We start from the raw sequence: 56,647 nt of genomic DNA, 5'->3' as shown, positions 1-56,647 counted from the left end.
GAAACTTTTCACATTCCCTGGTTTGGCAGTAACAACGCTTGACCTGATAAGCCCTCGCACCTAATGCAATCCTGACAACGAGCCGCACAGCGAAACAAAAATGATCAGGAAGAATGACGCGATGAAAACCACTCCCGCCTCAAGCAGAATGTTTCTACGAACAAGCAGCGGAAATCGCACGCTGATTCGGCGCCTGTCGAGCAGCAGCAACATAAACATCACGATGATGCCGCCGAGCATCACTATGTATTCCAAAAACCGGAACCACACGGGAAGCACCGCGTCTCTTTCGTTGGGACAGGCAACCAAATATGCACATGCCGACAACAGAAATCCCGCAGCGAAAAGGACGATGACGTTCCACAGCTTGCCCAAATACGTTGAGAGCTTGCTCTCAAGAAACTTTGCAAAATGATCGTGCAACCCACGAAGCCGCGTGAGCCCGTAAGGAAACCTGCTCTTACGAGGTTTTTCATACTTGAAAGAGCTCACACGTTCGTAAGACAACTTCCCGTCGGGCGAATCAAGCCGCTCAACACACTGTTCGACAGCACGCGCCAACGCTCGCGCACTCGCATATCGATCAGTTGGATTGAAAGAGCATGTTTTTGCAATCACGGCGGCAAAACCCTCATCAATTCCAGCCTCTTTGCACGCCTTTGCCGTGCATACATTAGGCGGATGCTCCCCCGTCAGGCAAAAGTAGAATATCTTTCCCAACGCATATACATCGCTTCGCTCGTCTGTCTGACCAAACCCGAATTGCTCGGGAGGTGCGTAACAGCGCGTTGCAAAACACGAGGTATCCGACTCGGCATCTTGGTGCCACACGCGCGAAATCCCATAGTCGATCACCACAGGCCCGCGCTCACTCATGATGATGTTCGAAGGCTTCAAATCACGATGAATGAGTGGCGCTTCTAGACGCGTGTGCAGGTCATGCACCGTGCGGCACAAGCTCAACGCCACTTTGCGCAGCGCATCGACCCCCGGACCAGCGCTCGCAACGTATTCCTCCAGCGAAGGCCCCTCGATGTACTCCATCAGAACGTGAAGCGTTTTGCCCGTGCGGACGCATTCGAAAATCTGAGGCGTTCCTTCAATGCGAACACCCCGTTGCTGGACGCGCCACAAAGCCTCGTATGCGGCTCCGGCATTTGGCGTGCCATCAATGCGCTTGCGAATTGCGCGAGCAGGTACGCTCGCTGTACCGTGTCCCTCGGGCGAGGGAACAACGATTTCGGTAGTTTCATACGCCGAGCGCTTGAGCAGCTGTTCAACGTTCCAAGAATCCGCATGCGACGCGACGTCTAAGAACGAATCGAGTGCGGCGTCAAAAGCCTCACTCGAATGCTCCCCATCATCAGAAATTGAATCGGGAGTTTCCAGGTACTTTTGTCTTATGTCCTGTAGCGTTTCCATATCGAAAGCTTAGCATCCCAACAGGACATCTAAAACACAACGGGAAACCAAAGCCGCACACTAGCAAATAGTCTCTTCACCCAAGCGATACAGCTCCTCGTTGACCTTTTGCAGCGAGCAGCCGTGATCCACGCAGAAGATGACGATGGCATCGCGGCGGCATTTGGGATCGAGGGTGCTCACACCGGCGGAAACGAGCGCGCGGTTCGTCTCGCGCAACGTCAGGGCCATGGCGAAGGCGATTTGCAGAACTTTATCGCGCGAAGGGTTGCGTGTACCAGTAAAGATCTGGTAGCCGAACGTCTCATTCAGATCCGCCATGCGCACCACGCGCGAGCGCTTGAGATGCTTTTTCTCAAGCAGCCGCTGCAGATACTCCGCCAGTGTGCACGAGGAGAACTCAGCCTGATCAACAAAGGAGTCGAGACTCGAGCTCTCAAGAAGTTCCTGAAGTACCTCTTCTGTTAAACGCTCTGCCACCTCGACTCCTTTCCCGCGTTACGCGAACGCACGAAGCGCGAAACTAGATATCGCGCTTTTCCGCCTTCCAAGAATATCGCGCTTAGAAGCCCGTGACATCAGCAAGCTCGAAAGAGGCGATCTCGGCCCCATCCTCAAATGCAGCCGCCTCAAACTTCCAAGCTCCACCCGCCTTGAGGTTGTTGGTGTTGGCGAGCGCAGTGCCGATCTGAGCTCCATCGGCATCATACAGGACGTACTCAACCTGAATGTAGTCCAGATCCCTGTCGGTATTGTTTGTCAAAGTTCCGGTGATATATGCGCTGAACTGGTTGGACGTATCAAGCGTCTCGTCCGTGATGGCGTAGGGCTCCGACTCCGGCTCCTCCTGCTCCTGCTTCTGCTCCTGAGCCGGGGCATCGGCAGAGCCCTTCGAATCGCTCTTGCCACCCGACCCGACTGCGCCAATTACGCCAATCACAACGACGACGATCAGGATGATCTTCCAAACGCTTTTCTTTCCCTTTGCCACGATAGCTCCTCTTTCTGTGGTTCTACGAATGCGCGCACGCACATCGTATCCTTGGAAGAGCTGCGAAACATTAGCTCGCAGCTAATGAGCCGTATCATTTTCGGCAGGATAGTTTCGACAGAAGGAGAAAGGCCAACATGTCTATAAGCCACACGCATTTCTTCGAGCGCGTATACGAGATAGTCGAGCAGATCCCTAAGGGCCGCGTGGCGAGCTACGGCCAGGTCGCCACCCTCATGGGCGCTCCGCGCTGCGCGCGCCAAGTCGGCTTTGCCCTGCATTCCAATCCGCGCCCGGGTATTATCCCCTGTCATCGCGTGGTGTTTGCCGACGGGCGCATCTGCGAGGGCTTTGCCTTTGGCGGACCGGAGGTCCAACGCTCCATGCTGGAGGCCGAAGGCGTGGTGTTCCTCGACGAAACTCACGTAGATATGAAAACGTGCCGCTGGGAAGTGGGACTGTAGACAGCGAACTCAGGCATAGAGCAGGCGACAGGGCTATCACCTGAATCTCCAAAAGAAGCTCCCTGCCCGCGCTCAATTTCCGGGGCAAACACTCAACCACGCATTTACGGATTGCAGTTGGCGCAGGGGCTGTAACCCTGGGCAATCATGTCTTCCCGTGTAGACCTAACCTCGCGCTTGTTCTTGTCCTTCATCTGCTTGACCGATCGGCAACCAGGTAGATGGAACTTGCCCGTGTTGACGTTGAGAATGTACGTCACCTCAACCGGAGCGGACTGCGGAACGTCGGCTTGCCCTGCCGCTCCGTCAGCCTGGGCAGCCCCCTCCTCGGGCGTATACGCAGGTACGTCATCGCTCATACGCCAGCTGTCGCCCGTGGCGTAATCGATGCCGATACCCGGTTGAACGTTGTAGCAGAACACGTTGAAGCAAACGCCCGCGCCATCGTCTTCAACGGAGCACGCCTCCATCTGAACGCCGCGCGCCACCAGCTCATCATCCACGAACACCGGCGTCACACGATAGAGCACACGATTGCCGGTGCGCTCCACATAGTCCGCGACCTCGTTTTCGAACGGCAGCATCCCCTCGACGTTCATATAGCGCGTGCCTGTAATGAGATTCTCTTCGTTGGCATTCTCAGCGGTGAGCTGATATCCGATGAGGTGGCAGCGGTTGTACAGATATCGATCGGCAATGAGATCGTCGTAGCGGACGGTGCGCCAACCGGTCGGCTTGATCATGCCGATGCTCCCCCGCTCCTCGGTGGGCATCGTGCTTCGGGATACGATGGCAAAAGCGGTTCCGCAGCGGCCGAGGGAATCCAGCGGCGCGTATTGCTCCTCGGGCGCGCTGAGATCCGTTTCGCTAAAACCGGGAACATTGTCCTCGACAACGGTATACGGGCTGCCGCCATACGCGGGAATGGCCGCGACGTCGATGGTGGATTCACACCCGGATCCGAGAGGCGATCGCGTGTCTTCCTGATCGCGAAGGCACGTGGACGACCCGTCGCCGGATGCGTCGAGCGCACAGGAACCGCCCGCAGCGGTCAGCGCCTCTCGGCTCGTCTCATCCGAACAGGCAGACAACGGTGTTGCCACAAGAACGGCGCCGAGCAACAGCGTCAGTAAACGATTGAAATGCTTCCCGGTTCGATTCACTGGAAAACAAACCTTTCTATCGGCAAAACCTGCAGCCATCATAGCAAAGGCATCCCAAACAGCCGAACAGGGCCCATGAGCGATCCCTCAACTCGCCAGCTCCACAAGACACGCGGGTGTCGCGGGTCAGGAAACCGGCGCGCTTGAGGCATTAACGCTCCTTCAGTTCGCCAACCCCACAAGACGGCATCGGCCAAAGAAGTACAATGATGTGCAGACAAGAACATGCAAGCGCATAACGTTTTGAGGAGAACGACGATGGCTCGACAATTGACCGAAAAAGAAAAGGCCGTTATCCATCAAGCCGCCCAAGAACCATGGTACCTTGACGCGCCTGTTCCCCCAGAGCTCCTCGAGCAGCTGCCCGTCAATTTCATCGACGCCGTTTGGCTCCCGCCGCAACGCAAGGAAGACCTCCCGCAATTGTATGGCGTGGAATCGGGGCATATAAGCCAAATCCAGGCAGATTGGCGAGAAGCGCTCGAATGTGGCGCCCTGCGCATGTTCGATGACAACACCATCAGTTTCCCCACGCATGTCCAGCGCGCAAATGGTTGTGCTGTCGAAGTCTCAATTACACGCAACGCCGATGATGATAGGTTCCCCTGGTGCCTCTCATACGTCCCCAAGATCAGTTCCTTGCAGCTCATGCGCGACGCTGTCGAGCCGAACACCCCATCCAACGCAAGCGATGTCGCGCCGGAAGGCCCCTCCGTCGGGGAAACAGACGCAGCCGCTCCAGCCAACCGCTCCGACGACACCGCTGCAAATGCCGCCGAGCCCACGATGGAGACCCCGCAGGTAAAAGCCCCCGCTTCCAAATCCGGCCCCTTCGATCCGCTCCCCCCTGTTCTCAAAGACAGCATCGAGGCCATGGCGCACACGAAGGACTATCGCAACGGGACGATTCCGGAGGACGTGCAACTGGAGTTAGCACCTCTCGACCAGCAATTCTCGGCGCACGTCGGCATTGACCAACGCAGCTCAGAAGAGCTTCTCAAATATGCAAATTGCAGGATCAACCTGCCGATTTTTTTGCAGCGTGAATGGAAGATCGCCCGAGAGGTCAGCGCGGTCAGATACTACGAGGGCAAGCTCATCTTCCCCATCAGCCTCCTTCGCAAAGACGGACGGGCCATCGAGGTTTCTTTCAGGAAGAACGACCAGTCCACCGACCCCAAGGCAAAACCTTGGATCGTGAGCTACGTTGACACATATTACTTCCCCGGCACAATAGACAGCCCGAACGATGCCGCCACGAACAGCGACACCACTGACAGCGGAAGCAGCCCTCGGTACCACGCCAAAGCCAAAACCAATGCGGGCAACGAGCTGTTCCGTTGGGCTTATATGGGCAAATATGACGAGACGCTCAAAGAGCTCGCCGATCTTGCACTGGACGAAAAATGGGACTTCAACGAAGACGGCGAGTCCAATTCTTATGCGATTCTGAGCAGCTACCTGAAGTACACGTTCTACCGCCTAAAATCAGAGGGCAAAGTTCTTGAAGACAAGGCGCAACGCATTGCTGCATTCAATACCGGGCTGGTAGACAAGACTTACGAGCCCATCTATGCATGCTTCTCGCCTTCAACGTACGGCAGCTCTCCCTGGAAGCTCGAGGCATTTTGCAAGGCGGGATCGCGGCAGTGGGGAAAGCGCCTTGTGGCGACATTTAATCCGCTCCCCAAACGCGCATCGTATTTCAAGCGCAAAGAAGACCTGCTCTTTGATACCGAGCGCCCGCTCGAGCGCGACGCCGATCATATTCTGCTCGACAATATCAACCGGCTCCCGCACGACTTTTTGGAAGAGGAACTGCGCGGTTCCGACGAGGCGCTGGCTGCATTGGAGGCTGCGTTCTCCGCAAAGGATAACGGGGCGCGAAACAGCGCGTTCGAGCGGCTCGAAAACATCATCGAGGACGACTCGAGGATCAAACGCCGTCTGATAAACCGCCTGGACGACGCCATCGAACTGGCCCAAAAGCGCGTGGAGTGGAACTTCAAGACGGCGGTCCCCGCGTTTTACCCTACCAAAGATCAGATGAGCCTGCTGCTTCCCCTCGATCTTACGGAGGACGAGAGGCCCGACGTCGCACTCGTGGTGGAGCTCACGGATTCGGGCGCGTATATCGGCCAGACGATCCTCACGATGCGCATGGCATACAACAACGCGCGCATGGTCTGCCGCCCGGACAGCGACTGGCTCAACACCTCTTTGCGTCTCTCCGATGCTGAAGAGGCTGCACGGGAGTAGGCATCAAGCACGAATGGCTACAGTCAGCAAATGTATTTCAACATTCCGTCAAACCCGCAATCCTCTCATTTAACGCAATAGCCCCTCAGAAGGTCAAATTATCTTCTGAGGGGCAAGGCAGAAGCTATACTGCGAAAACAGGCGAAGCCAAAAGCCCGCTAAACCTAATCCAGATTCTTGGCAGTCTTGATGAATGCCTGGGCTTTCTCGGGGTCAATGTTGTTCCAAAGGATGCCATCGTACTTGATGCTCGTACCGATGATGACACCATCACCGTAGGTGAGCAGCTCCTTGATGTTATTCACAGACGCGCCGCTACCGATGATGATGGGCACCTCGGGGAACTCCTCCTTCAAGCTCGCGATGTGCGAAGCCTCGGGCGGAAGACCTGCATGGGCGCCACCGAACAGTGCGCCGGCAATGGGCAGGTTGGCCACACCGGCATCGAGCATTTCCTCACTGGATCGGGAATCAAGGCAGGTGCCGGCGTGAGCCTCAAAGTAGGTATACACGCGCACATCATCTGCACCAATATGGCGCTGATACCTAAAAATCTCACCCGGATTGAACTTCTGGGAACCAAAAAGCCCCTCAAAAGAACCGCTTACATAGGTGCGCACGAACTTGGCGCCAATCGCCTTTGCCACAGCCAGCGTGGCGATGGGGTCAATGAGCACACCGCAGCCAAAGGGAACGGAAATCTCCTGCGCAACCTCAGTAGCAATGCGGACATAGCTGGCAACGGTCTCGGGGCCCACCGGAGTCAGATACGGACGGTCGCCCTCATTGGCAAAGACGAGCGCGTCAAAACCAGCAGCCTGAAGGGCCTCGGCATCGCGCTTAAGGCGATCGATTTGCTCCTTGAAGGTCATGGCATCGTCTGCATAAGGGCTGCCGGGCAAGGCCTGCATATGAAGACATCCAATAACAGGCTTTGCAACACCAAAAGTTTCAAAATGCTTATTCATTAGATTGTCCACGGATCTTTCCTTTCAAAGTGCGAGGGAAGTTGAATTGCGAATCATTAGGCAAGGATGCCGGTGAGGGCGAAGATGGCAGCCACCACGAACATGCCAACCAAAACCGTCGTCGGCTTGGCACCTTTCTTGATGAAGCGATAGGTGATGAGGAAGGCGACCAAGGGCAGAAGCTTCGGCAGAATGGTGTCGAACACGGCCTGGACTTCCAAAACACCCGTAGCAAGCTCGAAAGACAGGGGGCAGGTCAGCGGAATAACAGTAGCAACGAGGCAACCAAGAACCATCAGACCCATAACAGACAGGCCCTCGGTCAGCTGCTTCACCAGTCCACCGGCCAGCAGCTTCGTAACAGCATTTTTGCCGAACTTGTAACCTGCGTTGTAGCAGAAATAGCCGACACCCAGGGCATACGCACTAAAGAGAACGATCAGAAGCACGGGACCAAGCACAGAGCCCTGAGAAGCAAGGCCGATGGCGATCGAAAGCAGGACCACCTTCACGAGACTCTGGGTAACCGAGTCGCCAATGCCGGCGAGGGGACCCATGAGAGCGGTCTTAAGGCTGTTCACCATATCGTCGTCGATGTTTGCGCCGTTAGCACGCTCTTCTTCCATGGCGGCGATGATGCCGGGAATGATGGAGCCCCAGTTGTTCTCGGTGTTGAAGTAAGACAGATGACGCTTGAGACCAGCGGCCTGAGCTTCCTTATCGTTGGGGTAGAGCTCCTGCAGTACGGGGACCATACAATGGCAGAAACCCAGACCCATCATGCGCTCGTAGTTGTAGCAAATCTGACCCCAAGACTGCCAAATGAACCAAGAACGACGCAGGGTCTTCTTGCTGAGGCGCTTCGTCTTCTCAGTATCTGCAGCCTCTTCGTCCTTCTCGAAAGAAAGGCTGCTGATGATGCCGTCCAACCCGTTCTGGGTGTAAAGCAAGTGCAGAATGCCCGCAACGGCGCCGAGAATGGCGATGGGCATGGTACCGAGGCCAAGATAAGCGGACAGAACGAAGCCGATAGCGAAGAACGGGAGCAACGCAGGGTTAAAGAGCGCGCTCATGAGCATGGCAAGACCCAGTGCAGGAATGAGGTGACCCGCCAAAGACAGGATCGAGGTGACCTGTGCGGGAATGGCGTTCATGATTCCCTCGAGCATGGGAGCGCCAAAGTAGACGCACAGGAACGAAGGAATGAAGTAGGTGATGAACGGGAAAATCTGGGAGGCAAAGAGATTCATGGCAACGACACCCTTGGTGTTGCCCTCTTCGGCATACTTGTCGGCCTTCTGAACCCACACGGAGTTCAAAGACATCTTGACGTTGAAGCTCAAAAGACCCAGAAGTCCCAGAGGCACTGCAACGGTCAGACCCACAGAAGGATCTGCACCGGCGAGCATGGTCATGGCAACGCCCAGATAACCCGCAAGCGCGTAGTCGCTGGGAAGAGAACCGCCGATGGCCACCATGCCGATGTAGGCCATCATGACCGTGGAACCAACTTCAAGTCCATAAGCAAGGTTGCCAAAAAGCAAGCCGTTTACCATGCCTGCAACGAGCGGTGCGCCAAAGTATGCAGACCAGCGAAGCCACATGGGGCATGCCGTAGCGGCAAACCACGTGCAGAACGCAACGAGAAGTGCCTGTAGCAATAGCATCGAAATCATCTCTCCTTTACCGTTTTACAAAATGTCCTGAGCTGAAACCACCGAATCGGTGTAAAGCATCTGTAAAAAGACGTTGATACCAAGGTTTTCAAGGGCGGTAATATCGGCCGTTTCCTCAGGGGACAGGAACACGTTTTTCGTGATTTGCGTGCGCCCGGGAACAGACCCCACATTGCCAATGTTGAGCTCCATGAGAGGAGTCGCGGTGTCTTTCAGTGCCTCTATGAGTGCTCTCGCCTGTCCGATGCGCTTAAAAAGCAGCATCGTGGCAACAGGCGAAGTGTCCTGCTGAACCTTGGCGGCGGCATCTGCAACCGAAAGAATCTCGATTTCAAGGCCTGCCGGCGCTGCCATAGTCAGGATTGTGGTCATAAAGCTATCGACAGCCAACTGATCGTCAACAACGATAATGCGCTTGAGCTGCAAATACTTTGACCACGAAGTCATAATCTGACCGTGAACCAAACGCTCGTCTACACGACTTGCCACAATGTTCATGGGTACCTCCTTAGTTCATCTGAGCTGCAAAATCGACAATTGATTGCATGCCGCTTGCAACGATTGCTTCCTTGGCTTCCTGCAATGAAGCGGATTCCCTGCAAACCATGGCCTCGATGATCATGGCCAAGTTCATACCGGTAATCACTTCCAAAGAAGCCCTGTTCTCGATGTTTTGATACGCCTGGGCGGACATCAGGAAGGGACTTCCTCCCAATATGTCGCAAATGACCAAAAGCCCTCCATTGTCCTTGGCGTTATCAATGGCATCTGTAATGGACTCGAGCAGCTCTTGTTGGCTCTGGCCCGGCTCAAAGCACAGGGCGGCCACTCTCTCAGAACTCGGCCCATAAACCATGGCAGCCGCATCGAGCATGGCTTGTGCCACAGGCCCATGGGAAACTAGCAGAATGTCAAACACAGGGATCCCTTCCTTCGATGACGCCTCAATGATAAAGAGTGTGAATGAATGATTCAATAATGCTTGAATAGAATATGCTGAACGGTCTATTTAAGACGGTAAATGGTGTATTCATTCTCTCATGTTGATAGTTGACTTGTATCGGAATTTAAGTTTTTGCAGTTAACAGACTATTTTAATAATCTATTTGCGGTTTTGGAGAATCCTTCATTTACAAGCAGTCACAAGTTAGTATTATTTAAGTTGAATAGACCATTCAGTCACTCAAGGACATCCTATGAACGTTATCGAACAACTCGCTTCATATAGTTCGAGCTTTACTCCAACTGATCGGCGAATCTACGAAGCGGTACTCAGAGAGCCCGAGTATTTTATTCAAAGCACCACAACACTTGCCGCGAGCTACGTCGGGGTGTCTCAAAGTGCGATAAGCCGTTTTTGTCAGAAAGTAGGCTTTGAAAGCTTCGGAGATTTTAGAACCTCGCTGTTGCTTTCGATTGCACAGGCGGAAAACAGCACTCCACAAGATCCGGACGGAGATCCTTCTATATACCTGTGCTCAATGATCAAGGCAACCGAAAAGGCAATTCCAAAAAAGCGAATTACCGAGCTCTGCGACCGAATCTTAGGCGCTCGTATGGTTTACACCACAGGCGGCGGTTTGAGCTCGCCTCCCGCACAGATGCTCTCACTAGAGCTTCTCAAATATAATGTTCCCTGCTACAACATTCCAGCGGGCGGTGAAATGGTCCAAATGCACACCGCCACGGCTGAAGATTTGCTCATCATCTTTTCAACAAAAAATGACACACAACGACTGTTGCTAAACGTCTTGCAAGAGACCCCCCATAAAAAACGTCCACGTACCATCATGATTACGCACACGTCAGCACATCCCCTCAAGTCTTTGGTGGATGAAACTTTCGTGCTGCCAACATGGCAAACCGAGCGTTATCCGATTTATTTGGAGCCGATGACATCAATGCTGTTTTTCTGCAGCCTGTTGATGATTTCTGTATCTCAAAGGATCGGGAAGGATCCCGTCATGCTTCCTCCCCTGGTGGGCGTTAAGATCTCAAAATAAAATTGATCCGGTTCATCTTATTAAATCTGCATCGTACAAAACGGGCGTCCGACCACTGTGATCGGACGCCCGTTGTTTTGCCCTGTCATACGAGCTGGATAATCACTCATTCACGGGGAATAGCTTCAAAAACTCCCGTGCAGAATACGCTTTAACCCATGGACTCGCAAACGCAGTGCGATCGCGCGTGATGATGAAGTTGATAGAAACCGCAAATCTTCTCGAGGTAGTCCTCACGCTTGAGCAGACGCATACTGGCCCCAATCTCTCGACTGAAGCCAGCATTGCAAATACCTTAGTTATCGGGGTAAATTATTCTTTTCGTCAGTTTATTCCCCCCATAACTTATAAATTTCTTACTCGAACTCAATCGTTCCGCAGGGCTTCGGCGTAAGGTCATACAGCACACGGCAGATGCCCGGAACCTCGGCGGAAATGCGACCGCCGATCTTCTTGAGCAGCGCCCAATCGAGCTCAGGCACCTCAGCAGTCATGGCGTCGACGGTGTTGACCGCGCGAATGAACGCCGGCCAGCCATACAGGCGTTTGCCCTCGCGCACGCCGGTAACGCGGAAATCGGGCACGCTCACAAAGTACTGCCACACCTTGCCCTGAAGACCGGCGTTGGCAAACTCCTCGCGCAGGATAGCGTCAGCCTCGCGCAGCACCTCAAGACGATCGCGAGTGATGGCGCCAAGGCAACGGACACCCAGGCCAGGACCGGGGAACGGCTGACGCTCAACCATGTTCTCGGGCAAACCGAGCTCGCGGCCAATCACACGCACCTCGTCCTTGAAGAGCAGCTTGACGGGCTCGCAGAGCTCGAACTGCAGGTCGTCGGGCAGACCGCCCACGTTGTGGTGGGCCTTCACGCCGTCAGACTCGAGAATGTCAGGATAGATAGTGCCCTGAGCGAGGAAGCTGACTTCGTCGCCCACTTTGCGGGCTTCCTCCTCGAACACGCGAATGAACTCGGCGCCGATAATCTTACGCTTGCGCTCAGGCTCCTCAACGCCGGCGAGCAAATCAAGGAAGCGATCGGTGACATCGACATACACCAGATTGGCATCGAGCTGGTTCTGGAACACGTCGATGACCTGCTCGGACTCGCCCTTGCGCATGAGGCCGTGGTTCACGTGCACGCAGATGAGCTGCTTACCAACAGCCTTGATCAGCAGTGCAGCAACGACCGAAGAGTCCACACCGCCAGAAAGAGCCAGCAGCACCTTCTTGTCTCCGATCTGCTCGCGGCAGGCAGCAACCTGCTCGTCGATGAACGCCTGAGCCAGCTCGGGAGTCGTAATGCGAACCATGTCGTCCGGACGCTTGTTGGAATCCATGATGCCTCCTTGAAAACACACGTTTTATGCAGGTCTGATTGTATCCGATAGCTACGCGGTAATGATACTGCGACGCTTATTTGCACATGTCATCTATATGCCAGTTTTTCATGTCGCATCTTCTCGCGCACTCGTCGCGATCCCCGCATCACACGCCATTGCCCGCATCTCTCACGCTCGAGTTCGCATCGCCCCCGGGCTCTTTGCGTGAGGCGCTCTACTCAATTGTCCCAATCATTCAAAGCCGCAGCCTTCCTCGCAACTCCGCACGCAGTTCCGCATTTACTCCTCGCTCGACTCCTGCTGCTTACGCGCCTCATCAAACGCGGCCTTCATGGTGGGATTTCCGCGCGTAAGTTTGCGAATGGTAAGGTCCTGCGCCTTATCATTGGCCAAACGCAGGTTGTTTCCACTCGAAAGCAAATTGCTCTTCACCTTTTGCAGATGCTCGATGGTTTTGTCGATTTCCTCAACCGCCGTTTGGAACTTGCGGCTTGCCAAATCGTAATTGCGCGCAAAACCCGACCGGAAGTCCAGCAGCTTCTCCTCGAAATTCGTCACGTCGACATTCTGCTGACGCACCAAGGCGAGCTCCTGCTTATATGCCAGTGAATTCATAGCGGCATTGCGCAGCAGCGTGATAATGGGAATGAAGAACTGGGGGCGAATGACGTACATCTTTTCGTAGCGATAACTCACGTCCACAATACCCGCGTTGTACAGCTCGCTTTCCGGCTCGAGCAGCGTGACCAGAATGGCATATTCGCAGCGCTTCTTCTTGCGATCGGAGTCAAGCTTCTTGAAGAAGTCCTCGTTCTTGTGCTTGGTGGCGGTCGTATCGTTTTCGTTCTTCATCTCGAACATAATGGAGAGAATCTCGTTGCCGTTCTCGTCACGCTCGCAAAAAACGAAATCGCCCTTGGTGCCGTCCACGACATCATTGTCTTTTTCGAAATATGCGTTGGGAAACGCCGCCATGCGAATCTGGTTGAACTGGGTTTCGCAGTGCTGCTCGAGGGTCTCGCCCACCATCTTGGTGGACAGACGCGCCTTCATGTCACGCAGGCGCTCGATTTCCTCGTCTTTGTACCGGATGAGTTCCTGCGAGTTTTTGCGAGCCTGTTCCAGCTCGAGCGCGTGCGCAGTCTCGATTTGCTGCTTCTCCACCGCGCGCGCCTCCTGTTCAGCTGAACGCGCGTCACGCTCACGTGCAAGGGCAAACTGGACAGCATCGAGCTCGTGTGTAAGCTGCGTGCGCTCCTCGTTAAATGCCGTGCGCTCCTCAGTAACAGCCTGCGCCACCTCAAGATCACGACTCTTCCCTGCGGCCTCAAGCTTCGCCTTGAGCTCGGCGATCGCGGCATCGCGCTCGGAAATGTCCTTCGAAAGCTCCTCGCGTGCCGCGGATTCCGCAACACGCATCGCAGCCTCGCGTTCCGTAGCGGCAGCGTCGAGCTTTGCCTGCAGCTCGACAATCTGCGCATCGCGTTTGGCCTCGCTCTGTTGATGGGCCTGCTGTTGAGCGGCAAGTTGCCGATCAAGTTCGGCCTGTGCCTCGGTGCGCGCCAACTCGACCGCCTGTGCACGCTCGTGCTCCATCGCCTCCATGCGCTCATGCAGCTCGTGCGTGAACTGCTCGTCACGCACCTGGCGCACGATGCTTTCGTAGTCGCTTTCATCGACCGAAATAACCGTTCCACACTTGGGGCACTTAATCTCGTTCATGCACGCTCCCTCGCTTCGTCGCCGATTCACCCGGCAGCCTTTTGCTCTCCCCAACTATATCCGTTCGCGCGGACATCTTGCGCAAACTATATGATGTCCTGCGGATTGCAATGGGCCGTTCCGAACGTTTGGGCTGTCCTGCAATCCCTCACCAAGACGCCGATACGCACCTGTTCCCAAGGGTCATTTTCTGGCGCCACCTGAAGCACGCGACACTCGAACACGTCTCTATGCCCAAAGTAGCACATGGCGGAAAGCGGTCCTACAAGATGGGCGGGGATGTACCCCGTCATGATTCCATTGTATTTAACGGCAACCGCCTCAGGATCGTGCGGATTGTCCAGCACTGGAACCAAGTCGAGCGTCATCCCAGGCTTAAGCTCAGATAGGACAAGCGCCCCGTCGTAGTATTGGAATCCGGCGATATGGCAGGTAAACAACGTGCGTGACGGCTCGAACATGATGACTCCCTTCAGGTCATATCTCACCTCGAAGCGTTGTGCTTCTTTTCACGTGAGTTTATTGATTCGTTCGGACAAAAAAGAAGACCGCATCGCGCGCCCATGATGCGATGCACCATGTCGTGACACGCCGCATCCATCCAAAAGCAGCTTATGTCCTTGTCTGTTTCTTTCTCAATGGAACGGCCGATCTCGCCCCGCCGAATTACAATGAATCCTGCATGTCCCCCACCGCTGCAAAGGATTCACCCATGGCAAACAACTTCCTCATCGTCGTCGATATGCAAAACGATTTCGTCGACGGCGCCCTCGGCACGGCAGAAGCCCAGGCAATCGCAGGCGCTGTCGTTGAGCACGCACGCTCGTTTGACGGTACCGTCGTGTTCACCAAAGACACGCACGGCGACGACTACGCCTCCACGCAGGAAGGTCGCAACCTTCCCGTTCCCCATTGCATCCGCGGCACGCAGGGCTGGGAGCTCATTCCCGCGCTCGAAGATGTTCGCGCTGAACACGACGCCACCGTCTTTGAAAAGCCCACGTTTGGTTCCCTTGAACTCGCCCAGCGGCTCGTTGCGCAAAACGACGCCAACCCTATCGACTCCATTGAGCTCTGCGGCCTGTGCACCGACATCTGCGTGGTGAGCAACGCCCTCACCATCAAGGCACATCTCCCCGAGATCCCGCTCATCGTCAACCCCATGCTTTGCGCTGGCGTTACCCCCGCTGCTCACGAAGCTGCGCTTGCAACCATGCGCAGCTGCCAGGTCAACGTGCTTGACGCCTAAGAGGTTGTGAACTATTTGAGAATCGAGCTACAAATGTTATCAGATTGGAATCATTTTTGTCGGGGTTTTGACATACTATAATCATCCTGCGCGATTCCAAGTCAAAAGCAAGGAACGCGTAAAGTGTCATACGTTCGAAGGAGAACAACATGAAGTTCGTTTGCCCCGTTTGCGGTTATGTTGAGGAGTTCGATGGCGAGGAGCTGCCCGCCGATTTCAAGTGCCCCCAGTGCGGCGTTGCCGGTGAGCGCTTCACCAAGCAGGCCGGCGAGATGACCTGGGCTGCCGAGCACGTTGTGGGCATCGGCCACGACGAGGGCGTCTCCGAGGATATCATCGCCGACCTCCGCTCCAACTTCGAGGGCGAGTGCTCCGAGGTCGGTATGTACCTGGCCATGGCTCGCGTTGCCCATCGCGAGGGTTACCCTGAGATCGGTCTCTACTGGGAGAAGGCCGCTTACGAGGAGGCCGAGCATGCCGCCAAGTTCGCCGAGCTCCTGGGTGAGGTCGTGACCGACTCCACCAAGAAGAACCTCGAGATGCGTGTTGACGCCGAGAACGGCGCCACCGCTGGCAAGTTCGATCTGGCCAAGCGCGCCAAGGCTGCCGGTCTCGACGCCATTCACGACACCGTGCACGAGATGGCTCGCGACGAGGCTCGTCACGGCAAGGCGTTCGCCGGTCTTCTGAAGCGCTACTTCGGCTAAGCCGCAGAAACGCCGCGTAGCGCGAAAACGCGCCGCGCACCTGCATTAACCTGTGAAAAAGGGCGGGCTCGAGAAATTCGAGTCCGCCCTTTCAGTTGAATGTGCAAGCCAGTTGCACAGACGCTCGCGTTATCGCTCAAAACGCATTTTGCTTGCCAGCCACGCTTCCATGCCGCAAGTCCAACGCAATCGGCACCAGAAGCTATGCCTGGCGATACGTCGCAAAGAACTCGGCAAGATCTTCCATCGACTCGCGCAGGACCTCCATGCGCGGCAGATACACGATACGGAAGTGGTCGGGCTCAGGCCAATTAAAGCCACCGCCGCGCGTGATGAGAATGCCCTTCTGGTGCAGCAAATCGAGCGCAAATTGCTCATCATCGTGAATATTGAACTTCTTGATGTCCATCTTGGGGAAGATGTAGAACGCCGCCTTGGGCTTAACCGCCGTGATGCCGTCGATGGCGTTAAGCGCCTCGTACACGTAGTTGCGCTGCTCGTACACGCGACCGCCTGGCACCACATAATCCTTGACCGACTGATGTCCACCCAACGCCGTTTGTACGATGGACTGCGCTGGCACGTTGGAGCACAGGCGCATGTTGGATAGCATGTTCACGCCGTACATGAAGTCTTCGCCGAGCTTCTTGTTGCCCGAAATGACCATCCAGCCAATACGATAGCCGGCAATCATATGTGACTTCGACAAGCCAGAGAACGTCACGCAGAACAGGTCAGGAGCGAGGCTCGCAATGGAGATGTGCTCGGCATCGTCCATGCACAGGCGGTCGTAAATCTCGTCAGAGAAAATCATCAGCTGATGCTTGCGGGCAATCTTAACGATTCCCTCGAGAATCTCGCGCGCATACACCGCACCCGTGGGGTTATTCGGGTTGATGATGACGATCGCCTTGGTACGAGGCGTGATCTTGGCCTCGATATCCGCCAGATCAGGGTTCCATTCCGCCTGCTCATCGCAACGATAATGCACCGGCGTACCGCCCGAAAGCGTCGCGCACGCCGTCCAGAGCGGATAGTCCGGGCTGGGAATCAGAATCTCATCGCCGTTGTCGAGAAGCGCCTGCATGCAGAGGTTGATGAGCTCGGACACGCCATTGCCTGTATAAATGCCGTCCATGCTCACATTGGGCAGGTTCTTGATCTGCGAATACTGCATGATTGCCTTGCGAGCCGAGAACAGACCGCGCGAGTCGGAATATCCCTCACAATCGGGCAGCTGATCGCGCATGTCCTGAATGACCTCGAAGGGGGTGCGGAAGCCGAACGGCGCCGGGTTACCAATATTGAGCTTGAGGATATGAGCGCCTTCGGCCTCGAGGCGATTCGCCTCGTCGAGTACGGGGCCGCGAACGTCATAGAGAACGTTATCGAGTTTAGAGGACTTCTTAAATGTGCGAACGGGCGTGGTCATGTTTGAGTTCCTTTCGGTGGGGGTATTGCTGATGGACAAAGGAGAAGCGGCGGCAGGCCGCGCCGTGGCTCGTTCGACGGCGTGTGTGGCGGTTGAACTCGTCTCCCCCGCCTGAGCACATGCCTGCTCAATGCCGGTGCCATCTCCCGATGCTCCATGTTCAACGACCCATGCATCACCCATGAGCCACGGAAGCTCGACCCCAAGGATGTCGGCAAGCAATTCAGCAACTGCCGGACGAGGGACGGTCTTTCCGCTCACATACTGGCTGACCTGGCTTTTTCCAAGCTTCTTTCCTCGGGAACCGGCTTCTTGAATGAGATCGGCTTGCTTGAAGCCCTTTTGTTCCATTGCCTGTTTAAGGCGATTGGAAAAGACCTGTTGCATTGCTCAATCTCCTAAGTTCAATTTCAATTGCAAACTCTGATATTGCTTTGAACCTTAAGTTCATTTTTGTAGTCTAGCACAGTATTGAGTTCAATTTACAATGACTCTCCGGGTGACCGTAATCCTTATGACCAACACAAAATGAACTACGCAACGACACCAATCCATACAAAAACGCCCCCAGTTCAAATGAACCAGGGGCGTGAGTCATCACATCTCAGAGAAGCACAAGGTGTCGCAGCTCAAATATGAAAGGCCTACCGCACCTTCAAATGCTCCAATGTTCGTATTAGTAACGGGAGCCGCCACGACGATCGCCATAGCCACCACGGCCGCCGCGATCACCGAACCCGCCACGACCGCCGCGATCGCCACCGCGGTCAAAGCCGCCACGGCCACCACGATCACCGAAACCGCCACGGCCACCGCGGTCACCAAAGTCCTTGCGCGGGCCGCGATCGCCACGATCACCGCCGCGGCCACCGCGGTCAAAACCACCGCGGCCACCACGATCGCCACCGCGACCGCCAAAGTCCTTACGAGGACCACGGTCGCCGCCGCGGCCACCGCGATCGTCGTTATCCAGACCCATAGCGGTCAACGGCTCGATAATCTTATCCATGAGGGCGACAATGTCCTCAGCGTCAACCTCGGAAAGCTGGGCCACGAGCTTCTTACGCTTAGAACCCATGTTGCTGGCAAGCTCCTCGGCGTTCTCGTTGGCCTGAACGAGCACGATGCGCATGTCCTCGTCCTCAGGCTTGACGCGCGTCACAACGCCGGCCTCCTCGGCTTCACGCAGGATCGAGTCGAGCTCGCGCAGACGCATGCCCAGCAGGTCGGACATCTCCTTCTGCTCCATCTGCGGCTTAAGCTCAAGAAGCTTGAGAGCGCGCTTGAGCTCGTTCAGGCGAGCAAGATCCTCCTCAGCCTCACGGCCCATGGCGAACTTACGGTTACGCAGCAGGCGAGCAGCGCGCTGAACCTTGTCGAACAGCTGATCATCGAGGCTCTCGGTCTCCTCCTCGACATCAGCCTCCTCGCCCTCAGCATCCTCATCAACGTCAGCAGACTCGACGTCCTCTTCAAGCTCCTCGGTCTCAACAACCTCGGCGGTCTCCAGGTCCTCTTCGACCTCCACGACCTCGTCCAACATTTCGTTGTCGTTTTCCATGTACTCGGACATCTCGTCCTCCTTCTGCGCCATTCTGACGCCTCCTGAGGTGCGTTCTCGCACCTTTTGTCGCCCCACATTGCACAGGGCTTCCCAACGCCTTCCGGCGCGTTCTGCGGCACGCTCCATCTGAGCCTCGAATACCGCCTCGCATAGTTTACGCGAACTCTCGCATGCCAAATCGTGCTGGTTTTATGCCACACACCGAACACAGATACCCCGCTTTATCAGGCAGAAGCGCGCAGCTGTGGACACCCACTCCCCTCGAAACAAAAACCCGGCTCGCGTAAACGAACCGGGTTTATCAATCCTTGGAAAGGAATGCAGCGAAACCGCCTACTCCTCCATGAAGTTGCGGGTAACCGCGGAGTCAACCTTGACGCCCGGGCCCATGGTGGAGGAGATGGAGATGCTCTTCACGTAGCGGCCCTTAGCGGAAGCCGGCTTGACGCGCAGGATCTCGGTGTAGAGAGCAGCGTAGTTCTCGACGAGCTTCTGGTCGTCGAAGGAAACGCGGCCCAGCGGCACGTGGCAGATGCCGTAACGGTCGGCACGATACTCAACGCGGCCAGCCTTGAGCTCGGAGACCATCTTGGCGACGTCCATGGTCACGGTGCCGAGCTTGGGGTTCGGCATGAGGCCACGGGGGCCGAGGATCTTACCGATGCGGCCAACCTTGGCCATCATCATGGGCGTAGCGATAGCGGCGTCGAAGTTGATCTCGCCCTTCTGGATCTGGGCAATGAGCTCGTCGGAACCGACAACGTCAGCGCCAGCAGCGGTGGCCTGCTCGGCCTGAGCGCCCTCAGCGAAGACGGCAACGCGGACGGTCTTACCGGTGCCGTGGGGCAGGGAGATGGAGCCGCGGATGTTCTGGTCGGCCTTACGGGTGTCGACGCCCAGACGGAAGTGAGCCTCAACGGTCTCGTCGAAGTTGGCGCAAGCGACCTCCTTGACGACCTTCACAGCCGCGAGCGGAGTGTAGAGCTTACCCGACTCGACCTTCTCCGCAGCAGCGCGGAACTTCTTGCCATGCTTGTTAGCCATGTCATTACCTCCTGTGGTACATACGGGCACGCGGCCCTCCCACATCGTTCACACGCCCTTATGGCGTGCGAGTTACAAAATACAAGCTGGAAACCCAGCGAGCCGAGTTACTCGGCGATGGTCACGCCCATGGAGCGAGCGGTACCGGCGACGATCTTCTTGGCGGCGTCAATGTCGTTGGCATTGAGGTCGGGCATCTTGATCTCGGCGATCTTGGTGAGCTGCTCATCGGTGAGCTGGCCGACCTTGTCGCGCTGGGGAACAGCAGAGCCACCCTTGAGGCCGAGCTCCTTCTTGATGAGGTGAGCCGCGGGAGGGGTCTTGCACACGAAGTCGAAGGAACGATCCTCGAACACGGTAATGACGACCGGGATGATGTCACCCATCTTGTCCTGCGTGGCAGCGTTGAACGCCTGGCAGAACTGCATGATGTTGACCTGAGCAGCACCCAGGGCGGGGCCCACGGGAGGAGCCGGGTTGGCCTTGCCGGCCGGGATCTGAAGCTTGATGACGGTGGCGATCTTCTTCTCTGCCATGTCACACCTTCCTTAAACGTTACACGTTGAAATCTACTATATCGTCAGCACCAACACGCTAGAAGCACGGGAACCGATGAGCAGTCGGTCCCGAAGCGCGTAAGCGCGGACAAACAAACAAACGACCTTATGCGATAACCGCAATCTGGTCGAAACCAAGCTCGACGGGCGTCTCACGACCGAAGATGAGCAGGTTGACCTTGACCTTGCCGGCCTCGGCCATAACCTCGGACACCTTGCCGTCGAAATCGGCCAGCGGACCGGAAATGACACGCACGGAGCTGCCAACCTCAACATCGACGACGGCACGCTTGGGAGCGCCCTCGCCCTTGTCGGCTTTGCGCATCATCTTGTTGTACTCGTCGCGAGAGAGCGGAGCGGGCTTGCCGCTGCCGCCGAGGAAGCCGGTTACGCCCGGGGTATTGCGAACGCAAGTCCAAGCGTCGTCATCCATCTCCATGCGAACAAGCACATAACCCGGGAAGATCTTGACGTCCTTCTCGTCGCGCTTGCCACCCTCTTTAAGCTCAGTGACGTGCTCAGTGGGAATCTGGATGTCGAAGATGCGATCCTGCATGCCCATGGTCTCGATGCGGTGCTCGAGATCGGACTTAACACGGTTCTCATATCCGGAGTAAGTGTGAACAACGTACCAACGCTTGGACATCTTTACCCCCTCAGGCCAGCAAAGGCAACAAGGCCGGCACCGATAACGGCATCGAGCACAGCAATAACAACGCCAACCACGATGAGCGAGACGCACACCGCGATCGTGTAGTTGACGAGTTCTTTCTTGGTGGGCCACACAACGCGCTTCATCTCGGAGCGCACGGAACCCAGATAAGCCTTGATCGAACCGAAGAAGCCCTTCTTCTCGTTCTTCTTGGCCTTAGCAGGTGTCTTGGTGCTCTTCTTGTTTGCCATGTGACTTACCTCCGCGCAAAGGCGCTTATACGTTAGAAAACCGTAAGCCTCAAAAGAGGCTTACGGATTAAAGACTGGCACGCCAGGAAGGACTCGAACCCTCAACAGACGGTTTTGGAGACCGTTGCTCTACCAATTGAACTACTGGCGTGTATGCATAAGAGACTAGCGGGTCTCCTTGTGCAGCGTGTGCTTCTTGCACCAGGGGCAATACTTCTTGATCTCCATGCGGTCGGGCATGTTTGCCTTGTTCTTGGTGGTCGTGTAATTACGACGCTTGCACTCGGTGCAAGCCAGGGTAACCATAGTGCGCATGTCTTAACCTTCCTATACCGCCCCAACGGGCACGGTCGCTAACAATAGCATCTAGCTGTGAAACCTGTCAATGCAAACGGTATCACCGTGTCTGTTCTGCAAACGAGATACACATTTTTTTGCAACGCAGATGCGGAAATGCCGTTGCGAACCCAAACTGCGATAGAACTAGCATCGAGCAGGGTGAAAAAGGACCCGGCACCAGATAAGGCGCCGGGTCCTACAAGTACGCCTAGATCAGCGAGAACGAAAAGTTACTCGATGATGGTGGAGACGATACCGGAACCCACGGTGTGGCCACCCTCGCGGATAGCGAAGCGCAGGCCCTCCTCCATGGCGATCGGGTGAATGAGCTCGCCGGTGATGGTGATGTGGTCACCAGGCATAGCCATCTCGGTGCCCTCGGGGAGCTTGACGGTACCGGTCACGTCAGTGGTACGGAAGTAGAACTGCGGACGATAGCCATCGAAGAACGGGGTGTGACGGCCACCCTCGTCCTTGGTGAGGACGTAGATCTCGCCAGTGAACTTGGTGTGCGGGGTAACGGAACCCGGCTTGCACAGAACCTGGCCGCGCTCGATCTCCTCGCGCTTGATACCACGGAGCAGGATGCCGACGTTGTCGCCAGCCTCGCAGAAGTCCATGGACTTACGGAACATCTCGATGCCGGTGGCAACGGTGTTCTTGGTCTCCTTGATGCCGACGATCTCGACGGGCTCGTTGAGACGGAGCTCACCGCGCTCGACACGGCCGGTAGCAACGGTACCACGACCGGAAATGGTCATGACGTCCTCAACGGCCATCAGGAACGGCTTCTCGTTGTCGCGCTCGGGGGTCGGGATGTAGTCGTCGACGGCAGCCATGAGCTCGCGGACAGCGTCCATCCACTTCTCCTCGCCGTTCAGGGCACCAAGAGCGGAGCCGCGAACGATGGGCAGGTCGTCTCCCGGGAACTCGTACTCGGAGAGGAGGTCACGGGTCTCCATCTCGACGAGGTCAATGAGCTCCTCGTCGTCGACCATGTCGCACTTGTTCAGGAACACGACGATGTAGGGAACGCCGACCTGACGGGCGAGCAGGATGTGCTCACGAGTCTGGGCCATCGGGCCGTCGGTAGCGGCGATAACCAGGATAGCGCCGTCCATCTGGGCAGCACCGGAGATCATGTTCTTGACGTAGTCGGCGTGGCCGGGGCAGTCAACGTGAGCATAGTGGCGAGTAGCGGTCTCGTACTCAACGTGGGCAACGGAGATCGTAATACCACGCTCGCGCTCCTCGGGAGCCTTGTCGATGTTCTCGAAGGCGGTGAAGTCGGCCTTGCAGCCATCGGTCTCAGAGAGAACCTTGGTGATAGCGGCGGTCAGGGTCGTCTTACCGTGGTCAACGTGACCGATGGTGCCGATGTTAACATGCGGCTTAGTGCGCTCAAACTTTTCCTTGGCCATGAAGCCCTCCTTCTGAAAGGTCGCCCCCTTTTGGGGCAAATTCCCTATCTAACCCAAGCGGCCTCCTCGTTTCCTTGGAAGCCGCCATAAGTTACTGGTAGCGGCGACTGGATTCGAACCAGTGACAACACGGGTATGAACCGTGCGCTCTGACCAACTGAGCTACGCCGCCAAATGGAGCCTGCAACCAGACTTGAACTGGTGACCTCTTCGTTACCAACGAAGTGCTCTACCGACTGAGCTATACAGGCCTGACTGACTGGTGGGGATGATAGGACTCGAACCTATGAACCCAGAGGGAGCGGATTTACAGTCCGCCGCAGTTGCCGCTGTGCCACATCCCCGGTCTGTCAAACTCACTCCCGATGCAACCCACACAGGCATGCCTCGTTTGCAAGCAGATGAATATTAGAACGTTGCGCTATTCCCTGTCAACAAACTTTTGAAATACACGCGTCCGGGCGTATCGCTTTGCAGGAAAAACGCACAATTTATCTGTTTCTTGCTCTTTGAATATGCCCTTTTTCTTGTTCATTTTGTAAAGCTCCAGTAAGTACTTTATGCAGATGGAGTACTTGGAGCGTGACTGTGTCGCACGCACTCTAAAAACGCGGAAATCGTTTGTCCCTCAAGAGATTATTGAGTCATTTTCGACAAACGCGAGATGGCTCCCTTTGCTTTGTTCTCACGCATCTCATCTATGAGTCGAAGCGGGATTTGTCACGCGCAACTGTTTTTGAACCGAAGCGGGAGCGGGATTGGCCGCGCATGCCTGTTTTGGCCGCACAGGCCTGTTTGTGCAACCGGGTTCTCTGCTTGCCCCAGACTCAACCGTCCGCTATCCTAGAGAAGCTTTGCGCGCCAAGCGCCCAAAGTGCCAGCGTGGCTCAACGGTAGAGCAACTGATTTGTAATCAGTGGGTTGCGGGTTCGATTCCTGTCGCTGGCTCCATATAAGTTCGGGGGCCCGATGCCATTGCGGCATTGGGCCTTTTTCTGCTTCGTGCCAGGAATCGAACCCGGTTGCGGGCGCGGAGCTGAGGGAACGCGAAGCCGTTTCCCAGCGGAGCGCGCGAGGCGCGACAGCGCCGAAGCGGTGAGAGGGCGGCCCTCAGGCCGCCCGGCGATTCCTGTCGCTGGCTCCATATGAGTTCGGGGGCCCGATGCCATTGCGGCATTGGGCCTTTTTCTGCTTCGTGCCAGGAATCGAACCCGGTTGCGTCTCGCCCCTCTTGGAACTTTGGGCTGTTTTTCGGCATTTTAATCTCAAAAATGAAGTCCAAATACCCAAAAATAGCCCAAAGTGCTGAAGGAAGAGACTTTCTAATGCGTCACGCCCACCAACGATGGGTGCTCCTTCTGGGCAAATTAGCTGAAGGGAGAGGCTTTCTGATGCGTCACGGCTGCAATCCCCCATAGCTCCCACGATCCCCCGCAGTTCCTTACCTCCCACGCAGAGACTGCAGCTTGGCAAGCGATTCCGGGCTAAGGCGGCTGCCAAGCGTGAGCTTGATGTCAACGTTCTCATCACGTGTGCGTTCAAAATCGCGATGCATATCGGCGATTTCCTCCACCAACATGCGTGCGGAAACGCGCGTCACGCCCTTCCCCATCACGGTCGCCTGAATCATCGCGTCACTCGTCACCACCGAGCAGGCACGTCCCTGTTCACGCGCCTCGACGCACAGGTTTTGAATCACCGTGTCGGCGGTCACGCCGCGAGGCGAAAACTCGATGCGCACGCCACCTTGCGGCAGGTTAGGTCGATCGGGGGACACGTTTCCCGCGGCATCGAACACGATTACCGCCTCGTACTGACGGCCGGCAAACGCCGCAACGTCGCCGATGAGCGCTGTACGCGCACGCTCGTAGACGTCATTTGAGAACGGATGGTCACCTCGGGCCTCGATGAGCTGCTCATACTTGGGTGTGGCGTGAATGACGTTGTAGCCGTCCACCACGAGTAACTCCTTTTTGCCCGACAAGGATCCACGGGGCGGCAGCGGCGTCTCCGCCGGCGCCAAACCGGAAAACGCGTTGCCCACACCGTATGTACTTGCGTCGACAATCGTTTTCGCCGAACCTTCGCCAAAACGCCGGGCCTTCGCCTTCGCACGATTCTTCTTTGCCATTCCCTACTCCCCCGCCACGAGCGCATCGCGGTTGCGACGCAGCCACTCAAAGCACAGCGCGGTCGCTGCTTGAGCGACGTTGAGACTCTCGGTCTGTCCGAGCTGGGGCAGCTTGATCGTGAAGTCGCACTTGTCGAGCACCAGGCGCGAAATGCCATCGCCCTCGGAACCCATGACAAGCGCCACGCGACCTTCGAACGGGGCGTCCCAGCAAATATCTTCGGCGTGCTCCGTGGCACCGCCGACCCAAAAACCTGCATCTTTGAGGTCATCGATCGCGCGAGCGATGTTAGGCACCTGCGCGATGGGAAGGTGCATGACGGCGCCGGCAGAGGTCTTGTAGGTGGCAACCGTGACCTCGGCGGAACGCTTGTTGGGGATGACGACACCCGCCGCGCCCACGACCTCGGCGGAACGCACGATAGCTCCGAAGTTGCCCGCATCCGTCACGTGGTCGAGCACGACCACGAGCGCGGCTCCCGTGCCAGTACGCGCAATGATGTCGGCAAGATCCGCATACGGAAACGCCCCGACCTCGAGCACGATACCCTGATGGGCCCCATGACTGGAAATCTCATCCAAACGGGAGCGGGAAACCTGCTTTACGGGAACGCCGGAGGTGCCCAGGCCTGCAAGCAGGTCGCGAATAGCGGGCTCGTTTTCCACGCCGTTGGCGATGAGCGCGCACTTGATGGGAAAGCCCGTACGCAGCGCCTCGGCGGCAGCGCGTCGTCCCTCGATGTAGTTGCCCGCCGCCGCGTGCACATCACGACGCTGCGGAGCTTGCTCCTGTGCATATGGGCGAGACGCCTTGGCCTTACGCGCCGATGTGTCGGCCCCCGCACCCGCCTTCTGCGACCTCACACTTTGACGTGGCCCGCCTTGCTTCTTTTTCGACATGTCACCGCCACGCTTAGACGCGGGCGCCTTTCGATCCCCGCGCTGGGTGCGCTCGTTCTTGCGTTTGTCTGCCATATTTAAGCTCCTCAAAGAATCGTTTTCGTAGAGCAGTATAGGGTAAAAACGCGCCATGGCGTGCGGGCTCGCTGCGTGCTCCATTAGAATGAGGACAGTCCATTTTGAGAAAGCAGCCGTTAGATGACCTCTCCGCGTACCACTTCCAAGCCCTGTCAGCCGAGTCCGCATTCGAACGCGGCGGCGGACGGGGCTTCTCCGCGCGTAAACTTCAAGTCGTGCCTGCCGTATCTCACTTCTTTGGCGGTACTTTGGGCCGCGTTCCTATTCCTCGAAGTCCTCGTGCGCCTAACCAGCGGAAATGCTGAGTTCTTCAGCATGGGGCTCATTCGCATCGCCCTTGCGAGCCTTGCGGCGGCCGCGACCATCTGGGCGCTTGGCGTTGTTGTCCCCCGCAAGAAGACCATACGCATCGTCGCCGCTGCGGTACTTGCCCTTTTTGCAGTGTGTGCGATCGCCGAAATATGCACGTTCCGCTTTTTCGGAATCTATTACCAGATTTCCTACATGCTCAGCATGGGCAACCAAATCGCGAGTAATTTCGCAGGTGAAGCGACTGGCACCGTTCTTGGAAACTGGTGGGTACTTCCCCTTGCATTTGCACCGACCCTGCTTGTCGTCGTTTTTCGCACGCAGGTTATTCCCGGCAACGACTCCTCTGCCCGAACCATCGCTTTAACACTGGCAATCTGCCTGGTATCCCATGTTGCGAGCATTGCCTCGTGCCACGTGGGCGGCGACTTTCAGTACTACACAACCGAATACACGGCAAATAGCGCTATTCCGCGTTTTGGACTCATGAACTCGCTGCGCCTCGAGGTTCAATATGCCCTCTTTGGTATGCCCTCGCTTTCGGTGAACGACACAGGCGACCTCAAGAAACAAGAGCCCGAAAAGCCTCAGACGTACAATCCAAATGTCACGGACATCGATTTCGAGGCCCTTTCGACCAACGCTCCCAACGACACGATCCGCGCCCTGGATCAGTATTTCTCCGCACAAACGCCTACGAGCAAAAATGAGTACACAGGTCTCTTCGAGAGCAAGAACCTCATTTTCATCACCGCCGAGGGATTCTCGTACAAGGTCATCGACCCTGAGCTCACGCCGACGCTCTACCGGCTCACGCACACCGGATTTGTATTCGACAACTTCTACCAACCCGACTGGACGCAATCGACCACGGGCGGAGAATTTGCCAACATGACCGGCATCATCCCGACATGGGTCAACGGCGGCACCGCGTTCAAGGCGAGCGCCTCAAACGCCATGCCCTACGGACTTGGCACCCTGTTCGCCAGTCGGGGCTACACGGTCAAGGCGTTCCACAACAACTCATACACCTATTACGACCGCCATCTCACCCATCCAAACTTGGGCTATGACTACATTGGTGATGGCAATGGATTAGAGCTGCAGAACGCAGGACAATGGCCGGCGTCCGACCTTGAAATGATGCAGGCGACCATCGGCGAGCAAATCAATGCATATGTTGCGGATGGAACGCCATTCCACACGTACTACATGAGCGTATCGGGACACTGCAATTACGGCTGGTGCGTCAACGACATGTCCGACAAGAATCGGGCGGCCGTCGAAGACATCGACGCACCCGAAACGATCATGGCGTACATCGCCTGCCAGCTCGAGCTTGAAAACGCGTTGACGTACCTGATGGGCGCTCTGGAGGACGCCGGTATCGCCGACGACACGGTCATCGTTCTATCTCCCGACCACTACCCGTACGCCATGACCGAAAACAGCGACGTTGACTACTATGCCCAGTTCACGGGCGTGGATTACGGCGCCATGCCCACGGAGCGCTATCGCAACACGCTCATTATCTGGAGCGGGTCGATGGATGAGCCTGTCGAGGTCGACACGCCGTGCAGCTCCGTCGACATCGTGCCCACGTTGCTCAACTTGTTTGGTTTTACGTACGATTCACGTCTGCTCTCGGGCCGCGATGTATTGGCAACTGAATTTGAACCGGGCAAGGTGAGCACTGCGATGAATATCGTCGTGTTCACCGATACGGGTTTTGGATCGAGCTGGATTACCTCTGCAGGAACGTTTGAAGCAAGCACGGGCGTGTTCGCCCCAGCGAAAGGCGTCGAGCTTGGGGATGAAGCCGCGTACGTCGCCGCCGTGTCCGACCTGGCTCGCAATCGCTACAGCATGGCACGCTACCTTGTTCAGGAAGATTACTACCGCCACGTGTTCTCGAATGAATAATGGGCGGCATTCCGCTGCTTTCAAGCGAAACGCCGAGAGCCGACGTGACAACCAAATATCGCTACACGAAAACAGGCGGCCCAGATAGGTCGCCTGTTCGCATGTAAATATCAAACTCTTACAGAATCAGAAAAATCCTGTGTGCGATCCCTTACGCCTGCTTGATGCGGGAGCCCGCGGCGGTGTCCTCAATAGCGAGGCCCAGATCGCGCAGGCGATCGCGGATGGCGTCTGCCGTACCCCAATCCTTGGCGGCACGCGCCTCGGCGCGCGCGGCGAGAATCGCCTCGGCGGCCTCATCCACGTCCGAACCCGCAAAGCCCACGAGCTCGGCCGCAACGCCCACGAGCTCCTCGGGAAGCGGCTCCTCAATGACCGGTAGCTCGACACCCAGCTGGTCGAGCGCCGTGGCAATAGCGTCGGCACATGCCTTCGTGGCATCGGCGTCCACGGCTCCGGCGGCCTTCTCGAGATACACGTTGGCCTCGGTTACCAGGTTAAAGTACGCAGCAATAGCGCCAGCGGTATTGAAGTCATCGTCCATGCACGCGGTGTACTCAGCAGCCGCACGCGCAACGGAGGCATTCAGGCCCTCGGCAAGAGCCGCATCCGGCGTGCCCTCGGTATGGGCAGCGGCCCACATGAGGTTGCGCACGGTGCCGGCGATACGTGCCAGCGAGTTTTCCGCGCCCTCAAGACGCTCCCAGGAGAAATCGAGCGGCGAACGATAATGGGTCTGCAGCATGAGCAGGCGTAAGGCGGCGGCGGAGTGCTTCTCGAGCACCTCAGCCAGCGTAAAGAAGTTACCGAGTGACTTGCTCATCTTTTCGCCGTCCACCAGCAGCATACCCGTGTGCATCCACGTATTGGCAAAGCCCTCGTGCCATGCGCAGGTTGCCTGAGCGCACTCGTTCTCGTGGTGCGGGAACGCGAGATCGGAACCACCACCGTGGATGTCGATAGGCGTACCCAGATAGCGGTGCACCATCGCGGCGCACTCGGTGTGCCAACCCGGACGGCCCTCGCCCCATGGACTCTTCCAGCTGGGCTCACCCGGCTTCGCGGCCTTCCACAGAGCAAAGTCGAGCGGGTCGCGCTTATCCTCGTTCTCCTCGATACGCGCACCCACCATGAGGTCATCGATGTTGCGACCCGAGACCTCGCCGTAGGTCGGATCGCTGCGCACGGCAAAGTACACATCGCCGTTATCGGCGGCATAGGCATGCTCGCCGTTGATGAGCGTCTTGATCATGCCGATCATCGCGCCGATCTCCTTGGTCGCGCGCGGACGCACGTCGGGATCGAGCACGTTAGCGGCACGCATCACGCCGATGAACTTGTCGGAGAACTCCACAGCCACTTCCTCGGCGGTGCGGCCCTGCTCGTTGGCGCGATTGATGATCTTGTCGTCAACGTCGGTGAGGTTCTGGGCGAACGTGACCTCGTAGCCGCTTGCGATGAGCCAACGGCGGATCACATCGAAGCTGATGAACGTGCGGGCATTGCCGATGTGAATGTTGTCGTACACGGTGGGACCGCACACGTACATGCGGACCTTGCCCTCTTCAATGGGGTGGAACTCCTCTTTTTTATGCGTGGCGCTGTTGTAAATCTTCATAGGTATCTCCTTAAAGCTCACGGCAGGTATTCCATGATTGACTGGGATATTTCATTCGTGCTCAAACAGTCCTGCGCAAGACGAAGCGTCCACAGGACGCTTCTTTGCGTGCGGAAACTGCGCGCGAACGAAATATCCCAGTCAACGGGATGTCCATTCTTGCTGAATAGTCTACTCGACCAGACGCATCACAAGAAGGAGGACTTCCGTCTCGTCGAGCGAAGAGCTCCGCTTGCTCAAAATCACGCGCGCATTCGTCGTAACTCGGCGGACGCTCGAAATGTTTCGTCCACCGCGAGTTCCACACGAGCCGAAGGATTCGGTGAATCCTTCGTGCGAGCAGGACTGTCCGAGCGCCGGATGAAACATTCTGAGCATCCTGGAGCACAAACATCAGCGCTTATTTGCTACATCGTTCGAGCAGGCAGACGGCCCAGGCGCCGATGCCCTCGCCCGCGCCTTCCCACCCGAGCTTTTCGGTCGTGGTGGCTTTGACGCCAACGTTCTCAACAGGACAGCCGATGGCGTGCGCAAGATTTGCGCGCATGGCATCGCGATGCGGGGTGATCTTGGGCTCCTGACATGCGATTGTGCAGTCCGCATCCACAAACTCGTAGCCCAAACCGCGCGCATGCCCCATGGTGTCCGCAAGCAGTTTAAGTGAGTCGGCGCCCTCATACGCAGGGTCGGTATCGGGGAACAGCTTCCCGATGTCTCCCCCACGACACGCGCCCAAAATGGCATCGGCTAGAGCATGTGCGAGCACATCGGCATCGCTGTGGCCCAACAGGCCCTTCTCGTACGGGATGTCCACACCGCCGATGATGCAGCGGCGCCCCGGCACCAGGCGGTGCACGTCATATCCGTGTCCGATGCGCAAGCTCGAAGCCATGGTCAGGTCCCTTCTTCTTATATTGCACAGCCATGGTATCACCCCGCTGCGCCGCGCCGCACGCACGGTACCTAAATGCCCCGTAAAACCCCTCGAGGTGGTGGCGCTCGCGTACGCCCCGCGGCACGCTCCAACTCGCAACCTTGTGTAATCCGCCCACGTTGACCGGCTTATGCCACATGCCGCCCATCCGCCCTTTATACTTGTGCCGATCAAATCTACCAGGAGTCTGCCATGCCTTCTTCTTCCCCTGTCACATCACTTCGCGACGCCGCTCACACACGCCCTGAACTACTTGCGCCCGCCGGAGGCCCCGAACCGTTCTATGCGGCGCTTGCCGCCGGCGCCGATGCCATCTACTGCGGAATGGGCTCTTTTAACGCGCGTCGCAAGGCTGCGAATTTCACCGACGAGGCATTTGGAGAGGCCTGTCGCGCCGCCCATCTCGCGGGCACGCGCGTGTATGTAACCGTTAACGTCATCATCAAAGACAGCGAAATGCAGCAGGCGCTTGAACTGGTGGAACGTTGTTGGCTCCTCGGCGCCGACGCCTTCATCATCCAGGACTGGGGCCTCTTCTTTGAGATTCGCCGCTTGCTGGCGCATATCGAAACGCACATCTCCACACAGGCGAACATCCACGACGCCCGCGGAGCCGCGTGGTGCCGCAACGTCGGCGCGGACCGCGTCACCCTCTCACGCGAGCTTTCCATCGACGAGATCGCTGAGATTTCCCACGTGGGCATTGAACTCGAGGTGTTCGCCCATGGGGCGATTTGTTTTTGCTATTCGGGCATTTGCCTACTGTCGAGCTTCACTTCGCACGGCCGCTCCGCCAACCGCGGCATGTGCGCGCAGCCGTGTCGCCTGCCCTATGAGCTGATTGACGAGAAGGGGCGCTCATGGTCGAGTGCGGGACGCGAGCGCGCCCTCTGCCCACGCGATACCTGCACCGTCGACATGCTCGATCGCCTGCTCGACGCCGGTGCGCACGCCCTCAAGCTCGAGGGGCGTATGAAAGCACCCGACTATGTCCACTCCATCGTAAGCGCCTATCGCGCGCAGCTCGATGATCTGCTCGCCGAGCGCACAACCACCCCTGAGGATGCTGAGGCACGCTATCGCCAGCTCAAACGGTGTTTCAATCGCGACTTCACCTATGAATACCAAGAAGGCCGCTCTGGCGACGAAATGATGAGCTACGAGCGCTCGAACAACCGCGGTCAGATTGTGGGCGAGGTGTTGGGCAGCCGACCGCTCGGCAACACTAAGGGACTCAAACCCGATGACAAACGCCGCCGTGCCGCGTGGACCAAGATTCGCCTCGACGAGCCTGTGGGTAAAGGTGACCTGCTTGAGCTGCGCCACGATGACGAGTTCGACCAGTTCCTTACCACCATTGCGCCGGAGGATTTAGGCGCAGGTTCCGTGGTGGAATGCCGCACCGCACGCCCCATGCCTGCGGGATCTCGCGTGCGCCTCATTCGCAGTCAGGCGGCGCTCGACGCTTCCAGCGCGGCGCTCAAGCGCCCCATCGCGCGGAAACGTTTGGTTGACGCACGCGTTGAAGCTCGCCTGGGCCAGCCGTTTGCCGTGGTGCTCACCTGCCATGACCAACCTGAGCTCACGGCACGTGCCGAGGGTTTTGTGGTGGAACCTGCGCGCAGTAAGGCCGTAACGTGCGATGACCTCATTGAGCACGTGGGTCGTATGGGCTCTTCCCCCTTTGAAGCCTCCTCGTTTGATGTCCAGCTGGACGAGGGGTGCGGCATGGGATTCTCCGCCGTGCATAAGGTCCGCGCCGCTGCGTGCGAGGCACTTGAGCACGTCATTTTGTCGGAGTGGGCCGCGCGCGAAGCCTCGCTCGACACCGGCCGCATCATCACCGCACAAACAGCGTCGTCGCCGCAATCCCAAACTCCAAAGCAAGCCCAGTGCACAGCACCCGAAATCTGCGCGCTCGCACCCTCACTTGATGCCGCGCGTGCCGCGCGACAAGCAGGTGCCACCCGCATTTACATGATGGTTGATGACCTCATTGCCGCAGGTATCTCCCCTAGCGAAGCGACTGATCGGAACCTCATCCCTGTATTGGATGAGGTCTCACGCGCCATCGATCACAATCGTCTCGACCCCTGGGCTGCAAGCGACGCCCCCATCGCCGTGGGCACCATCTCGGAGCTCGCCCTGGCAGCGGAACGCAACGCGCACGCAGAACTTCGCAGTTGCATTCCCGTACACAACGTCGCGTGCCTTACCGCGCTTGCCGAACGCGGCGCAACGGGCGCATGGCTCTCTCCCGAGCTCACGCTTGCCGAAATCGAGCAAATCGCACCTCATGCGAACGGCGCCACGCTCGGCCTCATGGTGCTGGGCGCATCGCGCGTCATGACGAGTGAACATTGCATCCTTCAAGTTGCCGGTGCCTGTATCCACGACTGCGCCAACTGTCGCCTACGCACACGCGACTTCAAGCTCAAAAACATCGACGGCCGTTTGCTGCCCGTTCGCACGGGCCTCAACGGTCGTAGCCGCCTCTACGCGGACAAACCCATCGACGCCACACCGCAGATTCCCCAGCTTCTCCGTGCGGGTGTGTCCCGTTTCCTCGTAGACGGTACGCTGCTCGAGCCCGAGGAACTTGCACGTCGTGTGACCCGCGCCCGTCGCGCCCTTGACGCGGCACTTGCCGGACGCGCGCCCGATCGCCGCATGCCCGGTTCTACCTCCGGTTGCCTTTTCCAAGGCGTGGAATGATCAAAGATATGCTGCAAGATATGTCGGTAAATACAGAAGACCGCCTTCGCGGCGGATGTCACGTGTATAAACGAGATATCTCTCCCCGATTCTTGAAGAGTACTTTTCTTGGAAAGCATCGAGCGAGGCATGAGCGGTATGTGCGGAAGACTTTACCTCGATTGGATGCACTTTTTTGCCGCGCGTAAGAATGAAATCGATTTCGTAATTTCGATTGGCTCCCGGTTTGGGCCATGTGTGATAAAAGAGTCTATCGCCATGTGCAACCAGCTCTTGAGCAACCACATTTTCGTATACCGAACCCAAATTGACAGGCAATTTATCTGCAAGCAATTTTTCATATATCAAATTATCAGTAAACGCCCTGTCTTTGAATGCCAATGTAACGAACAAACCCGTATCAGCCAGATACAGCTTAAATTTAGAGAGATCGACCGTTGCCGCCATTCCCACATTTGGATCATCGACATGATGAGCAATCAAAACTGTCTTCGATTCAACAAGTTCGGATATTTCATTTTGAACGGTTGCAGCACGCGCCCCTGATATGACACTGGAAACTTGATATCTAGAAGCTTTCTTTGCAAGCTGAGCCGGAATGGCATCGAACATCATAGAGAGAGCACCCGATGGGCTGATCTTATGAAAATCCTCTTCATATAGAGAAATAATTGTTCGTTTTACCGCGTCAACAACCTGCAGATTATTTGTTTGTAAATACGCTTCAACCGCTTGGGGCATGCCACCGACAAGCATATACAACCTGAAAGTTCTCATGAGCTTTCTATTTATTTGTTCGCCGAGAGGAGCACGGCAATCAAACGCCATGCGAAGAAGCTCGGATGTCGCCTCATCCCCTTGTGCCCAACGGAATTCCTCAAAATCCATGGGACGCATCTGGAGCTTTTCTTCTTCACTTGGGATAAGGATATTCGCCGTGTTCCGCCGAATCGAAACAAGCGAGCCCGTCTCGATGTAATCATAACGACCGTCCGCAACAAGGTGCTTTATTGCCTGCCGAGCCGAAGGGCAAAGCTGAACTTCGTCGAACACAATGAGAGATTCCCTCTCGTGCAACTGAACCCCAAATTGCAGTTGTAGCTGGAGAAAGAGGTAATTCAAGTCGGAGGTGTCGTCAAAAAGAGCACGTATTTCCGGTGATACGCGGGAAAAATCCAGTGTGATATGGGTTTTATACTCATGCTCTGCAAAAGCCTCAACAACAGTCGATTTTCCAACACGACGCGCACCTTCGATAAGCAGCGCTGTTCGCCCTTTTGAACGTTCTTTCCACTCAAGGATGGAATCGTATATTTTGCGCTTGAACAACGTTGCCATAGGCTGCCCTCTGCATTTCCGCAGGTTTATTTTCAACGTATTATTGCATTTCCGCAGGTTTATTTTCAATGTATTATTGCATTTCCGCAGGTTTATATAACGCACTCATGCCGTACCGGACATATCGTCCCATGCTCGAGCAGTCCCAGCTTGAGCCGTTCAGCCGCATATCATCCGGCGCTCGGACAGTCCTGCTCGCACGAAGGATTCGCTGAATCCTTCGGCTCGTGCGGAACTCGCAGCGGACGATATACGGCTGCACAGCTCAAAACGGTCACTTGGCCCATATATCTTTTTTGCTAATTGCATACCGACGTCCCGGCACATCGTTCCACGCGCAGTTCCGCACGCAAAGGAGGGTCCGGTGGACCCTCCGTCTTGCGCAGGACTGTTTGAGCATGGAATGATGTGCCGGGACGTCAGCCTGAATCTACCTACTCCTCCTCGGGGTACACCACGCCCCAGTCGCGACGCAGCTTGGTCATCACATCCATGACGTCGGCAGCATAGTCGAGCAGGCGAGCCTTGCTCTCGTCTCCTGCAACCGCCTGCTCAAGGTCCGCAATTTCGTAGCACAGGGCATATGCCTCTTCGCCCAGAGCGACCTCTTCGATGTGGCCGTCGTTGGTCCAAACAATCGTGGCATGATCGGCGCGCGGATAGCTCATGACCTCGATATAGCAATCATCAAAGCACAGATCGGCACGCTTGGGTTGCTTGGCGTGGAACGAAAGCGAGAACACGCCCAGCTGGCCTTCGGCATTGCGCGTCACAAAGCCGCTTTCCTCGTCCACGCCGGTCTTGAACATGTTCGCAAGCGACACGATCTCGTCCGGCTTGCTCTCCATGAACAGACGCGCGATGGAAAGCGCGTAGACACCGATATCGAGCATGGCGCCACCGGCGAGGCTGCGATTCCAGAAGCGACCATTCACATCGTTGTAATCGCGGAAGCTGCCGAAGTTGACCTGAGCGAGGTGCAGACGGCCAAACTCGCCCGCCTGTGCGCGGCTCAGCAGCTCGCGATACAGCGGCATGTGGAAGATGGTCGTTGCGTCCATGAGCACCACGTTGTGCTCGCGTGCAAGGGAACGTGCCTCGTCAAGCTCTTCGGAGTTGAGGGTGATGGCCTTCTCGCACAGAACGTGCTTGCCAGCGGCAAGGGCTCCGCGCAGATACTGTATGTGAGTGTTGTGCGGCGTGGAGATGTAAATGGCGTCGATCTCGGGGTCGGCGTAGAGCTCCTCCACGCTGTCGTACACCTTTGCCACGCCATATTGCTCGGCAAATGCCTCGGCCTTGGAACGCGTGCGATTGTAGATACCCTGCACGGTGCGACCTGCAAGCGCAAGCGACTGAGCCATCTGCTTGGCAATGACGCCACAGCCAATCGATGCCCAGCGAAGTTCAGGAGCGGTAAAAATGTCCTCGGGGAACGGCTTGTCTGCAACAGCTGCAAATGCGGCGTTTGCTGCTGCGGCGGCATCAACTGGAACTGGAGTGACCATAGGTCGTCCTTTCTACGCGTCTTGCGCCTATATGTGTGGCTCATTTTCCCATAATGCCTATACCAAGTTTTCTTTATCGCCTATTTGTTACAAACAAAACGGGAAGGCCCGTGCAAAAGAGCCCTCCCGCTTCTCACGTCGTATTGAAATGACACCCACGCGGCTTAAGGCTTATCGCACCTCAAGTGGAGAATCCTGCTCGTTACAGAACGCCAACAACGCCTGCGTCGTGCTGAATACCATATCGCGCACGTCCTCCTTCGTGTAGAACGCCATATGGGGCGAGACGATCACGTTGGGAAGCGCCATAAGCGCTGCGCGATCTCGATTGGGAAGCACCTCACGGCTCTTATCGAGATAGTACAAGTTGGTCTCGTTCTCGATGGTATCGAGCGCTGCACCGGCAAGATGACCGGACTCAAGGGTATCCAACAAGGCCTCGGTATCAACGAGAGAGCCACGTGCGGCGTTGACCAGCACAGCACCCTGCTTCATGCGAGCGAACTGCGGAGTTGCAATCATGTGATGGTTCACGGGCAGGGCGGGAGCGTGAAGCGTCACCACATCGGATTCAGCCAGCAGCGTATCGAGGTCGACGTAGGTTGCCAGCTGCGCAATGTCTTCTCGCTCAAAGGGATCGTACGCAAGAATACGGCAACCGAACCCCGTGAGATGGCGAATCACACACGAGCCGATGGCACCGGTGCCCACAACACCAACCGTGCAAGAAGAAATGTCGCGACCGAGTTTGCCCACGAGTGAGAAGTCCTGCACCTCGTTGTGGTTCATGATGAGCTTCATGTTCCGCAACGCCATAAGCATCAGCATGATCGTGTAGTTGGCAACGCCCTCGGGAGGGTACACTGCATGGGCAATACGAATCCCGACCTTTTGCGCATGCGCCAGGTCGATGTGATCGTATCCGATAGAACGGGTGCCGATAGCCTTGATCCCCAGCTCGTGATAGCGATCGAGCAGCCCGGATGTCATGGGGTTCGTGATGATGCTCAGCGCGTCTGCACCTGCGGCAAGGTCTGCGTTGTCGAGCGTAGGGGCATCTGAGGTCCAATCGAACTCGATATTGAGCTCGTTACAAACCTCCTCAAGGAATGGAAGCTCATCAAAGGGCCTTAAGGTGTAGGCAAACAGCTTCATGGCAATCCCTTCATTACGCAACACGCAAGCGAATTCGCCAACGCAAGAACGCTTTTCCCGCGGAACAACGCAATCATTTTACGCGCGAAACGAAAGCTCGTCTTGCATTAAAGGCTCATCCAGCATACGAATGCAAAAAGCCCCGGATACACCCCTGCACAATTCCTCATCCATCTCAAACGACAGATGAGGACATGCAATGGACGTACCCAGGGCTCAAAGGTTTAAGCTCTGTCCGTACGGATTAGAACTTGTGGCCGCACTTCTTGCAGACGCGCAGCTTGGTCTTGTGACCGTCGAGCTCGCCGGCCTCATGGCCAACGCGGGTGCGCTTGCCACAAGCGGGGCACACGAGCATGACGTTCGAAACGTCGATCGGCATCTCCTGAGAGACGATGCCGCCCTGCTGGTTATTGGGGTTGGGCTTGACGGCCTTCTTGGCAACAGCCACGCCCTCGACAACGACCTTGCCCTCGGAAGGCAGCGCGCGCAGAACGGTGCCCTGCGTGCCGCGATCCTTGCCGGAGAGCACCTCGACCTTGTCGCCCTTCTTGATGGACATAGACATAGTGGTCTCTCCCTTACGTTAGAGGGTCTCGGGTGCGAGCGAGACGATCTTCATGTACTTCTTGTCGCGGAGCTCGCGAGCGACAGGCCCGAAGATACGGGTGCCGACAGGCGAACCATCCTTGTTGATGACGACGGCGGCGTTGTCGTCAAAGCGGATGTAGGAACCGTCCTTGCGGCGGACCTCCTTGACGGTGCGCACGATGACGCAGCGAACAACATCCTTCTTCTTGACGTTAGCGCCCGGAGTGGCCTCCTGAACGGCGGCCATGACGACGTCACCGATGCCGGCATAGCGGCGCTTAGAGCCGCCCAGCACCTTAATGCAACGAACCTTGCGCGCACCGGAGTTGTCGGCAACGTTCAGCATGGTTTGCATCTGAATCATGGTTGGAACCTTTCCGAACCTAGGCCAGCGAGAGGTGCGACCGTCCTCAATGGACACCGGTGGTGGCCGGACGGGCGCACATCGCTGGGAAACTTACATCGACAGCTTACTTGGCACGCTCGATGATCTCGACGAGACGCCAGCGCTTGGTAGCGGACAGCGGACGGGTCTCCATGATGCGGACGGTATCGCCCACACCAGCGGTGCACTCCTCGTCATGGACGTGGAACTTCTTGGTCCTGGTCATCATCTTGCCGTACTTGGGATGGCGCTTCTGCTCCGTCGCGGTCACAACAATGCTCTTGTTGCCCATGATGGAGGTAACGACGCCCTGGCGGACCTTGCGCGCGTTGCGCTCAGTTGCTTCAGCCATTCTTTACTCCTGAACTACTCGGTAACAGCGGACTTCTCCGCTGCAATCTGACGAGCGCGCTGCTCCGTAAGGAGGCGAGCGATGTCCTTCTTCACGGTCTTCACGCGAGCGGTGTTGTCCAGCTGGCTGGTGGCCATCTGGAAACGAAGGTTGAAGAGCTCGGCACGGGCCTCTTTCAGCTTCTCAGCCAAGGCCTCGTCGGAAAGCTCACGGATCTCTGCGGGCTTCATTACTTGTCCTCCCCGTTCTGTGCGCGGGTAATGATCTTGGTCTTGATCGGCAGCTTGTGCTGGGCAAGACGCAGGGCCTCGCGAGCGATCTCCTCGGACACGCCGGCGATCTCGAACATAACGCGGCCCGGCTTGACGACGGCCACCCACTCCTCGGGGTTGCCCTTACCGGAACCCATGCGGGTCTCAGCCGGCTTCTTGGTGATGGGCTTATCCGGGAAGATGGTGATGTAGACCTTACCGCCACGCTTCATGTAGCGGGTCATGGCGATACGAGCGGCCTCGATCTGGCGGTTGGTGATCCAATGACGCTCGAGCGCCTGGATACCATACTCGCCGAAATGCAGCTCGGTATTGCCCTTAGCCTGGCCCTTCATGGAGCCACGCTGCACCTTGCGGTGGAGAATACGCTTAGGAGCAAGCACTACTGACCCCTCCTCTCGTTATTGCGACGACGCGGACGGGAGGTACCCTCGAGAGCCATGTTGGGAACAGGCTGGCCCGGGAGCTTCTCGCCCTGGTAGATCCAGACCTTGACACCGCAGGAGCCCATGGTGGTGTGGGCGGTGGCGGTACCATAGTCGATCTTGGCACGGAGGGTGTGCAGCGGCACGCGGCCCTCACGGTACCACTCGCGGCGGCCCATCTCGGCACCGCCGAGACGACCGGAGCACTGGATACGGATGCCCTTGGCGCCGGCCTTGCGAGCGGACTGAACCGCCTTGCGCATGGCGCGACGGAAGGCAACGCGGCCCTCGAGCTGCTCAGCGATGGACTGAGCAACGAGAACGGCGTCGAGCTCGGGGCGCTTGACCTCGATGACGTCGACGGACAGGTTGCCCTTGGAAACACCGGCGACAGCCTCGAGCTCGGTGCGCAGACCGTCGATCTCGGAGCCCTTCTTGCCGATGACAACGCCGGGGCGGGCGGTGAGGATGATAACCTTCACCTTGTCGCCGGCGCGCTCGATCTCCACGCGGGAGACGGCGGCACGGGCGAGACGCTTCTCGAGGAACTTACGGATCTCGAGGTCGTTGCCGAGAGTCTTGGCGTAATCCTTCTCAGCGAACCAGCGGGAGCGCCAGTTCTCGGTGATGCCAAGACGGAAACCAGTGGGATAGACTTTCTGACCCATGACGCTTATGCCTCCTTTCGGGGAGCGACGACGACGGTGATGTGGCTCGTGCGCTTCAGAATACGGGAAGCGGAGCCCTTGGCGCGAGGACGGATGCGCTTAAGCGTGGGGCCCTCGTCGACATATGCGGCCTTGACGAACAGGTCGTCGGCGCGCATCTGATTGTTGTGCTCGGCATTGGCAACAGCGGAGCGCAGGACCTTCTCCACGTCCACGGCGACGGAGCGCGTGCAGAAGTGGAGGATATCGAAGGCCTGGGCAACGTTCTTGCCGCGGATCAGATCGATCACGAGGCGAGCCTTGCCGGGGGACACGCGCACGTACTTAGCCGTGGCACGGACCTCGCGGGTCTCGGTGGAAGTAGTAGCCATTTACCTAAACCCCCTATTTGGCCTTGTGGCCACGGAACGTACGGCTGGGAGCGAACTCACCCAGCTTGTGACCGACCATGGACTCAGTGACGTACACGGGAACATGCTTGCGGCCGTCGTGGACGGCGATGGTGTGGCCGACCATCTCGGGGAAGATGGTGGACGCGCGAGACCAGGTCTTCACGACGTCCTTCTTGCCAGCCTCGTTCATCGCGATGATACGCGAGAGGAGGCGCGCCTCTACGAACGGGCCCTTTTTGAGACTTCTGCTCATAAGTGCTTTCTCCTAACGGGTATCGGTTACTTCTTACGACGACGGATGATGAGGTCGTTGGACGTCTTCTTCTTGTTGCGGGTGCGATAGCCCTTAGACGGGGTGCCCCAAGGAGAGACGGACGGACGACCAGAGGTGTGGGAACGACCCTCGCCACCGCCGTGCGGGTGGTCGACAGGGTTCATGACCGTACCACGGACCGTCGGGCGGACGCCCATCTTGCGATGACGACCGGCCTTGCCGATGACGATGTTGGAGTGCTCGGCGTTGCCGACCTCGCCGACGGTGGCGCGGCAGGTGACGAGCACGCGGCGCATCTCGGAGGAGGGCATACGCAGGATGGCATACTTGCCCTCCTTGCCCATGAGCTGGCAGGCGGTACCGGCGGAGCGAGCGATCGCGGCGCCCTTACCGGGCATGAACTCGATGGCGTGGATGAGCGTACCCACGGGGATCTCGGACAGCGGCATGGCGTTGCCCGGCTTGATGTCGGCGCCGGCACCGGACAGGATGGTGTCGCCGACCTTGAGGCCCTTGGGGGCGAGGATGTAGCGCTTCTCGCCGTCCACATAGTGGAGCAGGGCGATACGAGCAGAACGGTTAGGATCGTACTCGATGGTGGCAACCTTGGCGGGCACGCCGTCCTTGTTGCGCTTGAAATCGATGACGCGATACTGGCGCTTCACGCGGCCACCCTGGTGGCGCATGGTGATGCGACCGGCATTGTTGCGGCCAGCCTTGACGGGCAGCGGCTCGAGAAGCGACTTCTCGGGCGTGGTGCAGGTGATCTCGGCGAAGTCCGAGATCGTCTGCCAGCGCCTGCCTGCGCTGGTCGGCTTAAGGTGCTTTACAGCCATTACCTTATCCCTTCAAATCGATCCGTTGGCCACCGCAAGCGGGGATGTGCGGATACGGTGACACCGGATTACCACGGCACCGGGCGTTTCTTCTTTTAACGCACGGTGTGACTTGCGCTTGCCTCCCCATTTGAGAGGCAAGCGACAAATAACTCAGTCGTTAGACCTAGGCGCCAAAGACCTCGATGGACTGGCCCTCGGCCACGGTGACGACGGCCTTCTTCCAGGAACGCGTCTTGCCAGCGACATAGCGCACACGCTTGGTCTTGGGCTTGACGATGAGGGTGTTCACGCGAACGACCTTCACGCCGAAAATCTCCTCGACGGCGTCCTTGATCTGGTACTTGTTGGCGTTCTTGGCCACCTCAAAGGTGTACTTGTTCTCCTCCATAGCGGAGTAGGAACGCTCGGACACGATGGGGCGAATGATGATCTCGTGAGCGGTCATTTAAGCGAGCACCTCCCCGAAGTGAGCAGCGACGTCGGCGGGCATCAGCAGAGCGCCGTTGTTGATGAGGTCATAGGTGTTGGCCTCAGACGGCGTGATGATCCACGTCTTGGGAATGTTGCGGAAGGAGAGGTAAGCGTTGATGTCGTCCTCGCGAACGATGATCGTGAGACGCTTGCCCTCGATGCCAAGAGCCTTGAGCATGGCAACAGCGGCCTTGGTGGACGGCTTCTCAAAGCCGTAGTCGTCCACGAGCACGAGCTCGTTGTCGCGAACCTTCGCAGACAGAGCGGAGCGCATAGCGAGCTTGACCTCTTTGTTGTTCATGCGCTTGACGTAGGTGCGGGGCTTGGGCCCGAAGATCACACCACCGCCACGCCACTGGGAAGCGCGGATGGAACCCTGGCGAGCACGGCCGGTGCCCTTCTGACGCCACGGCTTCTTGCCGCCACCGGAGACCTCAGAACGGCCCTTGGTGGACTGGGTACCCTGACGCCAGCAAGCCTGCTGGCACGTAACGATGTGGTGCATGACGTGGATGTTCGGCTCGATGCCGTACACGCCCTCGGCGAGCTCGGTCTCAGCGACCTTCTTGCCCTCGGCGTTCTTCACCTCAAACATAGACATTCGACGATCCTCCTTTACGCCATGCGGATGGCGACCAGACCGTTCTTGCCACCGGGCACAGCGCCCTTGACAAGGATGAGGTTCTGCTCAGCATCAATGCGGACAACAGAGAGGTTCTTCACCGTCACACGAGCATTACCCATGTGACCGGCCATCTTGACGCCCTTGAGGACGCGGGCCGGGTAAGCGCACTGGCCGATGGAGCCGGGGTGACGCTGGATGTGGGAACCGTGGGTCATAGGACCGCGGCGCTGGTTCCAGCGCTTGATGCGACCCTGGAAGCCCTTACCCTTGGAGGTGCCGATGACGTCGACCTTGGCAACGCCCTCGAAATCTGCGACGGTCACGACATCGCCGACCTTGTGGTCGGAGCCGTTCTCGACGCGAACCTCACGGAGGTAACGGACGGGCTCGACGCCAGCCTTGGCAAAGTGACCAGCCATGGGCTTGTTCACATGCTTGGCCTTGATGTCGCCGAAGCCGATCTGGACGGCGTCATAGCCGTCGGTCGCCTCAGTTTTAACCTGCGAGACGGTGCAGGGGCCAGCCTGGATGACCGTGACGGGCACGACGTTGTCGTCCTCGTCCCAAACCTGGGTCATACCGATCTTGCGGCCGAGAATCATGTTGATCATTGACGATCTCCAACTTCTCGGTGGTCTTGGGACTTTGCACTCACCCCTTGCGAGTGCCCCCAGCGGACCACATACGGACTACTGCGCTTGCTGCTTGCATTTTCCCTCGCATCACGGCACGGCAACCCATTTGAGCACGTAGATGCTACAGGCATAATCCTCCCAGTAAGCACAGCTTGACTATTGTACACGTTGCCGCGCGTCTCCATATTGTCTTCGCAATGTTTTTGCTGGTGAAGATATGCAAATTGAGATGGACAGAGCGGGCATATAAGGTCCGGCGCTCGAACAGTCCTGCTCGCACGAAGGATTCACTGAATCCTTCGGCTCGTGCGGAACTCGCGGCAGATCTTATATGTCCGTTCTGCTTGATGTGCCTTCTATCGCCTATGGTCAGCAGCTGTTGCCTATGCTTGTCGGCCATTGCCTATGGAATTCTGCATTTTGATGCCCTTCAAATGACAAAAACCATAGGCAACAACAAGAGGCCATAGGTAATGGGAACGAATTGTTTCGATCGAATAATGGGGTCCAATGGACAGACATAGCCCATCAGGCGATTTCTCGAAGAGCTGAGCTGAGGGGCTATGTCTGCCCCAACCTATTTATTCGTTCAACGCCTATTCCACGCTGTGGTTGACGATCTGCTCGCACATAAATGACTGCGTGGCGGGATCGAACTCGTAGACCAGGATGCAACAATTTCCCAAATGCACGTCCTGAGGACACGTTGCCAAGTGTTCCCACGCTTGCTTGAACTGATAGGTTGCCGAACCATGACTCACCGCGAGAACGCTATCGGCGTGAGGCGCAAGCATGATACGCGTCAGGGTGTCCACCATGCGAGACCGCACCGAGGCGTTGCCCTCTCCCCCATACGGGACCAAGGCATCGCCGGGATCCCACAGGTCCGCGGGCACATCCTCGCGAGGACCGGACTCGAATACTCCGTAGCTGCGTTCAATGAGCCCGGGGATGAATTCAATGGGCGGAAGTGCTGTATCGCCGGCGGCCGTAAGGTCCGCACGTATGGTGTCGAGGGTTGCCCGTGTGCGACCGAGCGGCGAGGCGCACATCCGATCAAAATGCACGTCATGTGCGGTAAACCAAGCGGCGGCCGCATGCGCCTGCTTTACGCCAAGTTCGGTAAGCGGAGAGTCGCATTGGCCTTGTACACGCAACTGCATGTTGTACTCAGTTTGCCCGTGTCTCATGAGATACAGCTTTGACATCTTTGCTCGCCCTCCCCGAACTCGCTCGCCTACTGCGCGGCGCTCACGTAATCCTCGTCCACCGTGATCTTGCAGATGGCCTGGGGATACACGGCGATCACACGCTCCGACAGGCGCTCCTTGATCTCGGCGGCGCACAGCGCGCATCCCGCCGGACGCAGGCAGTCGAAGATGACGTTCGTGTGGGTGGGGCCTGGCACGCAGCGCAAATCATGGATGCTCATACGCGGGTCGATACTCTTCGCCATGTCATTAATCCGATTGCGCATATCCAGGACCTCGGGGTCATTAGTGACGATGGGATCGTAGTGCAGCGTGACGATCAGGCCCTCGTTGTCCTTAAATGCCTGCTCGATGTTGTCGAGGGTATCGTGGCTCACCAAGGGGCCGTCCTCGGCCGCCATCTCCACGTGCGCGCTGGCGAACTGACGGCCCGGACCGTAGTCGTGCACCATAAGGTCATGCGTACCGAGTACGCCATCGTAGCTCATGATCGTAGAGCGAATGTGCTCCACGAGCTTGGGGTCGGGCGCCTCACCCAGCAGCGGGTCAATCGTGTCTTTGATGAGCTCCACGCCGCTGTAGATGATGTAACCGCCCACGGCAAGGCCCGCCCAGGCATCGAGGTTGACCCCCGTGAACTGGCCGATGATGCTCGTAAGCAAAACTGCAGCAGTTGCAATCGCGTCGTTTTTGGAGTCCTGCGCAGTGGCGATCAGAGTCTCGGAGTCGATGCGATTGCCGAGCCCCCTGTTGAACGCCGCCATCCAGAGCTTCACCGCGATCGACATCACGAGCACCGCAACGAGCGCCAGGGAAAAGTCCACCGGCGTGGGGGCGATGATCTTCTCAATCGATGACCTCAACAGCTCGATGCCAATGAGCAGCACCATCACCGCCACCACAAGGCCCGATAGGTACTCATAGCGCCCGTGTCCGTACGGATGCTCGGGGTCGGCCGGGCGGCTCGCCAGCTTGAAGCCGAGCACGCTCACGATGTTGGAGGACGCGTCGGTGAGGTTGTTCAAGGCATCGGCCACGATGGACACCGAACCCGACACCAGGCCGATCGCGCCCTTTGCGGCGCACAAGATGATGTTGAGCATGATGCACACCATGCCCGTCAGCGCGCCCACGCGCGAACGATCCCCTTGGGCACGCGAATAAATCCACTCGTTCACGTCGGTCTTCCCTTCCAACGTTCCAACTGGAGCAACCATATGACCGTGACCACGCGGCAAACGGGACGTTCACCCACACCGCAGTAAAGCAGACAAGCCATAAGAGAAAAGCGAGCCCGCTGAACAGCGCGAGCTCGCCTATTACGCAATGGTCGGGTTGACTGGATTTGAACCAGCGACCCCTGCGTCCCGAACGCAGTGCTCTACCAAACTGAGCCACAACCCGAAGCTTCGCTATCGTAGCAGAACCGCGGGCGGAATGCTAGAGCACCGTTACGCCTTTCACAACAAAACAGGGTCCGCACCATACTTGCACGGACCCTGCACATCAGCAACGAAAGCGATGCTCAGTGAATTTAGAACGTCACCGGAGTGTCGTTGTAGACGCACTCGAGCAGCTGCTCCATCTCCTCCTGGGACGGCTGACGCGGGTTGGAGCCAGTGCAAGCGTCGAGGATGGCGTTGGCGGCAACGTCGTGCTTCTTGGCCTCGAACTCCTCGTAGTCGATGATGGACTCGTCGGCCTTGACGCCCTTGGCACCGTAATTCTTGATACCCTGCGGGATGTCGATGCGGTCGTTGAGGTCGCGGATCATCTGAACGAGAGCCTCGACGAGCTCCTCGTCGGTCTCGCCGTCGAGGTGGAAGATCTCCTTGGCGATGTAGGCATAACGACCCTTGGCGCGCTCGTCCTTGGCGTTGAACTGGATGACCTTGCCGAGGTACATGGCGTTGGCGCAACCATGGATGATATGGTCGCCAGAGAAGGCGGCGCCGGTCTTGTGGGCCATGGAGTGGACGATGCCGAGCAGGCCGCTGGAGAACGCGATGCCGGCGATGCACTGGGCGTCATGCATGTGCTGACGGGCCTCTTTGTCGCCGTCATAGGACTTGGGCAGCCAGGTCACGATCTCGCGCATGGCGTAAAGTGCGTTGGCATCGGTGTAGGGAGAGGCAGCGGTGGAGACGTAAGCCTCGATGGCATGGGTCAGCGCGTCCATACCAGTGTGAGCGCAGAGCTTGGCAGGCATGGTGTAGGTGAGCTCAGGGTCGACGATGGCGACGTCCGGGGTAATCTCGAAGTCGGCAATCGGGAACTTGATGCCCTGGGCGTAGTCGGTAATGATGGAGAACGCGGTGACCTCGGTCGCGGTGCCGGAGGTAGAGGAAATGGCGCAGAAGTGGGCTTTGGTGCGCAGCTTGGGCAGGCCGAAGACCTTGCACATATCCTCGAACGTGGTCTCAGGATACTCATACTTGATCCACATGGCCTTAGCGGCGTCGATCGGAGAGCCGCCACCGAGGGCGACGATCCAGTCAGGCTCGAACTCGGCCATGACGGCAGCGCCCTTCATAACGGTCTCAACAGAAGGGTCGGACTCGACGCCCTCGATGAGCTTGACTTCCATGCCGGCAGCCTCAAGGTCGGCCTGGACATCCTGAAGGAAACCGCCACGGCGCATGGAGCCGCCGCCGGTCACAATGACGGCCTTCTTGCCCACGAAGTTCTTGACCTCGTGGCGAGCGCCCTCACCGAAATAAAGGTCACGCGGGTTGGTAAAACGTCCCATAATTGCCTCCATTCGCAGGATTACCTGCATCTTTGCACGAAGCGACCACCGCTTCGTTAGGACCGATTGGGCACGCCGGGCAAACGCAGGACAATCAATGCGGTACGTTCTTCCGCCGTTCCGGGCATCGCTTGTAAAACGTGGCATATACCAGCGGCTCCTTAACGCAATGCCAGATATGCGCTCATGTATGCAAGCGATTAACCACAAACACGCGTAGTATACCACGCTTTAGCGCACAGCTTGCAATTAAGCTACCCATCTTGTAGGGAAAACTGTAATGCGCAATGAGACAGGATTTTCGCATAGAAACCCGGTTTGTCCAAGTAGACCGCGGATTCCCAAATATAAAACCACAGGTAAATTGCTTGCAGCTTTTGTCTCTACTTGCCAAAATGCCCAAACAGTGTGAAAACCCTACCTCGTTGTGCGTTGAGCATGAAAAACCGTCGCCTTAAGACGGCGAAGCCGAATACCTTTTATCGCCGATAGTTCCGTAAACAAAAAGCCGCCACCCGAAGGCAGCGGCTTTTCACGTTGATGTCAGTCGAGCAGCTTAGAGCTTGATCTCGATGTCGACACCGGCGGGAAGGTCGAGACGCATGAGCGAGTCGACGGTGCCGGGCGTGGGCTCAAGGATGTCGATGAGGCGCTTGTGGGTGCGCATCTCGAACTGCTCACGGGAGTCCTTGTTCACGTGCGGGGAGCGGATAACCGTGTACAGGTTGCGCTCGGTGGGCAGCGGAATGGGGCCGGACACACGAGCACCGGTCTTCTGGGCGGTCTCGACGATCAGCTTCGCAGACTGATCCACGACCTCATGATCATAGCCCTTAAGACGGATCCTGATCTTCTGGCTGGACACTTCTACCTCCAAAGGGGATGGGCGAGGACACCCTCGCGTCGATACTACTACGGGCGAGGGACCTTAGTTGGTTCCGTTCTTGGCCATGACCTCTTCCACGAGCGACTTGGGTGCCGGCTCGTAGGAATCGAACTGCATGGTGTAAGAGGCGCGACCCTGGGTCTGGGAGCGAAGGTCGGTGGCGTAGCCGAACATTTCGCCCAGCGGCACCTTGGCGCGGATGACCTTGTTGCCACCGCGGTCGTCCATGCCCTCGATCTTGCCACGGCGACCGGACAGGTTGCCCATGACATCGCCCATGTACTGCTCGGGGGTCTCAACCTCAACGGCCATGTAGGGCTCGAGGAGGATGGGGTCGGACTTGCGCAGGGCGTCCTTGATGGCCATGGAGCCGGCGATCTTGAAGGCGGCCTCGGAGGAGTCGACCTCGTGGTAGGAGCCGTCGAACAGGGTGACCTTCACGTCGACGACCGGGAAGCCGGAGATAACGCCGGTGTTCAGCGCCTCCTGGATGCCCTTGTCGATGGACGGGATGTACTCCTTGGGCACGACGCCGCCGACGATGGCGTTGACGAACTCGTAGCCAAAGCCCTCTTCCATCTTCTCCAGCTTGATAACGGCGTGACCGTACTGGCCGCGACCACCGGACTGGCGAACGAATTTGCCCTCGGCCTTCTCGACGTCATGGCCCGGAGCCTCGCGGTAGGCGACCTGGGGCTTACCCACGTTGGCCTCGACCTTGAACTCGCGGAGCAGACGGTCGACGATGATCTCGAGGTGCAGCTCGCCCATGCCGGCGATGATGGTCTGGCCGGTCTCGTGGTTGGTGGACACCTGGAAGGTCGGGTCCTCCTCGGCGAGCTTGGTCAGCGCGATGGACATCTTGTCCTGCTCGGCCTTGGTCTTGGGCTCGATGGCGATGTCGATAACGGGCTTGGCGAACTCGATCTGCTCGAGGACGATCTCCTTGCCCTCCTCGCACAGGGTGTCGCCGGTCGTGGTGCTCTTGAGACCCACGGCGGCAAGAATGTCACCCGCGGTGGCGCCGTCGACGTCGATACGGTCGTTGGCGTTCATCTCGAGGATGCGGCCGAAGCGCTCACGGCTGTTGCTCGTGGCGTTGGACACGTAGGAGCCGGCGTCGATGTGACCGGAGTACACGCGGAAGAAGGTGAGCTTGCCGACGAACGGGTCGGTAGCGATCTTGAAGGCGAGGGCCGCGAACGGAGCGTCAGCGGAGGCCTCACGGGTCTCGGTCTCACCGGTCTTGGGGTTGGTGCCCTCCACGGGCGGGACATCAAGCGGGCTCGGGAGGTAATCCACAACGGCGTCGAGAAGCTCCTGCACGCCCTTGTTCTTGTAGGCGGAGCCCACGAGAACCGGGTTGAGCTCGTTGGCGAGCGTACCCTTGCGGATAGCTGCCTTGAGCGTGTCCACAGGGATCTCCTCGTCCTCGAGAACCATCATCATGAGGTCGTCGTCGTAGTTGGCGGCGGCGTCGAGCAGCTCGGCGCGCTTCTCCTCCACGATGTCGGCGAACTCGGCGGGGATCTCATCCATCGGCTCGGGATAGGTCATGCCCTTGTCGTCGGCCTTGAAGTCCCAAGCGGTCATGGTCACGAGGTCGATAACGCCCCAGAAGTTGTCTTCGGCGCCCATCGGGACCTGGATGGCCACAGCGTTGGCGTTGAGGCGCTCCTTCATGGTGTCGATAGCGTGGAAGAAGTCGGCGCCCACGCGGTCATACTTGTTGATGAACGCGATGCGGGGGACGTTGAAGTTGCGAGCCTGGCGCCACACGGTCTCGGACTGCGGCTGAACGCCGGCAACGGCGTCGAACACGGCGACGGCACCGTCGAGAACGCGCAGGGAGCGCTCAACCTCAGCGGTGAAGTCGACGTGGCCCGGAGTGTCGATGATCTGGACGCGGTAGGTCTTGTCATCCTTCTTCCAGAAGCACGTGGTGGCGGCGGACTGAATGGTAACGCCGCGCTCCTGCTCCTGAATCATCCAGTCCATGGTGGCAGCGCCCTCATGGACCTCACCGATCTTGTGCGTCTTACCGGTGTAGTACAGGATGCGCTCGGTCGTGGTGGTCTTGCCGGCATCGATGTGGGCCATGATGCCGATGTTGCGAGTTTCGGAAAGCTTGTACTTGGGCTTAGCCATGTGTCAGTTCCTTCCTGTAACTTACCAACGATAGTGAGAGAACGCGCGGTTGGCCTCGGCCATCTTGAAGACGTCCTCGCGCTTCTTCACGGAAGCGCCGACGCCGTTGGAGGCGTCCATGATCTCGGCGGCAAGGCGCTCGGCCATGGTCTTCTCCTTACGAGCGCGAGAGAAGTTGACCATCCAGCGAATAGCGAGCTGGGTGGAACGACGGGCGTTGACCTCCATAGGAACCTGGTAGGTGGCGCCACCAACGCGCTTGGGCTTGACCTCGAGGGTCGGCTTGATGTTGTCCATGGCCTTCTTGAACACAGCGAGGGCGTCCTCGCCGGTCTTCTCGGCAACCATCTCGAACGCGCTGTAAACGATGCGCTCGGCGGTGGACTTCTTGCCGTCAAGCAAGACCTTGTTGATGAGCTGCGTCACGAGGCGATTGTTGTAAACAGCATCAGGCTGAACCTCGCGGCGATGAGTTTTTGCTGCACGACGCGGCATAGTGTTTCTCCTCTAACTAAGAATGATCGGGGTCTACGCAGTTCTACTTCGGGCGCTTGGTGCCGTACTGAGAACGGGCCTGCTTGCGGTTGGCAACAGGGGCGCAGTCGTAGCAGCCACGGATGATGTGATAGCGCACACCAGGGAGGTCGCGGACACGACCGCCGCGGACGAGCACGATCGAGTGCTCCTGCAGGTTGTGGCCCTCACCGGGGATGTAGGCGGTGACCTCGATGCCATTCACGAGGCGCACACGGGCGACCTTGCGAAGAGCGGAGTTCGGCTTCTTGGGGGAGGTGGTGAACACACGGGTGCACACACCGCGCTTCTGCGCGTTGCGCTTAAGAGCGGCGTTCTTGGACTTCTTGGGCGTCGAACGACGGCCCTGGCGAACCAGCTGGTTGATAGTAGGCAAAGCGTACTCCTTCTCGTAAATATCCAGCTTCCAATTCAAAGTGCAACGGCTTGTTAAGGGGAGTCAGCATCCTCCCGCAGAACATGCGGTTCGCTATGATACGCGCGCGTAGGAGGCGCGTCAACAGACCACGCGCCCGGGCGTTTCCTGTTTTTTGTAAGAACGCGGAAAGTCTCCACATTTGGGTTGTACTTTTCTATTCCGCCGCATGCGCGGTACTACAGCGCATGCGCAAGAGCCCAATACGCTGTGAGAGCCCGACGCAGATACGGCAAATCTTGTTTTCCGTATGCCGAATACCCGGAACGTAAATCATGGTTTCGTTCTCCGTGAAAAACTTGCCAAGCTCAATGGCATGGATAAGAACATTCACCAGATATTCGGCGACAACATCCGCGCTATTCGCACCGGCGCAGGCCTCACGAAGGTCGATTTTTCGCTGCAGATGGGCATCAGCCGTGTCGAACTCGACCTCATTGAAAACGGCAGGTCCAACCCCACGCTTACCACGCTGAACAAACTCGCCCGAAACTTGGGTAAAGAGGTCTGGGAACTCCTTGTGTAGCGTGCCGGCACATCCGCAGCAGGAGTCGCGCAATTGCACCCAAGCATAAGGCCCTTGCACATCAAAGCGGGAGCCATTGCTAAATCATCACGTGCCTGCGTGCTGTATGGGCCATAAAACCAACGCCCAACGCTGCTCGCGATACTGCCAAAACCGCGCCAGATGAGTACGCGGACACTGTCAACATGAATAAACCCAGTCTCACTTCGCAACATGCGCTATGAGTGGGTGTCCGCGATGCAATGAGGTCGGTTATTCGCATAGAGCCGCGGTTTTGGCAAGTAGACAGCAGAACGTAAAATCAAAATACCTGGTAAATGAGGTGAAGTTTTCGCAAAAACGGCTATCTACTCGCGGGGATGCCGATTTTATGCGAATAACCGACCTCATTGCAGAGCTTGACCGGAAGCAACGCATCTTCCCCGCCCCAGTCCAGACCCACCACAGCGCGAACGTACTACGAACCGGATGAAAAGCAACATGCCCTTCACGTAGATACGACTTCACTTCGCATCGAAAAGCCTTACGAAAACGCGCCCCGACCGAAATAAATTGGGTCAGTAAATCCAAGATCAATCCCAGAGAACCTGTGACACTTCTCACTCGAATTGGACATGTTTCCTAAAAGCGCAGATAAAAGATATCGTCCTCGAGTCAAAGTAAGGCATTTATTCACGGAAACCCCAGCCGCCATTTCGCGTTCCATGCACTAACCTTTTGTTATGGACAAGACCTTGTGCGGCATATCGGCTCTCAGGCTCCTCCGGGTGCCCCCGCAGTATCTTTCTGTGCTCCCTTGTCTCCCCGACTTTGATACACCCTATGGACGGCAACAACTTCGAGACAACTACACGGCTTCGAAAATAGTTGGAATCCCCATCCATGCTCTTGAATTTGGTGCCCATGGTATTAACTCAACTCTTGTAAAGCCGCACGTATGGACCACATCTCTTCCCCATCGCGCAATCATCGATACTCCCTTTGACGTCTCTCTAACATCTCCGTTATTCACCGCTCTTTTGCTTGCACGTCATATCTCGACAATTCACCTTGCCATGCTCCTTTATGAGTTTATGGGTACGTTCACCGTCTTTTCCCCTTCGAAAGACCTGGACGAAGCGTACGCCCGCGCCAGGCGGGAACTCGCTATTCCTCGCATGCAAGACTGGAAGAGACTCGTTGACACAAAAGGGTCGGCAACCAATATGTGGACAAGACCTCCCCTGTTCACTTCCCGAGATTTGGAACTATTTCTTTCAGAGGTTGCAGGTCAGCATGGCTACAAGCCGCTTCAAAGTGCAGCGCATCTTGTAACAGGAAGCGTGGCGTCCCCCTTTGAAGCGCGTGCCTCTCTTCTGCTCACGGCCCCGCGTGCAACTGGAGGGTTGGGTCTGACGGGCATGCAAAACGATCTAAAGATTGAACTCAACGACGATGCAAGAAAAATCTGTGGGCTGCGCCATGTGTATGCAGATCTTGCTTGGGAGAAGACCAGCAAGCATCCCTTTGTCGTTGTTGAATGCCAGGGAAAAGCCGTTCACGGCAGTCCCATCAAAGGATTAACCGACGACAATAGAGCGCTTGCGCTTCAGAACATGGGAATCGAAGTTATTCGCATCACCTATGAGCAGATTGCCGACGAGCGACGTTTTGAAATATTCGGAGCATACCTGGCCAAGAAGCTGGGCGTTCAAATGAGGTCTCCTGCCCCGAAAACTGCTCGAGCAACACAAGAACTCCGTGAGCAACTTTTCTGTGATTGGGAGCAAGTTGGCTTAATTTAGGCTCGAAAACGACGCACCCCAACCAAAACGAGCGCGACATCATGAAGCAGGTGCGACGGATGCCCAGGAATTCGGGCAATGTTTGACTGAAAATCAGATACTCGTCATGCAATGAGGTCGGTTATTCGCACAAAATCGGCATCCCAGCGAGCAGATAGCCGTTTTTGCGAAAACCGCACATCATCTACCAGGTGTTTTATTTTTTCGTTTTGCCGTCTACTTGCCGAACCTGTGAGTCAATGCGAATAACCGACCCCATTGCAAGTTGAAGCCAGGTTAAAAAGGAAAAAGGCCGGACGAAGTAATCGTCCAGCCTCAAAACCACGTAAAAAAGAATCGCTTACTTACGTGCCAAATCCATAATCGTCGGCATGAGGCCCTTGATGGTCTCGGCGCTGATAAGAATCGACTCAGCGTGAATGAGCAGTAAGCCGCAGCCCAGCTCCCCTGCGACCTCAAGTTGAAGCGCCTTTTGATGGGACTCCGAGGCGGCTCGATATGCCTCGTCTCCCTGTGCGATCAACTCGTTGGGATCCTCACCACGACGGACGCACTCCAATGCCTCCAGGTAGCAGCTCTTCGCCGTTCCGGCAAACGAGATGATCTCGAAGCTGAGGGCCTCGTACGGAAGCACCTCTTCGACAGACTCGGACGCCATCTAAATCATTCCCTTGATCTGGGCGAGTACCTTGGCGCCGTCCATCGTGCCGTACGCCATCATATCGATCGCCTCCACGGGCTTGCCCTTCGCAGACGCGCTGACCTTCTCGAGCATGAAACGGATCTGCGGCCCAATCAGCACCACATCCGCCCAATCGATCTTGTCGCCCATCATCGCCATGGGAACGGCGGTCGTCGTGAGCTCCATGCCCTCAGCAGCGGCTGCGGCGTCGATGCGCTTGCACATGCTCGCCGTCGAGGCGCCCATCGAGCAAACCAGCAATACGTTCATGATTCCTGAACCTTTCTCATCGTATCCATCCTCGTGATGAGGCTTTCGATGCACTCCAAACAGTTGATGACAAAATGATTCGAGTCGTATGGCAGCCCGTTGCGCCCTCGTTTGACCAAAATACGATGGCTCGCGTTCTCACCGAGCGTGCTCGAACTCTCGGCCGTGAAAGCGTAGTCGTCCAACCCCTTTGCCCTCAGGCGCTCTTGCACGAAAGTCAAATCTCTCGTCTCCCCACTTTCACTGAAAAAGACCGAGAGAAACGGGGTGTCGTCATGGAAGTCGAGCGGGCTCTTGTTTGCCGCGAACAAACCCTCTTCCATGAGGCGATTGCACAGGTACGTCGCGGAAAGATCGGAGTATCCCACGCCCATTACGTTGACGCGACCGTATTGTCCGCTCGTAAGGGCGCGCGCGAGGTCGTCGAGCGTCGCATTCGTCTGCTCGTCAAAGGAAAGCGTCTCGTAAATGTCCACGGCGCCCCTGAAGCCCGCACCCAAGCGTTCGTGCTTGAGCACGTAGAGCAGCTCGCTGTATCCCTCAAGACCCAACTTCTTCGCAAGGCGGACGATGCTCGATGTCGAAACGTAAGCGGCTTCGGCGACGGACCGCACCGAGATGCGTTCGTCGCCCCGATCGATGCGGGAGACAATCTCCCGCAATGTGCGCATTTCCTCGATGGAGAGGTTATTCCACCGCTCCATCGACTGGAGATTCATCCGCCCCACGTTCCGCCTCCGTCCTCTTGCCGACCACAATCGTTCCGGACAAAACATCGTGCAGCATGCGGTGACGCTTGGTGAAAAGCATCATGCCAATCGAAATCGCACCTAATGCCCAGCTTGCCCAGATTGTCATTTGAATAACGTCGCTCGAACAAACCAACATAAGTGCGTTGCGCACGTAGTTGCTCAGCGGGGAGAAACATCCCTCGATCAAGACGATGCAGACCAAGTCTCTCAAAACGAGCGTCGGAAGCGAGGCACGGCCACCGTCTGCGCGGCGCACCTGGACTCCCATGATGCGCTTGCCCAACGTCTGCCCTTCCCACACATAGCGGGGAACGCCGCAGTAATAGAGCAGCTCGATTGCCGCAAGGACGGCGAGCAGGATGATCTGCATGGGGGCCTCGAAAAAGACGAGAGGCAGCAGACCCGCGTAGAGCTTTCCGGTCAGGCCAAATGCCACGGCGACGACCAAAATGTTCATGCCGGTCGCAAGGAGCATCCAGTCAATGAAGTAAGCAACAGCTCTGCGAATCATGCCGCCTCGTCTTTCATACGGTACACCAGCTTCGAGCTTTTGGGGGCACGCTGAGCATCCGAACATGGGCCTGAAACGACGGTCCCGTTTCGCCTCCAAGTTGAGAGGGATTACGCGCTTGCAGCCTCGGGCTCGGCCTCGGCGAGCTCCTTCTCCTCGGCCGTGTACTTGTTGTCAAGCACCTTGATGAACGGCCAGTAGAAGACGCCCTGGATCAGGAGGATCACCAGCTGCAGAGCGCCACCGCGCCAGTCGCCGCACATCATCCAGCCACCAAAGGGTGCGGGAAGCGTCCAGGGAACCGGCACGCCCGTGGGACGCGGGACGATGCCCGTCTCCATGGCGACGTAGGCCAGTGCGACGCAGACCATGGGTCCGACCACGTAGGGGATCAGTAGCAGCGGGTTGAGCACG

The 56,647-nt window shown here is 57.4% G+C and carries 59 protein-coding genes and 6 tRNA genes (1 of these 65 running past the window's edge); 10 read left to right on the top strand and 55 right to left on the bottom strand.

What is annotated here, in order from left to right:
- Positions 1-60: 60 nt before the first annotated feature.
- The 3 genes from C1711_RS07320 to C1711_RS07310 all read right to left on the bottom strand — a co-directional run bounded on the left by C1711_RS07320 (position 61) and on the right by C1711_RS07310 (position 2,413).
- The gene (locus C1711_RS07320) at positions 61-1,422 is read right to left on the bottom strand and encodes a serine/threonine protein kinase (RefSeq protein ID WP_102338434.1); all 1,362 of its coding nucleotides are present in this window, start codon (positions 1,420-1,422) and stop codon (positions 61-63) included.
- Between the two features lie 60 nt (positions 1,423-1,482).
- A complete protein-coding gene (locus C1711_RS07315) occupies positions 1,483-1,902 on the bottom strand; it encodes a helix-turn-helix transcriptional regulator (protein WP_102338433.1) in 420 nt (139 codons plus the stop codon).
- Between the two features lie 82 nt (positions 1,903-1,984).
- Entirely contained in the window at positions 1,985-2,413 is a 429-nt protein-coding gene (locus C1711_RS07310; RefSeq protein WP_234346332.1) for an FxLYD domain-containing protein, read from the bottom strand.
- 137 nt (positions 2,414-2,550) lie between these two features.
- Here C1711_RS07310 and C1711_RS07305 point away from each other — a divergent pair, with 137 nt between their 5' ends.
- Positions 2,551-2,877: an MGMT family protein gene (locus C1711_RS07305; RefSeq protein ID WP_102338432.1), complete on the top strand. Its 327-nt coding sequence runs from the start codon at positions 2,551-2,553 to the stop codon at positions 2,875-2,877.
- A 104-nt stretch (positions 2,878-2,981) separates the two neighbouring features.
- Here the strand turns inward: C1711_RS07305 and C1711_RS07300 are convergent, their stop codons facing one another.
- Complete coding sequence (locus tag C1711_RS07300) at positions 2,982-4,040, bottom strand: DNA/RNA non-specific endonuclease (protein WP_234346331.1); 1,059 nt, start codon at positions 4,038-4,040, stop codon at positions 2,982-2,984.
- A 258-nt stretch (positions 4,041-4,298) separates the two neighbouring features.
- Here C1711_RS07300 and C1711_RS07295 point away from each other — a divergent pair, with 258 nt between their 5' ends.
- The gene (locus C1711_RS07295; protein WP_159060085.1) at positions 4,299-6,299 is read left to right on the top strand and encodes a DUF3825 domain-containing protein; all 2,001 of its coding nucleotides are present in this window, start codon (positions 4,299-4,301) and stop codon (positions 6,297-6,299) included.
- A gap of 164 nt (positions 6,300-6,463) precedes the next feature.
- On the opposite strand, the gene C1711_RS07290 is transcribed toward C1711_RS07295, so the two are convergent.
- From C1711_RS07290 to C1711_RS07275, 4 genes are read right to left on the bottom strand one after another with little or no spacing between them, the layout of a single operon-like run.
- Entirely contained in the window at positions 6,464-7,279 is an 816-nt protein-coding gene (locus tag C1711_RS07290; protein WP_159060084.1) for a BtpA/SgcQ family protein, read from the bottom strand.
- A 44-nt stretch (positions 7,280-7,323) separates the two neighbouring features.
- The gene (locus C1711_RS07285; RefSeq protein ID WP_159060083.1) at positions 7,324-8,934 is read right to left on the bottom strand and encodes a PTS system mannose/fructose/sorbose family transporter subunit IID; all 1,611 of its coding nucleotides are present in this window, start codon (positions 8,932-8,934) and stop codon (positions 7,324-7,326) included.
- A gap of 24 nt (positions 8,935-8,958) precedes the next feature.
- Positions 8,959-9,441, bottom strand: a complete 483-nt coding sequence (locus C1711_RS07280) for a PTS sugar transporter subunit IIB (protein ID WP_102338428.1) — start codon at positions 9,439-9,441, stop codon at positions 8,959-8,961.
- Between the two features lie 10 nt (positions 9,442-9,451).
- Positions 9,452-9,862, bottom strand: a complete 411-nt coding sequence (locus C1711_RS07275) for a PTS sugar transporter subunit IIA (protein WP_102338427.1) — start codon at positions 9,860-9,862, stop codon at positions 9,452-9,454.
- Positions 9,863-10,139: 277 nt separating this feature from the next.
- Here C1711_RS07275 and C1711_RS07270 point away from each other — a divergent pair, with 277 nt between their 5' ends.
- Complete coding sequence (locus tag C1711_RS07270; RefSeq protein WP_102338426.1) at positions 10,140-10,946, top strand: MurR/RpiR family transcriptional regulator; 807 nt, start codon at positions 10,140-10,142, stop codon at positions 10,944-10,946.
- Positions 10,947-11,302: 356 nt separating this feature from the next.
- Here C1711_RS07270 and guaA read toward each other — a convergent pair whose 3' ends face one another.
- From guaA to C1711_RS07250, 3 genes are all read right to left on the bottom strand, one after another.
- The gene (gene guaA / locus C1711_RS07260; protein WP_102338424.1) at positions 11,303-12,286 is read right to left on the bottom strand and encodes a glutamine-hydrolyzing GMP synthase; all 984 of its coding nucleotides are present in this window, start codon (positions 12,284-12,286) and stop codon (positions 11,303-11,305) included.
- A 282-nt stretch (positions 12,287-12,568) separates the two neighbouring features.
- Entirely contained in the window at positions 12,569-14,011 is a 1,443-nt protein-coding gene (locus C1711_RS07255) for a DUF2130 domain-containing protein (protein WP_102338423.1), read from the bottom strand.
- Between the two features lie 86 nt (positions 14,012-14,097).
- On the bottom strand, positions 14,098-14,472 hold the full coding sequence (locus C1711_RS07250) for an HIRAN domain-containing protein (protein ID WP_102338422.1): 375 nt from the start codon (positions 14,470-14,472) through the stop codon (positions 14,098-14,100).
- Between the two features lie 251 nt (positions 14,473-14,723).
- Between C1711_RS07250 and C1711_RS07245 the strand changes: the two genes are divergently transcribed.
- Both C1711_RS07245 and C1711_RS07240 read left to right on the top strand, forming a co-directional pair.
- Positions 14,724-15,260: a cysteine hydrolase family protein gene (locus C1711_RS07245; protein ID WP_102338637.1), complete on the top strand. Its 537-nt coding sequence runs from the start codon at positions 14,724-14,726 to the stop codon at positions 15,258-15,260.
- A 149-nt stretch (positions 15,261-15,409) separates the two neighbouring features.
- Positions 15,410-15,967: a ferritin family protein gene (locus C1711_RS07240; RefSeq protein WP_102338421.1), complete on the top strand. Its 558-nt coding sequence runs from the start codon at positions 15,410-15,412 to the stop codon at positions 15,965-15,967.
- Positions 15,968-16,169: 202 nt separating this feature from the next.
- Here C1711_RS07240 and C1711_RS07235 read toward each other — a convergent pair whose 3' ends face one another.
- The 12 genes from C1711_RS07235 to C1711_RS07180 form a co-directional block, all read right to left on the bottom strand.
- Positions 16,170-17,786, bottom strand: coding sequence for an aminotransferase class I/II-fold pyridoxal phosphate-dependent enzyme (locus C1711_RS07235; protein WP_102338420.1), 1,617 nt, complete (start codon positions 17,784-17,786; stop codon positions 16,170-16,172).
- Between the two features lie 289 nt (positions 17,787-18,075).
- Complete coding sequence (locus C1711_RS07230) at positions 18,076-18,993, bottom strand: hypothetical protein (RefSeq protein ID WP_234346330.1); 918 nt, start codon at positions 18,991-18,993, stop codon at positions 18,076-18,078.
- Between the two features lie 303 nt (positions 18,994-19,296).
- Positions 19,297-20,007, bottom strand: a complete 711-nt coding sequence (gene rplA, locus C1711_RS07225) for a 50S ribosomal protein L1 (RefSeq protein WP_102338419.1) — start codon at positions 20,005-20,007, stop codon at positions 19,297-19,299.
- A 107-nt stretch (positions 20,008-20,114) separates the two neighbouring features.
- Positions 20,115-20,543, bottom strand: coding sequence for a 50S ribosomal protein L11 (gene rplK, locus C1711_RS07220; RefSeq protein WP_006723104.1), 429 nt, complete (start codon positions 20,541-20,543; stop codon positions 20,115-20,117).
- A gap of 127 nt (positions 20,544-20,670) precedes the next feature.
- The gene (nusG, locus tag C1711_RS07215) at positions 20,671-21,210 is read right to left on the bottom strand and encodes a transcription termination/antitermination protein NusG (RefSeq protein ID WP_102338418.1); all 540 of its coding nucleotides are present in this window, start codon (positions 21,208-21,210) and stop codon (positions 20,671-20,673) included.
- Between the two features lie 2 nt (positions 21,211-21,212).
- On the bottom strand, positions 21,213-21,467 hold the full coding sequence (secE, locus tag C1711_RS07210) for a preprotein translocase subunit SecE (protein WP_102338417.1): 255 nt from the start codon (positions 21,465-21,467) through the stop codon (positions 21,213-21,215).
- 75 nt (positions 21,468-21,542) lie between these two features.
- Positions 21,543-21,618: transfer RNA gene (locus C1711_RS07205), tRNA-Trp, on the bottom strand.
- A gap of 14 nt (positions 21,619-21,632) precedes the next feature.
- Positions 21,633-21,782 (bottom strand): 50S ribosomal protein L33, encoded by a 150-nt coding sequence (gene rpmG / locus C1711_RS07200; RefSeq protein WP_006720939.1) that lies wholly within the window; start codon positions 21,780-21,782, stop codon positions 21,633-21,635.
- A 254-nt stretch (positions 21,783-22,036) separates the two neighbouring features.
- Positions 22,037-23,227 (bottom strand): elongation factor Tu, encoded by a 1,191-nt coding sequence (gene tuf, locus C1711_RS07195; protein ID WP_102338416.1) that lies wholly within the window; start codon positions 23,225-23,227, stop codon positions 22,037-22,039.
- A 95-nt stretch (positions 23,228-23,322) separates the two neighbouring features.
- A tRNA-Met gene (locus tag C1711_RS07190) sits at positions 23,323-23,399 on the bottom strand.
- Positions 23,400-23,402: 3 nt separating this feature from the next.
- Positions 23,403-23,478: transfer RNA gene (locus C1711_RS07185), tRNA-Thr, on the bottom strand.
- A gap of 9 nt (positions 23,479-23,487) precedes the next feature.
- Positions 23,488-23,571: transfer RNA gene (locus C1711_RS07180), tRNA-Tyr, on the bottom strand.
- A gap of 532 nt (positions 23,572-24,103) precedes the next feature.
- Here C1711_RS07180 and C1711_RS07175 point away from each other — a divergent pair.
- A tRNA-Thr gene (locus C1711_RS07175) sits at positions 24,104-24,178 on the top strand.
- 490 nt (positions 24,179-24,668) lie between these two features.
- Here C1711_RS07175 and C1711_RS07170 read toward each other — a convergent pair.
- Complete coding sequence (locus tag C1711_RS07170) at positions 24,669-25,358, bottom strand: NYN domain-containing protein (protein ID WP_102338415.1); 690 nt, start codon at positions 25,356-25,358, stop codon at positions 24,669-24,671.
- A gap of 3 nt (positions 25,359-25,361) precedes the next feature.
- Positions 25,362-26,333, bottom strand: a complete 972-nt coding sequence (rlmB, locus tag C1711_RS07165; protein WP_234346329.1) for a 23S rRNA (guanosine(2251)-2'-O)-methyltransferase RlmB — start codon at positions 26,331-26,333, stop codon at positions 25,362-25,364.
- A gap of 123 nt (positions 26,334-26,456) precedes the next feature.
- Here rlmB and C1711_RS07160 point away from each other — a divergent pair, with 123 nt between their 5' ends.
- Positions 26,457-28,568, top strand: coding sequence for an LTA synthase family protein (locus C1711_RS07160; protein ID WP_102338414.1), 2,112 nt, complete (start codon positions 26,457-26,459; stop codon positions 28,566-28,568).
- A gap of 151 nt (positions 28,569-28,719) precedes the next feature.
- Here the strand turns inward: C1711_RS07160 and cysS are convergent, their stop codons facing one another.
- Both cysS and ispF read right to left on the bottom strand, forming a co-directional pair.
- Positions 28,720-30,186: a cysteine--tRNA ligase gene (gene cysS, locus C1711_RS07155; RefSeq protein WP_102338413.1), complete on the bottom strand. Its 1,467-nt coding sequence runs from the start codon at positions 30,184-30,186 to the stop codon at positions 28,720-28,722.
- Positions 30,187-30,586: 400 nt separating this feature from the next.
- On the bottom strand, positions 30,587-31,078 hold the full coding sequence (gene ispF / locus C1711_RS07150; RefSeq protein WP_102338412.1) for a 2-C-methyl-D-erythritol 2,4-cyclodiphosphate synthase: 492 nt from the start codon (positions 31,076-31,078) through the stop codon (positions 30,587-30,589).
- Between the two features lie 234 nt (positions 31,079-31,312).
- Between ispF and C1711_RS07145 the strand changes: the two genes are divergently transcribed.
- Positions 31,313-33,835 (top strand): U32 family peptidase, encoded by a 2,523-nt coding sequence (locus C1711_RS07145; protein ID WP_234346328.1) that lies wholly within the window; start codon positions 31,313-31,315, stop codon positions 33,833-33,835.
- Here C1711_RS07145 and C1711_RS07140 read toward each other — a convergent pair whose 3' ends face one another.
- The 23 genes from C1711_RS07140 to rpsL all read right to left on the bottom strand — a co-directional run bounded on the left by C1711_RS07140 (position 33,836) and on the right by rpsL (position 51,669).
- Entirely contained in the window at positions 33,836-35,173 is a 1,338-nt protein-coding gene (locus tag C1711_RS07140) for an ATP-binding protein (protein WP_102338411.1), read from the bottom strand.
- 434 nt (positions 35,174-35,607) lie between these two features.
- Complete coding sequence (locus tag C1711_RS07135; protein WP_102338410.1) at positions 35,608-36,681, bottom strand: Gfo/Idh/MocA family protein; 1,074 nt, start codon at positions 36,679-36,681, stop codon at positions 35,608-35,610.
- Between the two features lie 171 nt (positions 36,682-36,852).
- Positions 36,853-37,836: a D-isomer specific 2-hydroxyacid dehydrogenase family protein gene (locus tag C1711_RS07130; RefSeq protein ID WP_102338409.1), complete on the bottom strand. Its 984-nt coding sequence runs from the start codon at positions 37,834-37,836 to the stop codon at positions 36,853-36,855.
- Between the two features lie 244 nt (positions 37,837-38,080).
- Positions 38,081-38,404 carry a 50S ribosomal protein L24 gene (gene rplX / locus C1711_RS07125; RefSeq protein ID WP_102338408.1) on the bottom strand — a complete coding sequence of 108 codons (324 nt, stop codon included), beginning with the start codon at positions 38,402-38,404 and terminating at the stop codon, positions 38,081-38,083.
- An 18-nt stretch (positions 38,405-38,422) separates the two neighbouring features.
- The gene (gene rplN / locus C1711_RS07120) at positions 38,423-38,791 is read right to left on the bottom strand and encodes a 50S ribosomal protein L14 (protein ID WP_006720295.1); all 369 of its coding nucleotides are present in this window, start codon (positions 38,789-38,791) and stop codon (positions 38,423-38,425) included.
- Positions 38,792-38,897: 106 nt separating this feature from the next.
- Complete coding sequence (rpsQ, locus tag C1711_RS07115) at positions 38,898-39,164, bottom strand: 30S ribosomal protein S17 (RefSeq protein ID WP_102338407.1); 267 nt, start codon at positions 39,162-39,164, stop codon at positions 38,898-38,900.
- Positions 39,165-39,178: 14 nt separating this feature from the next.
- Positions 39,179-39,394, bottom strand: coding sequence for a 50S ribosomal protein L29 (rpmC, locus tag C1711_RS07110; protein WP_102338406.1), 216 nt, complete (start codon positions 39,392-39,394; stop codon positions 39,179-39,181).
- Positions 39,394-39,819, bottom strand: coding sequence for a 50S ribosomal protein L16 (gene rplP, locus C1711_RS07105; protein ID WP_102338405.1), 426 nt, complete (start codon positions 39,817-39,819; stop codon positions 39,394-39,396). Before rplP ends, rpmC begins: the two co-directional genes overlap by 1 nt.
- A complete protein-coding gene (rpsC, locus tag C1711_RS07100) occupies positions 39,819-40,529 on the bottom strand; it encodes a 30S ribosomal protein S3 (RefSeq protein WP_102338404.1) in 711 nt (236 codons plus the stop codon). The genes rplP and rpsC overlap by 1 nt, the downstream gene beginning before the upstream one ends.
- A gap of 5 nt (positions 40,530-40,534) precedes the next feature.
- Positions 40,535-40,900 (bottom strand): 50S ribosomal protein L22, encoded by a 366-nt coding sequence (rplV, locus tag C1711_RS07095; protein ID WP_102338403.1) that lies wholly within the window; start codon positions 40,898-40,900, stop codon positions 40,535-40,537.
- 13 nt (positions 40,901-40,913) lie between these two features.
- Positions 40,914-41,174, bottom strand: coding sequence for a 30S ribosomal protein S19 (rpsS, locus tag C1711_RS07090; RefSeq protein ID WP_102338402.1), 261 nt, complete (start codon positions 41,172-41,174; stop codon positions 40,914-40,916).
- A 26-nt stretch (positions 41,175-41,200) separates the two neighbouring features.
- On the bottom strand, positions 41,201-42,031 hold the full coding sequence (gene rplB, locus C1711_RS07085) for a 50S ribosomal protein L2 (RefSeq protein ID WP_102338401.1): 831 nt from the start codon (positions 42,029-42,031) through the stop codon (positions 41,201-41,203).
- Between the two features lie 166 nt (positions 42,032-42,197).
- Positions 42,198-42,479 (bottom strand): 50S ribosomal protein L23, encoded by a 282-nt coding sequence (rplW, locus tag C1711_RS07080; RefSeq protein WP_102338400.1) that lies wholly within the window; start codon positions 42,477-42,479, stop codon positions 42,198-42,200.
- Positions 42,480-43,106 carry a 50S ribosomal protein L4 gene (gene rplD, locus C1711_RS07075; RefSeq protein ID WP_102338399.1) on the bottom strand — a complete coding sequence of 209 codons (627 nt, stop codon included), beginning with the start codon at positions 43,104-43,106 and terminating at the stop codon, positions 42,480-42,482.
- A 14-nt stretch (positions 43,107-43,120) separates the two neighbouring features.
- Positions 43,121-43,741 carry a 50S ribosomal protein L3 gene (gene rplC / locus C1711_RS07070; protein ID WP_102338398.1) on the bottom strand — a complete coding sequence of 207 codons (621 nt, stop codon included), beginning with the start codon at positions 43,739-43,741 and terminating at the stop codon, positions 43,121-43,123.
- Positions 43,742-44,361: 620 nt separating this feature from the next.
- Complete coding sequence (locus C1711_RS07065; RefSeq protein WP_102338397.1) at positions 44,362-44,973, bottom strand: histidine phosphatase family protein; 612 nt, start codon at positions 44,971-44,973, stop codon at positions 44,362-44,364.
- Between the two features lie 29 nt (positions 44,974-45,002).
- Positions 45,003-46,154 carry a cation diffusion facilitator family transporter gene (locus C1711_RS07060; protein ID WP_234346326.1) on the bottom strand — a complete coding sequence of 384 codons (1,152 nt, stop codon included), beginning with the start codon at positions 46,152-46,154 and terminating at the stop codon, positions 45,003-45,005.
- A gap of 149 nt (positions 46,155-46,303) precedes the next feature.
- Positions 46,304-46,380, bottom strand: a tRNA-Pro gene (locus C1711_RS07055).
- Positions 46,381-46,510: 130 nt separating this feature from the next.
- Positions 46,511-47,725, bottom strand: coding sequence for an iron-containing alcohol dehydrogenase (locus tag C1711_RS07050; protein WP_102338395.1), 1,215 nt, complete (start codon positions 47,723-47,725; stop codon positions 46,511-46,513).
- 556 nt (positions 47,726-48,281) lie between these two features.
- Positions 48,282-48,590 (bottom strand): 30S ribosomal protein S10, encoded by a 309-nt coding sequence (gene rpsJ / locus C1711_RS07045; RefSeq protein WP_102338394.1) that lies wholly within the window; start codon positions 48,588-48,590, stop codon positions 48,282-48,284.
- A 63-nt stretch (positions 48,591-48,653) separates the two neighbouring features.
- The gene (gene fusA / locus C1711_RS07040; protein WP_102338393.1) at positions 48,654-50,759 is read right to left on the bottom strand and encodes an elongation factor G; all 2,106 of its coding nucleotides are present in this window, start codon (positions 50,757-50,759) and stop codon (positions 48,654-48,656) included.
- Between the two features lie 21 nt (positions 50,760-50,780).
- Positions 50,781-51,254, bottom strand: coding sequence for a 30S ribosomal protein S7 (gene rpsG, locus C1711_RS07035; RefSeq protein WP_102338392.1), 474 nt, complete (start codon positions 51,252-51,254; stop codon positions 50,781-50,783).
- 43 nt (positions 51,255-51,297) lie between these two features.
- A complete protein-coding gene (rpsL, locus tag C1711_RS07030) occupies positions 51,298-51,669 on the bottom strand; it encodes a 30S ribosomal protein S12 (protein ID WP_102338391.1) in 372 nt (123 codons plus the stop codon).
- 355 nt (positions 51,670-52,024) lie between these two features.
- Between rpsL and C1711_RS07025 the strand changes: the two genes are divergently transcribed.
- Positions 52,025-52,234 carry a helix-turn-helix domain-containing protein gene (locus C1711_RS07025; protein WP_102338633.1) on the top strand — a complete coding sequence of 70 codons (210 nt, stop codon included), beginning with the start codon at positions 52,025-52,027 and terminating at the stop codon, positions 52,232-52,234.
- A gap of 722 nt (positions 52,235-52,956) precedes the next feature.
- On the top strand, positions 52,957-54,018 hold the full coding sequence (locus C1711_RS07020) for a hypothetical protein (RefSeq protein ID WP_159060082.1): 1,062 nt from the start codon (positions 52,957-52,959) through the stop codon (positions 54,016-54,018).
- 340 nt (positions 54,019-54,358) lie between these two features.
- Here C1711_RS07020 and C1711_RS07015 read toward each other — a convergent pair whose 3' ends face one another.
- The 5 genes from C1711_RS07015 to C1711_RS06995 form a co-directional block, all read right to left on the bottom strand.
- Complete coding sequence (locus C1711_RS07015) at positions 54,359-54,676, bottom strand: PTS lactose/cellobiose transporter subunit IIA (protein WP_102338389.1); 318 nt, start codon at positions 54,674-54,676, stop codon at positions 54,359-54,361.
- Complete coding sequence (locus C1711_RS07010) at positions 54,677-54,970, bottom strand: PTS sugar transporter subunit IIB (RefSeq protein ID WP_102338388.1); 294 nt, start codon at positions 54,968-54,970, stop codon at positions 54,677-54,679. It lies immediately after the preceding gene.
- Positions 54,967-55,689, bottom strand: a complete 723-nt coding sequence (locus tag C1711_RS07005; RefSeq protein ID WP_234346324.1) for a MurR/RpiR family transcriptional regulator — start codon at positions 55,687-55,689, stop codon at positions 54,967-54,969. Before C1711_RS07005 ends, C1711_RS07010 begins: the two co-directional genes overlap by 4 nt.
- Positions 55,658-56,233: an RDD family protein gene (locus C1711_RS07000; protein ID WP_159060080.1), complete on the bottom strand. Its 576-nt coding sequence runs from the start codon at positions 56,231-56,233 to the stop codon at positions 55,658-55,660. The genes C1711_RS07005 and C1711_RS07000 overlap by 32 nt, the downstream gene beginning before the upstream one ends.
- 110 nt (positions 56,234-56,343) lie before the next feature.
- Positions 56,344-56,647: the 3' portion of a PTS sugar transporter subunit IIC gene (locus C1711_RS06995; RefSeq protein ID WP_102338386.1), read on the bottom strand. 1,007 nt of this gene lie beyond the right edge of the window; only the last 304 of its 1,311 coding nucleotides appear in the window; the start codon falls outside the window, past its right edge; it ends in the stop codon at positions 56,344-56,346.

Source organism: Collinsella provencensis (assembly GCF_900199705.1).
In the GTDB taxonomy this organism is placed as follows: domain Bacteria; phylum Actinomycetota; class Coriobacteriia; order Coriobacteriales; family Coriobacteriaceae; genus Collinsella; species Collinsella provencensis.
Note: the sequence above shows the minus strand (reverse complement) of the source record. Positions and strands in the feature narration are given on the sequence as shown.

Bases quoted from the DNA above. Each gene is read 5' to 3' on its own strand.
- nusG (WP_102338418.1), bottom strand. From the start codon at position 21,210: ATGTCCAAGCGTTGGTACGTTGTTCACACTTACTCCGGATATGAGAAC.
- guaA (WP_102338424.1), bottom strand. From the start codon at position 12,286: ATGGATTCCAACAAGCGTCCGGACGACATGGTTCGCATTACGACTCCC.
- C1711_RS07230 (WP_234346330.1), bottom strand. From the start codon at position 18,993: ATGGCGCAGAAGGAGGACGAGATGTCCGAGTACATGGAAAACGACAAC.
- cysS (WP_102338413.1), bottom strand. From the start codon at position 30,186: ATGAAGATTTACAACAGCGCCACGCATAAAAAAGAGGAGTTCCACCCC.
- C1711_RS07285 (WP_159060083.1), bottom strand. From the start codon at position 8,934: ATGCTATTGCTACAGGCACTTCTCGTTGCGTTCTGCACGTGGTTTGCC.
- rpsS (WP_102338402.1), bottom strand. From the start codon at position 41,174: ATGAGCAGAAGTCTCAAAAAGGGCCCGTTCGTAGAGGCGCGCCTCCTC.
- C1711_RS07140 (WP_102338411.1), bottom strand. From the start codon at position 35,173: ATGGCAACGTTGTTCAAGCGCAAAATATACGATTCCATCCTTGAGTGG.
- rplD (WP_102338399.1), bottom strand. From the start codon at position 43,106: ATGTCTATGTTTGAGGTGAAGAACGCCGAGGGCAAGAAGGTCGCTGAG.
- C1711_RS07050 (WP_102338395.1), bottom strand. From the start codon at position 47,725: ATGGGACGTTTTACCAACCCGCGTGACCTTTATTTCGGTGAGGGCGCT.
- C1711_RS07270 (WP_102338426.1), top strand. From the start codon at position 10,140: ATGAACGTTATCGAACAACTCGCTTCATATAGTTCGAGCTTTACTCCA.
- C1711_RS07305 (WP_102338432.1), top strand. From the start codon at position 2,551: ATGTCTATAAGCCACACGCATTTCTTCGAGCGCGTATACGAGATAGTC.
- rplN (WP_006720295.1), bottom strand. From the start codon at position 38,791: ATGATTCAGATGCAAACCATGCTGAACGTTGCCGACAACTCCGGTGCG.
- C1711_RS07240 (WP_102338421.1), top strand. From the start codon at position 15,410: ATGAAGTTCGTTTGCCCCGTTTGCGGTTATGTTGAGGAGTTCGATGGC.
- C1711_RS07160 (WP_102338414.1), top strand. From the start codon at position 26,457: ATGACCTCTCCGCGTACCACTTCCAAGCCCTGTCAGCCGAGTCCGCAT.
- C1711_RS07135 (WP_102338410.1), bottom strand. From the start codon at position 36,681: ATGGTCACTCCAGTTCCAGTTGATGCCGCCGCAGCAGCAAACGCCGCA.
- rplW (WP_102338400.1), bottom strand. From the start codon at position 42,479: ATGACCGCTCACGAGATCATCATTCGCCCCATCGTGTCCGAGCGTTCC.
- C1711_RS07020 (WP_159060082.1), top strand. From the start codon at position 52,957: ATGGACAAGACCTTGTGCGGCATATCGGCTCTCAGGCTCCTCCGGGTG.
- C1711_RS07130 (WP_102338409.1), bottom strand. From the start codon at position 37,836: ATGAAGCTGTTTGCCTACACCTTAAGGCCCTTTGATGAGCTTCCATTC.
- secE (WP_102338417.1), bottom strand. From the start codon at position 21,467: ATGGCAAACAAGAAGAGCACCAAGACACCTGCTAAGGCCAAGAAGAAC.
- rpsQ (WP_102338407.1), bottom strand. From the start codon at position 39,164: ATGGCTGAAGCAACTGAGCGCAACGCGCGCAAGGTCCGCCAGGGCGTC.
- C1711_RS07170 (WP_102338415.1), bottom strand. From the start codon at position 25,358: ATGGCAAAGAAGAATCGTGCGAAGGCGAAGGCCCGGCGTTTTGGCGAA.
- C1711_RS07145 (WP_234346328.1), top strand. From the start codon at position 31,313: ATGCCTTCTTCTTCCCCTGTCACATCACTTCGCGACGCCGCTCACACA.
- rplB (WP_102338401.1), bottom strand. From the start codon at position 42,031: ATGGCTGTAAAGCACCTTAAGCCGACCAGCGCAGGCAGGCGCTGGCAG.
- tuf (WP_102338416.1), bottom strand. From the start codon at position 23,227: ATGGCCAAGGAAAAGTTTGAGCGCACTAAGCCGCATGTTAACATCGGC.
- C1711_RS07010 (WP_102338388.1), bottom strand. From the start codon at position 54,970: ATGAACGTATTGCTGGTTTGCTCGATGGGCGCCTCGACGGCGAGCATG.
- rplK (WP_006723104.1), bottom strand. From the start codon at position 20,543: ATGGCAGAGAAGAAGATCGCCACCGTCATCAAGCTTCAGATCCCGGCC.
- rplC (WP_102338398.1), bottom strand. From the start codon at position 43,741: ATGATCAACATGATTCTCGGCCGCAAGATCGGTATGACCCAGGTTTGG.
- C1711_RS07295 (WP_159060085.1), top strand. From the start codon at position 4,299: ATGGCTCGACAATTGACCGAAAAAGAAAAGGCCGTTATCCATCAAGCC.
- rplX (WP_102338408.1), bottom strand. From the start codon at position 38,404: ATGTCTATGTCCATCAAGAAGGGCGACAAGGTCGAGGTGCTCTCCGGC.
- C1711_RS07235 (WP_102338420.1), bottom strand. From the start codon at position 17,786: ATGCAACAGGTCTTTTCCAATCGCCTTAAACAGGCAATGGAACAAAAG.
- C1711_RS07280 (WP_102338428.1), bottom strand. From the start codon at position 9,441: ATGAACATTGTGGCAAGTCGTGTAGACGAGCGTTTGGTTCACGGTCAG.
- C1711_RS07065 (WP_102338397.1), bottom strand. From the start codon at position 44,973: ATGTCAAAGCTGTATCTCATGAGACACGGGCAAACTGAGTACAACATG.
- C1711_RS07245 (WP_102338637.1), top strand. From the start codon at position 14,724: ATGGCAAACAACTTCCTCATCGTCGTCGATATGCAAAACGATTTCGTC.
- rpmC (WP_102338406.1), bottom strand. From the start codon at position 39,394: ATGAAGCCCGCAGAGATCCGTGAGCTTTCCGACGAGGCCTTGGCTGAG.
- rlmB (WP_234346329.1), bottom strand. From the start codon at position 26,333: ATGGCAGACAAACGCAAGAACGAGCGCACCCAGCGCGGGGATCGAAAG.
- C1711_RS07005 (WP_234346324.1), bottom strand. From the start codon at position 55,689: ATGAATCTCCAGTCGATGGAGCGGTGGAATAACCTCTCCATCGAGGAA.
- C1711_RS07025 (WP_102338633.1), top strand. From the start codon at position 52,025: ATGGATAAGAACATTCACCAGATATTCGGCGACAACATCCGCGCTATT.
- rpsC (WP_102338404.1), bottom strand. From the start codon at position 40,529: ATGGGTCAGAAAGTCTATCCCACTGGTTTCCGTCTTGGCATCACCGAG.
- C1711_RS07015 (WP_102338389.1), bottom strand. From the start codon at position 54,676: ATGGCGTCCGAGTCTGTCGAAGAGGTGCTTCCGTACGAGGCCCTCAGC.
- C1711_RS07250 (WP_102338422.1), bottom strand. From the start codon at position 14,472: ATGTTCGAGCCGTCACGCACGTTGTTTACCTGCCATATCGCCGGATTC.
- fusA (WP_102338393.1), bottom strand. From the start codon at position 50,759: ATGGCTAAGCCCAAGTACAAGCTTTCCGAAACTCGCAACATCGGCATC.
- rpmG (WP_006720939.1), bottom strand. From the start codon at position 21,782: ATGCGCACTATGGTTACCCTGGCTTGCACCGAGTGCAAGCGTCGTAAT.
- rplV (WP_102338403.1), bottom strand. From the start codon at position 40,900: ATGGCTACTACTTCCACCGAGACCCGCGAGGTCCGTGCCACGGCTAAG.
- rplA (WP_102338419.1), bottom strand. From the start codon at position 20,007: ATGGCTAACAAGCATGGCAAGAAGTTCCGCGCTGCTGCGGAGAAGGTC.
- ispF (WP_102338412.1), bottom strand. From the start codon at position 31,078: ATGGCTTCGAGCTTGCGCATCGGACACGGATATGACGTGCACCGCCTG.
- C1711_RS07320 (WP_102338434.1), bottom strand. From the start codon at position 1,422: ATGGAAACGCTACAGGACATAAGACAAAAGTACCTGGAAACTCCCGAT.
- C1711_RS07000 (WP_159060080.1), bottom strand. From the start codon at position 56,233: ATGATTCGCAGAGCTGTTGCTTACTTCATTGACTGGATGCTCCTTGCG.
- rpsG (WP_102338392.1), bottom strand. From the start codon at position 51,254: ATGCCGCGTCGTGCAGCAAAAACTCATCGCCGCGAGGTTCAGCCTGAT.
- C1711_RS07255 (WP_102338423.1), bottom strand. From the start codon at position 14,011: ATGAACGAGATTAAGTGCCCCAAGTGTGGAACGGTTATTTCGGTCGAT.